This is a genomic window from Roseovarius sp. MMSF_3350 (assembly GCF_030733425.1).
In the GTDB taxonomy this organism is placed as follows: Bacteria; Pseudomonadota; Alphaproteobacteria; order Rhodobacterales; family Rhodobacteraceae; genus Roseovarius.
The window spans coordinates 280,595-336,278 of record NZ_JASHIZ010000001.1 but is presented as its reverse complement, the minus strand read 5'-3'; the positions used below and the strand labels follow the sequence as shown (position 1 = coordinate 336,278).

Here is a 55,684-nt window from a genome sequence, read left to right as displayed (position 1 = left end):
CCCTGGCCACCGTTGCGGCCTTCGTTGCCTTGCGACTCCCCGGCCTGTGCGCCGGGGTTGAACTGTTCCTGCAAATCCCGGAACGCCTCGTCCGACAGCCCCTGCTGGTCACGCAGCGTTTCGGCCAGACCTTCCATCGCCTGCTGGCCGGGATTGTCGCCGCCCTGCCCTTGCTGACCTTCGGTCACGCGCAGGTTCTCCATCATCTGCTGGAACTCTTCCAGCGCTTGCTGCGCCTCGGCGAAGCGGCCCTGCTCCATCAGCTCCTGGATACGGTCCATCATGTCCTGCAAATCCTGGTCGGTCAGGGTCTGCATGTTCTCGGACTGGCCCTGATCGGGTTCGTCCGTCTGATCGCCCTCGCGCTGCGCCATCTGCGATTTCTGGCGAAGGTAATCCTGCGTCGCGTCGCGCAATTCCTGCATCAGCCGCGCGATCTCTTCCTCGCTGGCACCGTTGCGCATGGCCTCGCTCAGTCGCTCCTGCGCCGCCCGCATCCGTTCCAGCGCGTCGCCGATATCGCCATCCTCCAGCAGCACGGCCAAATCCCACAACGCCTGCGCCAGTTCGTCCTGCGTCTCGTCGGTCAGGCTGTCATGGTCAATGAAGGTCTCCAACCGCCGCAGGATAACCCGCAGCTTCAGATAGGCCGTCTCGGATTTAAATAGCCCCGGTTCGGGATTGTGCGACACCGCGCGCAGCATCTGGCTCACCCGACGCGCGTTGGATTTCGCCCAAAGAAGATCACGCCGCTGTTCGATCACCGACGCGGCCATCGGGTCGAAGAACCGCCGCGCCGGCAGGTCCATCACCATCGGCGCGCTCTGCCCCGCCTGGTCGCGCTCGTCCCGCACGGTCAGCGTCAGGCGCACGGGAAGATGCGCCCACGGATGCTCCGACAGGTTCTCGATCAGGGTCTCGGTGAAATCGTCCCGGCCGCCGGTGATCGGCAGCGGCAGATCCAGCACGATCGGGTCGCGCGGATCGGGGTCGGCGCCAAGACCGTGGCGCCGGTCGACCTCGTCCAGCGCCAGCTCGAAGGTCGCCTTGCCGCCGGTCACACCATGATCGTCGCTGGCCGCGAAAGGCTGGCTCATCTGCCCGTCGAACGTGACCTCCAGCCCCTCCGAGATCGACACCTCGGGCGGTGCGTCGGGCAGAGCCGTGATCCGCCATTCCTCGCCGCCCGGACCGTCGATGCGCAAGGTCCCGTCCTGCGCGATCTCGAAACTCTGTTCTATGTCCGTGGCCGGCGGAATATCCTCGGTGCGGCCCGAGACCGTCTCGGTCACGCTCAGCGCGCCCACCTCGCCGTAAAAGCGCAAGGTCACAAGACTGCCTTCTGGGGCGCTGAACGCCCCGTCCTGATCATTCAGATAAAGGCTCGGCAACTCGGTATAGGCCGGCGGCTCGATCCAGCCCTCCCATGTCGGTCCGCTGGCCAGCGCCGCGCCGCTCCCGGGCGCCATCTGCGACACCGTGCCGGCGCGCCAGACAGAGCCGAACAGAACCGCCACCACCAACGCCAGCAGGGCGACATAGCGCAGCCCGAACGGATCCCGGCGCGACAGCCTCAGGTCCGGTTCGACCGCTTTCGCCCCGGCGGCGCGGGCCTCCATACGCGCGATATGCGCGCGCCAAAGTGCCTGGGATCCAGCGTCGCCTTCGCCGATGGCCTGCCTGTCCGCAAGCGTGGCCAACGGGTGCCCCGGCAACACGCCATCCATCCGCCGGATGGCCTCTTGCCGCGACGGCCAGTCGAACCGGCGCAAGCCATGCACGGCAAATCCCAGAGCAGACAGCCCCGAAAAAACCGCGATCACCCAGACAAGCTCCACCGGAGCAAGATCGTGCAGCCCCAGCATCAACGCGGCGCAGACGGCAATGACCACGCTCCACAGCGGCCAGAACGCCCGCACCAGGCGCTCGGCGATCAGCCCGGCCCAGGTCAGCCTCAACGGACGCTTCAGCCGCCCGATAACCTTGTTGAAGGTGGAGTTATCCGATTGTGCCATGCATCCCTGCGCTTGGGTTGCCCACGCGACCGCCGCGTTACAACCATGCGGGGATGGTATCGCGATTTATCATCTCGTCAAAGGTCGGCCTGGGTCTGATGACGGCAAATTGATGCTCATGCACCAGAACTTCCGGAACCAGCGGCCTTGTATTGTACTCGCTGCTCATGACCGCGCCATATGCGCCCGCGCTGCGGAACGCCACAAGGTCGCCTTCGCCCACCGCCGGCATCACCCGCTCCTTCGCGAAGGTATCGCCCGATTCGCAGACCGGGCCGACGATGTCGTACTTCGCAGGCTCCACGCCCGGCGCCGGTTCTCTCACTGGGACGATATCGTGATAGGCGTCGTACATCGCGGGGCGGATCAGGTCGTTCATCGCCCCGTCGAGGATCAGAAAGTCGCGCCCCTCGCCCGACTTCACGTAAATCACCTTGCTGACCAGGATCCCGGCATTGCCCGCCACCAGCCGCCCTGGCTCGATCTCGACCTCGCAGCCCAGATGCCCGACGGTTTCGCGGATCAGCGCCCCGTAATCCGTCGGCAGCGGCGGCGCGGCGTTCGACCGCTCGTAGGGAATGCCAAGCCCGCCGCCCAGATCGAGGCGCGATATCTCGTGCCCATCCGCCCGCAGCACCTCGGTCAGTTCGGCCACCTTCTCATAGGCCATCCTGAACGGCTCCAGATCGGTCAGCTGACTGCCGATATGCACGTCGATTCCGATCACTTTCAGGCCCGGCAAGCGCGCCGCCTCGGCATAAACCTCCCGCGCCCGCGCGATCGGGATGCCGAACTTGTTCTCGCTCTTGCCGGTGGCGATCTTGGCGTGGGTTCTCGCGTCCACGTCCGGGTTCACGCGCACCGTGATCGGCACCTCCACGCCCAGTGACACCGCCACCTCCGACAGCGCGGCCATCTCCGGCTCGCTCTCGACATTGAACTGCCGCACGCCGCCTTCCAGCGCGATGCGCATTTCCTCACGGGTCTTGCCAACGCCGGAAAACACGATCTTCTCGCCCGGCACGCCGGCCGCCCTGGCGCGCAGGTATTCGCCGCCAGAGACAACGTCCATCCCCGCGCCAAGCCCCGCCAGCGTCTTAAGGATCGCCTGGTTGCTCGCCGCCTTCATCGCGTAGCACACCAGATGCGGCATACCCTCCAGCGCCTCGTCGAACAGCCGGAAGTGCCGCGTCAGCGTGGCGGTCGAATAGCAGTAGAACGGCGTGCCCACCTCCGCCGCAATCTCGGCCACCGGCACATCCTCGGCATGAAGCTCGCCGTCTCGGTATAGAAAATGATCCATCGCCCGCTTTTTCTTGCTGAAAATACTCAAATGGCGGCGGGTCCTACCCGCGCCGCATCCTCAGAAACAGATAAAGCGGCAAACCGCAACTGACACCGATGCAGAAGGTCGCCGGTATCGCAATCAGGCGCAGCCAGTCGCGCGCATTTGCCGTCTCCCAGATCACCCATATCGTCAGCGCCACCGCCGCAATGGTCAGGTCCCACACCAGTCCGCTGGTCGCGGCATTGGCGTGCCACGCCTCCACCATGCCCATCAGGTCATAGCCGTTGGCGTTGAACCACGTGATGAACCACGCCATCGGGTGGATCGCGCCCCAGACGGCCAAAGCCAGGAAGAGATACTTCAAAAGACAGTGCCCACGTGCACCGAGACATTGCCGCTGACGATCGAGGTGCCGACACTGGCACTCGACCCGTTCGTGCCCACGGTCAGCGCGCCGTTGATATTGGGGCGAACCTGCGTCGGATCGTTGCGCGCGACGGTATTGTCCGGCTCACTGCCCGGCGGGATCGGCTCACCATCCACGCCACAGCCGGCAAGGATCACCAGGCTCAGACAGGCCAAAATGCGTTTCATCCCAGGATCTCCTTCCAGCGACCAACCTGCATGCGCACCTGCTCGGGCGCAGTCCCGCCATAGCTCATGCGCGAGGCGACCGAGTTGTGCACACCCAGGACATCATAGACCGTTTCGTCGATTTCGCCATGCACGGATTGCATCTCCTCCAGGCTCAACTCCGGCAGGTCGCACCCCTTGGCCTCGGCCTTCGCCACCAGCGCGCCGGTGACGTGATGCGCGTCGCGGAACGGCAGGCCCAGCACCCGCACCAGCCAGTCCGCCAGGTCCGTCGCGGTCGAAAATCCGGCTCCCGCCGCCGCTTCCAGCGCCTCTTTGTTGGCGGTCATGTCGCGGACCATCCCGTCCATGGCCGCCAGCGCCAGCATCAGGTTGTCGGCAGCGTCAAAGACCTGTTCCTTGTCCTCCTGCATGTCCTTGGAATAGGCCAGCGGCAGCCCCTTCATCACCAACGTCAGCGCCACGTTCGCCCCGAAGATGCGCCCGATCTTGGCGCGGATCAGTTCGGCGGCATCGGGGTTCTTCTTCTGCGGCATGATGCTCGACCCGGTGGAAAACCTGTCGCTCAAGCTCACGAACCGGAACTGCGCCGAGGACCAGATCACCAGTTCCTCGGCCATCCGGCTCAGGTGCATGGCGCAGATGCTGGCCACGGACAGGAACTCCAACGCGAAATCCCGGTCGCTTACGGCATCGAGGCTGTTGGCCGCAGGGCGGTCGAAGCCCAGTTCTTTCGCGGTCATGTCCCGGTCGATCGGAAAAGAGGTCCCGGCCAGGGCTGCCGCGCCCAGCGGGCATTCGTTCATCCTCGCGCGCGCGTCGCGCACGCGCGACAGGTCGCGCCCGAACATCTCGACATAAGCCATCATGTGATGGCCCCACGTCACCGGCTGCGCCACCTGCAGATGCGTGAACCCCGGCATCACCCAGTCCGCCCCGGCCTCTGCCTGCGCAAGGCACGTTTTCATCAGCGCCACCAACGCCGCGTCGCAGGCATCCAGCTGATCGCGCACCCACAGCTTGAAATCCGTCGCCACCTGGTCGTTCCGGCTGCGCCCGGTGTGCAGCCGCCCCGCCGGCTCGCCGATCACCTCCTTCAGCCGCGCCTCGACATTCATGTGAATGTCCTCCAGCGCCTTCGAGAACGGAAACTCCCCGCTTTCGATCTCTGACAACACCGTGAGCAGGCCTTCCCGCATCGCGTCCGCATCGCTATCACTGACGATACCCGTCGCGGCCAGCATGGCCGCATGGGCGCGCGAGCCGGCGATATCCTGCGCCGCGAGGCGCTTGTCGAAATCTATCGAGGCATTAATTGCCTCCATGATCGCATCGGGCCCGGCGGCGAACCGACCGCCCCACATCTTGTTAGAGGTCTTGTCTGTCATGTCCCAACTCTTCGGAGGCGCTATGAATTCGCTGAAGTCCATCGTCCTTTATATGGCCCTCGCAGTCGGTGCAAACGCCGCAGCGGCCCAAACCGCGGATATTGCCGACCTGCGCGACGGCGACATGAAAAAGCTCGTGGTGCATTCCGAGGCAAAGCCGGTGCCTTCCGAGGCGTTCAAATCCGAGGATGGCGGCGACATGACCCTGTCGGACTACGAGGGCAAGATCACCCTGGTCAACTTCTGGGCGACGTGGTGCGCCCCCTGCCGCCATGAGATGCCGATGCTGTCGGACCTGCAAGACCAGCTTGGCGGCGAGGAGTTCGAGGTCGTCACCATTGCCTCGGGCCGCAACGCGCCCGAAGCGATGAAAAAGTTCTTCGACGAGATCGGTGTCGACAACCTGCCGCTTCACGCCGACCCGAAAATGGGCCTCTCGCGCCAGATGGGGGTGCTGGGCCTGCCCGTCACCGTCATCCTGGACCGCAAGGGGAACGAGATCGCCCGCCTTCAGGGGGACGCCGACTGGAGTTCCGACAGCGCCAAGGCCATCCTGCAAGCGCTGATCGACGCCGGTGCCTGACGGCTGCGCTTGCCCGGTGGCGTGAATCGCTCTAAACGCCGACCCATGCTTGACGATGCCGACGATATCCATCCGCTCTTTGCCGGCGCTCCGAAAACCACGGGGTTCCGCAAGCTGCGCAAACGTGTCGTGCGCCAAACGCGCGAGGCGATCGAGCAATACGGCATGGTCGAGAAAGATGCGCGCTGGCTTGTCTGCCTGTCGGGTGGCAAGGACAGCTACACGCTTCTGGCCGTTCTTCACGAGTTGAAGTGGCGCGGCCTTCTGCCCGTCGACATCCTCGCCTGCAATCTCGACCAGGGGCAGCCCGGCTTTCCGGCGACCGTTCTACCCAAGTTCCTCGAAGACATGGGTGTGCCCCACCGGATCGAGTATCAGGACACCTATTCCGTGGTCGTCGACAAGGTACCGCAGGGCCGGACCTATTGCGCGCTCTGCTCGCGGCTGCGCCGTGGCCATCTCTACCGCATCGCGCGCGAAGAAGGCTGTTCCGCCGTGGTGCTGGGCCATCATCGCGACGACATTCTCGAGACGTTCTTCATGAACCTCTTTCACGGCGGGCGGCTGGCCACGATGCCGCCCAAACTGGTGAACGAGGAAGGCGACCTCTTCGTCTACCGTCCGCTGGCCCATGTGGCCGAGGCCGATTGCGACCGCTTTACCCGCGCGATGAACTACCCCATCATTCCCTGCGATCTCTGCGGCTCGCAGGACGGGCTGCAACGCCAGCAGGTCAAGCAGATCCTCGACGGCTGGGAGGCCAACAGCCCGGGCCGCCGTCAGGTCATGTTCCGCGCCCTGATGAACGCCCGGCCCTCACACCTGCTCGACCCGAAACTCTTTGATTTCGAAGGGCTGAGTCGGGAAAAGATAAAATCAGAACGAAATGACGAGGGTCTGCCGAAGTTGCGTTAAGGGGCTATTGAACAACTCGGGATAGCGTCCACTCGACTGCCCCGGACCCGGACCACGCCCTTGCGCAACTACGTATCCTCATTCCGCTTCTCGCTCGCGACCGTGCTGACCGGCCCACAGGCACTGGCATTTCTGCCGGCGCTGGTGCTGGGCGGCTTCTGGCTCGGCGGCGAACCTGTCTTGCTGACCATCGCACTGGCCGTGCCTCTCGGGCTGGCGTGGCTGCGCCATTCCGCGCCGCCGCCTCGCCCGGAACGCGAGGATGAGTTCGAGCGGAAGATGCAGGAAACCCTCGATCTTGCCCGCAACTGCCTGCGCCGCACGGGCTGTGCGATCATCGAGATCGACGACTACGATACATTGCTCGACCGGCACGGTATCGCAGCGGCAGAGCAGGTGGGAAAATGCGTATCCGACCGGCTGAAAACCGTCCTGCGCGAACATGACGTGCTGCTGCCGCTTTCCAAAGGACAGTTCGGGGTTGTCCTTGCCCCCGTTCGCCAACTCGATTCCGAGGCGGGGCTGAAACTGGTAACGCGTTTGCAGGCAGCTGTGGAAGAGCCGATTTCCCTCGATGCCGCCACGATCTATATCTCCGCCTCGGTCGGCTTCTGCCTCGACAGCTTCGTGCGGGGCGGCACTGGGCGCGAATTGTCCGACGCCGCCGGCATCGCCCTGATCGAGGCGCGCCGCAACGCGCCTTCGGCCATTCGGGCCTACAGCCCCGAGTTGCAGCGCTTTGGCCCAATGCCCGAATGCAACGCGACAGAGATACTGACCGCCCTGGCCAACGGCCAGATCCGCGCCTGGTTCCAACCGCAGATTTCCACCGATACCGGCAACATTTCCGGGTTCGAGGCGCTGGCGCGATGGGAACATCCCGTGCGCGGTCTGATCCCGCCCGGGGAGTTCCTGCCGCTGTTGCAGAAACTCGGCAGAACCGATGTGCTTGGCGCCAAAATTCTGCAAGACGCGCTTGCGGCGCTCAAGTCGTGGGACAATGCCGGGTTCCACATACCCCAGGTCGGCGTGAACTTTTCCGCCGACGAGTTGCGTGACCCAAAGCTGGTCGACCGCCTGATCTGGGAGCTTGACCGCTTTGACTTGGCGCCGACGCGCCTGACGGTCGAGATCCTCGAAACCGTCGTTGCCTACTCGCCCGAGGACACGATCGTGCGCAACATCCGCCGCATGGCCGAGCTTGGCTGCCACATCGACCTGGACGATTTCGGAACCGGCCACGCGTCGATCTCCTCGATTCGACGCTTCGCCGTGCACCGGCTCAAGATCGACCGCTCCTTCGTCAAGAAACTCGACCGCGACGTGGAGCAGCAACGCATGGTCAACGCGATTCAGCTGATGGCCGAACATCTTGATCTCGATACCATCGCCGAAGGCGTCGAGAACGCCGGCGAACACGCGATGCTGGCCCAACTGGGGGTCGGCCACGTTCAGGGCTTCGGCATCGCACGCCCCATGCCGGCAACCGACACCATCGGGTGGATTGCCGATCACATGGCGCGGGTCCAGACCCCGCCACGCATCGGCCACAACGCCGGTTAGGCCGACCGTTCGCCGCCCCTTTGCCGAGGCTCTTTGCCGCAGACCTTTCGGCGGGGTTCTATGCAACGTGCGAAACCGCTTTCCTACAGCCCACGAATCTGCGCTGCCCCCTTGACCTTTGGCGCTGCACTCTGTTGAACCCCCCAAGCGATTGAAACTTGCACGGGTGGCCATCCGCGATGGACGAACAGAACCGCAATCTCCTGCTGGCGACGGGCCTCAGCCTGTTGGTGATCCTTATTTGGTTCCTGCTGTTCCCGCCGCCCGAGCCGGAAGAGACGCCGGAGGCGACCACCACCGGCACGACCCAGTCAGAGACCGGCACCACCCCGTCCGAACCGGCGGGCGACACCGCCATCGTGCCCAGCACGGCCGGTGACACCGCGACAGCCCCCCAGGCGCAGCAGGCCGAAGCAGAGGCCGACGACGCCCCCCGCGTCGAGATCGACACGCCCACCCTGCAAGGCTCGGTTTCTCTGCGCGGCGGCCGCATCGACGACCTGCAACTCAAGAACTACCGCGAAACGCTCGAACCCGACGCACCGATCGTCACGCTCCTGTCGCCCGTGGGCACCGACCGCGCCTATTACGCGCTCTTCGGCTGGGCCCCGGGCAGCGGCCTGACGCCGGAGCAGGTTCCCGGCGCGAACACCGTCTGGCAGGTCGAGTCCGATGGTCCGCTCACCCCCGATAATTCGCTGGTCCTGTCCTGGGACAACGGCGCGGGCCTGACCTTCCGCCGCGAGATGTCGGTCGACGCCCGCTCGATGTTCACCGTCACCCAATCGGTCGAGAACACCGGCGACAGCGCCGCCTCGGTCGCGCCCTACGGCATCCTCGCCCGCCACGGTCTGCCGCCGGACCTCAAGAACTTCTTCATCCTGCACGAAGGCGGCATCAGCCTGACCGACGGCGAGCTGCGCGAGATCGACTACGACGATTTCGAGCCCGCCGGCGCGCATGAGAACATCGCCCTGCAAGAGGCCGGCTGGTCCGGTTTCACAGATCACTACTGGATGACCGCGCTCATCCCCGGCCAGGCCGAGGGCTCGACCTTCTCAACCTTCCAGGACACCAGCCGCAACATCTACCAGACCAACATCAAGCAGCGCACGGAAACCGTCGCGCCCGGCCAGGAAGTCACAATCCAGACCCGCCTCTTCGCCGGTGCCAAGGAATGGGAAACCATCCGCCACTACCAGAACGAGGAAGGCGTGACCAAGTTCATCGACTCGATCGACTGGGGCTGGTTCTTCTTCCTGACGAAGCCGATCTTCTGGCTTCTGCACAACCTCAATCAGCTGATCGGCAACATGGGCTGGGCGATCATCGCGCTGACCCTCATCATCAAGGCGGTTCTGCTGCCGCTGGCCTACAAGTCCTACGTCTCCATGGCCAAGATGAAGGAGCTTCAGCCGCAGATGGAGAAGATCAAGGAGAAGTCGGGCGACGACCGCCAGAAGCTCCAGAAAGAGATGATGGAGCTCTACAAGAAGGAAAAGGTCAATCCGGCGTCGGGCTGTCTGCCCATCCTGCTGCAGATCCCGATCTTCTTCTCTCTCTACAAGGTGATCTTCGTCACGCTCGAACTGCGTCACGCGCCCTGGATCGGCTGGATCGACGACCTGTCCGCACCCGATCCGTCGTCACTCTACAACCTGTATGGCCTGCTGCCCTGGGCCGCGCCCGAACCGGGCTCGATCCTGGCGCTGATCTTCATCGGCATCCTGCCGCTTTGCCTCGGCGTGTCCATGTGGCTGCAGCAGAAACTGAACCCGGCCCCCACCGACCCCACGCAACAGATGATCTTCGCCTGGATGCCCTGGGTCTTCATGTTCATGCTGGGCAGCTTCGCGTCGGGCCTTGTGATCTACTGGATCGCCAACAACGTCATTACCTTCTCGCAGCAATACCTGATCATGCGCAGCCAGGGCTACAAGCCGGACGTCTTCGGCAACATCAAGGCCGGTTTCAAGAAGAAGGCCGCGCCCGAGAAGAAATCCGGGGACGGTAAAAAATGACCGCGCAGGTTGCCGCGCTCTGGCGTCACCCGATCAAGGGGCACGGCCGCGAAGCGCTGGACACCGTCACCCTGACCGAAGGCCAGACCATGCCATGGGACCGCCGCTGGGCCGTAGCGCACGAGATGTCCAGGGCCGACGGGACCGAGTGGGCGCCTTGCGCGAACTTCTCGCGCGGGGCGAAGACCGGCACGCTCATGGCCATCTCGGCGAGCGTGGACGAGCAGTCTGGCAGCGTCACGCTTACCCATCCCGACCGGCCCGCCCTGACCTTCGATCCCGAACGGGACCAGGATGCCTTTCTCGAATGGGTGCGCCCGCTCATGCCCCCCGACCGCGCCCAATCGGCCCGTCTCGTACATGTGCCCGGGCGCGGCATGACCGACTCCGACTACCCCTCGATCAGCCTGATCAACCTCGCCTCCAACGACGCCATGACCGACGCGATGCAGCAGGACATCTCGCCCCTGCGTTGGCGCGGCAACATCCATCTGGCGGGGCTGGACGCATGGGACGAGTTCGATTGGGTCGCCCAGACCCTGCGCATCGGCGACGCCGAACTGAGCGTGCGGGAACCGATCAAGCGATGCCTTGCCACCACTGCCAACCCTCAAACGGGCGAACGCGACGCCGACACGCTCGGCACGCTGAACACCCGTTTCGGCCATCAGAATTTCGGCATCTACGCCACCGTCACCCGAACCGGCACGCTGCGCGTCGGCGACAGGGTCGAGCTTCTCTGATGGCGCTCCCCTTTCCCCTAGCCGAGCCGCCCAGCGACACGGCCGCCGAAACCGGCCGCAAGCTCTTTGCCGGCGAGGTCACTTTCGTCAAGGGCGTGGTGGCCATGTCCGGCCTGCCCCCCGCCGATCGCCCCGAGGTCTGCTTCGCCGGGCGCTCCAACGTCGGAAAATCCAGCCTGATCAACGCGCTGACGGGTCGCAAGGCGCTTGCCCGCGCCTCCAACACCCCCGGCCGCACACAGGAAATCAACTATTTCGACCTCGGCGGGCAGACCTATCTCGTCGACCTGCCCGGCTATGGCTACGCCAACGCGCCGCTCGCGAAGGTCGAAAAATGGCAGGCCCTGCTGAAACAGTACCTCTCGGGCCGCGCCACCCTGCGCCGCGCCTTCGTGCTGATCGACGCCCGCCACGGGATCAAACCCGTGGACGAAGAGATCATGGCCCTGCTCGACAGCTCCGCCGTGACCTTTCAATGCGTACTGACCAAAGCCGACAAGGTCAAACCCGCCGATCGCGACCGGATGCTGGCACAGGTCCGCACCCGCCTTGCCACCCACGCCGCCGCCTTCCCCGAGATCGTCCTGACCTCCTCGGAAAAGGGCGACGGCATCGCCACCCTGCGCGCCATCATCGCCACGCTGGAATAGTCCGGGATCGCCCCCGGCTTTTTCTTGCCGCAAATACTCATGCACGAACGCGACCACAGGCGCCCCGATCCTTCAGCGGGGTAGGCCCGCCACACGGCTTCCCTCCCCCGAGGGGAGGGTCAGGGTGGGGGTCACCTAAAGTCTTGCGCGTCAGCGCTCGTGCGGTGATAACGCCCCTGAACAAGGACCACGGCCATGAAGACCCGAGACATGACCCGCGACAACATCACCACCGCCCGCACCCTCAGTGAGGCGCTCCCCTATCTTCAGCGCTACGACGACGCCATCGTCGTGATCAAGCTTGGCGGTCACGCCATGGGCAGCGACGAGGCAATGGCCACCTTCGCCCGCGACGTCGTGCTGATGCGGCAGGTCGGCGTGAACCCCGTGATCGTTCATGGCGGCGGCCCGATGATCAATCAGATGCTGGAAAAACTGAACATCAAGTCCGATTTCGTGAACGGCAAGCGGGTCACCGACGAGGCCACGATGGAAGTGGTCGAGATGGTTCTCTCGGGCCGCGTCAACAAGAGCATCGTACAGGCGATCAATGCCCAGGGCGGCAAGGCCGTGGGCCTGTCGGGCAAGGATGCGGGCCTTATTACCTGCGTGCCCACCGACCCCAAGCTCGGCTTCGTCGGCACCCCCGACAAGGTCGATCCCTCGATCCTGCACACGCTCTTTCACGACGATGCCATTCCCGTCATCGCCCCGCTCGGCGCGGGCCATAACGGCGAGACGTTCAACATCAACGGCGACACCGCCGCCGGGGCCATTGCCGCGGCACTTCGGGCCGACCGCCTGCTGCTGCTTACGGATGTGGACGGCGTGCGCGACGGCGACGGCAACATCCTCACCGAACTCACCGCCTCGCAGATCAAGTCGCTGACCGACCAGGGCATCATCTCGGGCGGCATGATCCCCAAGACGGAAACCGCGCTCGATGCGCTCTCCTACGGGGTGCGCGGCGTGGTCATCCTCGACGGGCGCCTGGACAACGCCGTGCTGCTGGAACTTTACACCGAACACGGCTCCGGCTCTCTGATCCGGGCGGGTTGAAGGGGCGAAACCGCGTCACTCCCTTGTGACCCTTCGTCCCTTTGCCGACACATGCGGATGCAATAAATAGACCGCATGGAAAACGAGTTGCTGATCCGCCTGTCCGCCTTCATCGGGCTTTTCGCGATCCTGGCCCTGATCGAGGCCAGGGCCCCGCGGCGTGTGCGCACAGAGCCGCGCAACCGGCGCTGGATCACCAACTGGGGCATCGTTCTCCTCGACACGCTGACCCTGCGCGCCCTCGCACTCGCCCTGCCCCTGCTGGCGGTGGGCGCCGCCGTCGATGCCGAGGCCAACGGCTGGGGCCTGATGAACGCCGTCGACATCCCCGGATGGATCGCCGTGGTGCTGACCGTGCTGATCTTCGACCTCGCCATCTGGGCACAGCACCTGGTGACCCACAAGGTGCCTCTGCTGTGGCGCATCCACCGGGTCCACCACGCCGACCGCGACATCGACGTGACCACCGCGATCCGGTTTCACCCGGTGGAAATCGCGCTCTCGATGCTGCTCAAGATCGGGCTTGTCTACCTGCTCGGCCCGCCCGCCCTCGGCATCATCCTTTTCGAGATCATCCTGAACGGCACCGCCATGTTCAATCATGCCAACATCAAGCTGCCGCTGGGCCTGGATGCCGCCTTGCGCAAAGTGCTGGTGACACCCGACATGCACCGGGTCCACCATTCCGACCAGCGCAGCGAACATGACAGCAATTACGGCTTCGCCCTGTCGATCTGGGATCGTATCTTCGGCACCTATCTTGCCCAACCGGCCAAGGGGCATGACGGTATGACGATCGGCCTCGAGTGGCAGGATGACCGCCCCTCGCGGCTCGGCTGGTCGCTGGGCCTGCCGTTTATCCGCAAATGATCACGCTCGACACCATCGAACGGGCCGCCGCCCCGCACCACCTTGCCGTCTTCGGCACGGTGACCGGGGCAGAAACGCCCAAGGGGATCGGCACGCTCGTCCTGCTCGGCCCGCGCGAGCCCGGCTTCTGGCCCGCCTTCACCGCTTCGCCGGAATATGCCGACGCGGCGCCCGACCCGATGGATCGCTGGTCGTCGCGCGTGATCGGCGGCCTTGCGCAAAACCTCGACGCGACCGCGTTCTTTCCGTTCGGCGGCCCGCCCTATCAGCCTTTCATCTCCTGGGCCAAGGCCAGCGGGCGGGCGCATGGCTCGCCTGTCGGACTGCTGGTGCATGACACCGCCGGGCTGATGATTTCCTATCGCGGAGCGCTCGGCTTTGCCGACAGGCTGAACATTCCCGTCCCGCCGCCCAACCCGTGCGACAGCTGTGCCACCCGGCCCTGCCTGACCGCCTGCCCCGTCGATGCCTTCGCCAGCGGCACCTACGACATCGCCGCCTGCAAGGCAGACTTGGACAGGCCGGAAAATGATTGTATGTCAAAAGGATGTGCGGTGCGCCGGGCCTGCCCGGTCAGCCAGTCCTACGGGCGGCTGGAAAACCAGTCCGCCTTCCATATGAGGGCCTTCAAATGAGACGTCTCGTCCTGATGCGTCACGCCAAGTCCAACTGGGGCGACCCCGGCCTTGATGACCACGACCGCCCGCTGAACAAGCGTGGCAAACGCTCGGCCAAAGCGCTGGGCGACTGGTTGCGAGCCCAGACCATCGTGGTGGACGAGGCGCTGGTCTCGTCCTCCGTCCGCACGGTCGAGACCATGCAAAGGCTCAAGATCGACTGCGACCGCCAGGTGCTGGACCCGCTCTACCACGCCGGCTCCGGCGACATGCTCAAGGTGCTCAAGTCCCGCGCCACCGGCCAGACCGTTTTGATGCTGGGCCACAATCCCGGCATCGCCTGGTTCGCCCGCGATCTGATGCTGGCACAGCCCGACCATCCCCGGTTCGAGGATTACCCCACCGGCGCGACCCTCGTTGCGCGGTTCGACATCGACGATTGGCAGGCGCTGCACCCCGGCACGGGCAGGTTCGAGGCGTTCATCGTCCCGCGCGACCTGATCGAGTGACCGGGGCGGGGCCTCTTCCCCTTTTCATCGGGTCCGAGATCTACCGCGGCTCCAGTTACGGCGCGCATCATCCGCTGAGCATCCCGCGCGTGCCCACGGTGATGGATCTGTGCCGCGCGATGGGCTGGCTGCCCCGCGACCGGTTCCGTGTCAGCCCGCGCGCCAAACCCACCGCGCTGACGCGCTTTCACACACCCGCCTACATCACCGCCCTGCAAAAGGCCGAAGCGGCCGGCATGGTCGACGAAGCGACCCGTCAGCGCCACAGGATCGGCACGCTCTCCAACCCGATCTTCCCCGAGATCTATCGCCGCCCGGCCACCGCGGCGGGCGGCTCGCTGCTGGCGGCGGATCTGCTGGCGCAGGGCGGCATCGTCTACAACCCGGGCGGCGGCACGCATCATGGCATGGCCGACCACGCGGCAGGCTTTTGCTACCTCAACGACCCGGTGCTGGCCATCAAGGCCTTCCTCGAGCAGGGCCTCACGCGCATCGCCTATGTCGATATCGACGCGCATCACTGCGACGGCGTTGCCGCCGCTTTTCACGGCGATCCGCGTGTGCTGATGATCTCAACCCACGAAGAGGCCCGCTGGCCCTTCACCGGCGCGCTCGACGACCGCGCCGGCAGTCACGCCATCAACCTGCCCCTGCCGCGCGGCACCCATGACGACGATTTCGCGCTACTGTGCGACGAAGTCCTCCTGCCCGCCGTGCAGGATTGGCACCCGCAAGTGATCGTCCTGCAATGCGGGGCCGACGCCGTGCTGGAAGATCCTCTTGCCCGGCTGGCCCTGTCCAACAACGCGCATTGGCAGGTCGTCACGGCCCTGAAGCAGATGGCCCCGCGCATGCTGGTCCTCGGCGGGGGCGGCTATAACCCGTGGACCGTGGGCCGGCTCTGGTCCGGCGTCTGGGCCACGCTCAACGGTCTGGAAATCCCCGACCGCCTGCCGGAACGGGCGCGCTCTGTCCTTGCCGCGCTCAGCTGGACCCGCCAGCGCGGCGACCGGCCGGATCACCTCGTCGAAACGCTCCGCGACACGCCCCGCCACGGCCCGGTGCAGGACGAAATACGCCGCCGGGTGCAGGTTATGCAGGCCCGGCGGCGCGTTTGGGTGTAAGGCCTCGAAGGCCCCCGATCAGTGGCCCAGGATCTGGCTGAGGAACAGCTTCGTCCGGTCGCTTTTCGGGTTGTTGAAGAACTCTTCGGGTTCGTTCTGCTCCACGATCTGGCCCTGATCCATGAAGATCACCCGGTTCGCCACCTGCCGGGCAAAGCCCATCTCGTGGGTCACGCACAGCATCGTCATGCCCTCCTCGGCAAGGCTGACCATGGTGTCGAGCACTTCCTTGATCATCTCGGGGTCCAGCGCCGAAGTGGGCTCGTCGAACAGCATGATCCGCGGCTTCATGCACAGCGACCGCGCGATGGCGACCCGCTGCTGCTGACCGCCCGACAATTGGCCGGGATACTTGTCGGCCTGTTCCGGGATCTTCACCTTTTCAAGGAAATGCATCGCCGTTTCCTCGGCCTGCCGCTTGGGGATCTTGCGCACCCAGATCGGCGCCAGCGTGCAGTTCTCCAGGATCGTCAGGTGCGGGAACAGGTTGAAGTGCTGGAACACCATCCCGACCTCGGACCGGATCTTGTCGATGTTCTTGATGTCCGACGACAGCACCGTCCCGTCCACCTCGATCCGGCCCTTCTGGTGCTCTTCCAGCGCGTTGATGCACCGGATCAGCGTCGACTTGCCCGACCCCGACGGGCCCGCGATGACGATGCGCTCGCCCCGGTGGACCGACAGGTCGATGTCGCGCAGTACGTGAAAGGTCCCGTACCACTTGTTCATATTCTCGATCCGGATCGCGATTTCGTCCGAGACCTGCATTTGAGCGGTTTCCGCCATGGAGAACCCTCCCCTTACCTGTGATCAGTGTTGAGCTCGCGCTCAAGCCACTGCGAATATTGAGACACGCCATAACAGACGACGAAGAACAGAAGCGCGGCAAAGCCGAACAGCTCCCAGTAGACCCCGTTCCAATCGGTCGAGGCCAGGATCGGACCCCGGATCATGCCGACAAGGTCGAACATCGAGATGACCGAGACCAGAGTGGTGTCCTTGAACAGGCCCACCGCTACGTTCACGATGCCCGGGATCGAGATCTTCAGCGCCTGCGGCAGGATGATCAGCCGCATCGCCTGGGCATAGTCCAGCCCCAGACTGTCGCCGGCCTCGTACTGACCGCGCGGCAGGGCGGCGAGCCCCCCCCGGATCACCTCGGCGATATAGGCCGAGGCGAAGGCCGTGATCATGATGATCACCCGGATGATCAGGTCGAACGTCGTGCCCGGCGGCAGGAAATAGGCCAGCACCACGTTCGCCACGAACAGAAGCGTGATCAGCGGCACGCCCCGGATGAACTCGATGAAGACCACGCAGATCCACTTGATGATCGGCATGTCCGATTGCCGCCCCAGCGCCAGCGCGATGCCGATCGGGATCGACAGCGAGATACAGACCGTGCCCAGGATCATGTTGAGCATGAAGCCCCCCATGTCGCGCGACTGCACCTGTTCCAGCCTCAGCACCTCGATCTTGCCGATGCTGCCGGCCAGGATGATCGCGACGATGAGCACCCCGAGGCCCCCCAGCACCGCGACGCCGAAGCCTCTCTTCTCCAGCGTCTTGAAGGCGACATAGGCCGCGACGAACCCAAGCAGCAGAACCAGCGGCGGCACGATGGAGCCGCCCCAGATCAGCCAGAACGCCAGGAAGGGGTAAACGGCCGTAAAGAGCAACATCTTCCGTGGCAGATACTTGAAGAACATCACCGGCGCCGCCGCCACGAACAGCAGCAAGAAGGCCAGCGCCGGGCGCCAGTATTCCGTGCTGGGATACTTGAACCCGAACAAAAGCTGGTTCCAGCGGTCGCTCAGCACGGCAAAGCAGCCCCCCGTCGTGCCGTCCAGTATCTCGCGGCATTCGCGGATCGAGGCCGCATTCCAGATCCCGTTCAGGATCCAGGGCAGCGTCGCGGCCAGCAGGAAGTAGATCACCACGATCGCCGCCACGGTAAGAACCGCGTTGGGGACCGTCGCGAAGAGGTTCTGTTTCATCCACCTGGTGATGCCGGTTTCAGCCGCCGGGGGCGGCGTTTCCGGCAGCATGGTTTCACGAACATAAGCGACGGATTCTGCATGTGTGTCAGACATCTCAGCGCTCCTTCAGCCGGACGGCGTTGTTGTAGAGGTTCATCACCGCCGAGATCCCGAGGCTGATCAGCAGGTAGAACAGCATCAAGAGCAGCACGCATTCGATGGCGCGGCCCGTCTGGTTCAGCGTGATACCCCCCAGCGTCGCGGTGATGTCGGCATAGCCCACCGCAATCGCCAGCGAAGAGTTCTTGGTGATGTTGAGGTACTGCGAAATCAGCGGCGGGATAATCACCCGCAGCGCCTGCGGCAGGACCACCAGGTTCATGATCCGGCGCGGGCGCAGCCCCAGGCTCGCCGCGGCCTCCGTCTGGCCCTTGCTGACGGCCAGGATACCGGCCCGCACGTTCTCTGCGATGAAAGCGCCGGTATAGATCGACAGGGCGAACCACAAAGCGATCAGCGGTGCGCCGATCTGAAGGCCCCCGCGGAAGTTGAAGCCGCCCAGTTCCGGAAAGTCGAGCGAGATCGGCTGTCCCATGATGAAGAACACCAGGATCGACGGCACGAACAGGATCGCCAGTGACGGCCACCCCATCGGCAGCAGCTTGCCAGTGGCGTAAAGCAGCTTCTTGGCATAGCGGCGATAGGCGAAGACGCCGATGACCGACAGGATGAAAGTCACCACGACAACCATCGACCCCGGCCCCCAGACCGGCATCGGCACATAGACCCCCCGGTTGGTAAAGGCGACCGAGCCGAGAATCATCGAGGAATCCGGGTCATCGCCGCGGAACGCGCTCGGCGCGGGCAGCACGGCGGTCATGATCGTGAAGATGATGATGATCCAGATCAGCACCGGAACGTTGCGAAACGCCTCGACGTAGCCGGCCATCAGCTTGCGCACCAGCCAGTTGTTCGACAGCCGCAGCACGCCTGCGATCACGCCGAAGATCGTCGCAGTCAGACAGGCGAGAAAGGCCACCAGAAGCGTGTTCAGGATCCCCACGATGGCGGCGGTCAGGTGCGAACTTCGGCTGGTATAGTCCACCAGCGTCTGATTGATGTCGTACCCGGCCGGCTCGCCCAGGAACTCGTAGGAGATGTTCAGACCTGCTGCCCGAAGGTTCAGAACCAGGTTATAGCCCAGGTAGGCGATGATCGCGATCAGCACGATCAGGGCGATGAACTGGAATGTATAGGAACGATACCGCGTATCGTTCAACAGCATAGACGGTCGAAACGACTCCTGTTGAGGGTCGGTCATAATTGTCATCTGGAGTGTCCCCGTTGGCGGCCCGGATTTTTGTTTGCGCTTTTGCGCGGGTGGGCCTGTCCTTGGTTAGATGCGCGAAGGGCGCGGAGTGATCCGCGCCCTTCGACTTGGTATCTTAGCGGAACGGCGGCGAGTAGAGCAGGCCACCATCGGTCCATTGCGCGTTCAGACCGCGCGCCAGGCCGATCGGCGTGGTCTCACCGATGTTCTTCTCGAAGAGCTCGCCGTAGTTGCCGCCGGCCGAGATGGCCTTCACGGCCCAGTCGGCCTCGAGGCCCAGCATCTCGCCAAGGTTACCCTCGGTGCCGAGCAGGCGGTTGATCTCCGGGCTGTCGCCGGCGGTCGATGCCATGTCGGCGATGTTGGCGCTCGTGACGCCCAGCTCTTCGGCCGCGATCAGCGCGTTCAGGGTCCAGCGAACCACGTCGCCCCACTCGTTGTCGCCGTGACGGACCAGCGGGCCCAGCGGCTCTTTCGAGACGATCTCGGGCAGCAGGACATGCGCCGACGGATCTTCGAACGCGGCGCGCGTTGCGGCCAGGCCCGAGGCGTCGGTGGTGTAGACGTCGCATGCACCCGCCAGGTACTGCTGCTGCGCTTCGGCGTTGGTTTCGATCGGAACCGGCTCGTAGTTCATGCTGTTCTTGCGGAAATAGTCCGCCAGGTTCAGCTCGGTCGTGGTGCCGGTCTGGATGCAGACGGTCGCACCGTCCAGATCCTTGGCCGAGGAAACGCCCAGTTCTTTCGGAACCATGAAGCCCTGGCCGTCATAGTAGTTCACGCCGACGAACTCGAACTTCAGGTCGACATCGCGCGAGAAGGTCCAGGTGGTGTTCCGGGCCAGCATGTCGATCTCGCCCGAGGCCAGCGCGGTAAAGCGCGTCTTGCCGGTGGTGGGCACGAATTCGACAGCTTGCGGATCCCCCAGCACGGCGGCGGCAACGGCACGGCAGACGCCGACATCGAAGCCATCCCAGTTCCCGTTGTTATCCGGCGCGGCAAAGCCGACCAGACCCGTGGTCACGCCACAGTTCAGCGTGCCGCGTGCCTTGACATCGTCAAGCGTCGCGGCCGCAGCTGCGCCAGCCGTAAGGCCGGCCACCGTCAGCGCGCCTAGAAATACGGATTTTTTCATGTTTACCTCTTCCTGATGTATCCGCCCGTTGCAGGGCGGTTTGGTCGGCCCCAAAGGACCGGAGCGATACTGTGAAAGGGGTTCCCCCCACGTCAGTGTGCATAAGTGTGTGTGGATTCATTCCTGAAGGTCAAGACCCGTGTCACGAAAAACGATCGCCTCGGGGCAATGTTTCCGTTTGGGAAACCGCTGTTTAAGCCTCTGTCCCGGCCCCCTGAGCCAGATCGTGAAAGCGCTTGGCGTGCAGGAACTCGGCCCGTTTGATCGCCTCGGTCGCGCGGGCCTCCTCGTCAATGCCCCATTGTTCTTCCTGCCAGCGCTCGTCCAGACGCGAAACCTCCCACAATTCCCCGGCGGGCCAGACGCCTTCCATTGCGGCAAGCCCGATCACGAGAGAGCCGGACAGACCCACGAGATCGTGAAAGGCCGTCAGGGCGAAATTGTCCATCCCGTGCACGACTGCTGAAAAAAGCGCCAATGCATCCGGGTCCTGCGGGCGGTGCATCACGCCGGCCACCGGCACCAGCCGCGCCCCGTATCGCGCCTCCGCCCAGGCCAGCAGCGGATCCCAGGCCTCCGCCTGACGCGCGACAAGGCTGTCGGGGCTGTCCGCGCGATAACACAACAGGTCGGTGTCGCCATAACCGGCCAGCATCTCGGCTACTTCGGCGTGCTGGTGCTGCACCTTGTCGATGGCCGCATTGGCCGAGCGCGTGTTGGGCATCGTGTCGGGCCGGATCAGCTCCTCCTGCGCGTCCCACTCCTGGGCAATCGCTTCGGCCAGCGGGCGCGACGGCACCACCAGCGCGGCCTTGGCAGGGGTCTTGACAGGCCGGCCGTCCAAGCGGATGCCAAACCCGCCCGCGTCCTCGACAACGGCGGCCTCTTTCCAGAACCGCTTGGCCTTCCACTCGCTCATGCCGCGGTCTCCCATATCTGTTGCAGAAGGGGCGGCAGCGCGTCGAAGCTCTCGATCACGTACCGCGCCGCGCCCAACGCCTCGCGCGGGTGATAGCCCCAGCCGACGCCAATGCCCGCAACGCCCGAAGCCGCGGCCATCTCCATGTCGAAACTCGTGTCGCCGATCATCACCGCCTGGTGCGGCTCCAGCCCGGTCTCGGCCAGCGCCGCGCGAATCATCGACGGGTGCGGTTTCGACGGGTGGTGATCACTGACCTGCTGGGTGACGAACATGCGCTCCAGCCCATGCCCCTCCAGCAGCTTGTCCAGCCCTCGCCGCGACTTGCCCGTGGCCACGCCCAGCAGCGTCTCGGGCTGCGCGTGCAGCGCCTCCAGCACCTCCCGCGCCCCAGGATAAAGCGGCGAGGATTGCGCCGCCCCGATCTCGGCCCGCAGCGCGACATAGGCGTCCTTGTACCATCCCACCATGCGGCTCTGTATTTCCGGCGGCAGGTCCGGCGCCAGAAACGCGATCGCCCGGTCCAGCGACAGCCCGACGATCGACAGGATCGTATCGCGCGACGGCGCTTCGCGCCCGGCTCTCGCAAAGGCATGGGTCATCGCCGCGACGATATCCGCCTGGCTGTCCACCAGCGTGCCGTCCACGTCGAAGATCACCAGCCGCAGCGCGCTCATCGCAGCGCCTCGAACGGGTCTTCGGCGGCCAGGTCCGGCGTCCAGCCCAGCGTCTCGAACGTGTTCGCCATGTGCTCGGGCAGCTCCGCGTCGATCACCACCGGCTTTTTCGTCACCGGATGCTCGAACGCCATGGTCCGCGCATGAAGGTGCAGCTTGTTCGAGATGATCCCGCCCAGCTTGGCCCCCCATCCATCGCCAAGGTTCTCCTGGCTCGACCCACCATACTTGCCGTCGCCCACGATGGGATGTCCGATCTCGGCCATATGCGCGCGCAACTGGTGTGTCCGGCCCGTGATCGGCTCCATCGCCACCCAGGACGCACGGCTCGCCACCCGGTAAAGCGTGGCATACTGCGTGATCGCCCGCTTGGCACCCTTGGTGCGGTCCACCTCGCCGGGATGGATGCAGACCATCTTCTCGCCCTCGCCACGTGCACCATGCCCCCCGGCCTTGACCAGCCCGTACTTGATCTCGCCCAGGTAGGGCGTCGGCACACCGGCCACCACGGCCCAGTAGATCTTGCGCGTCTCGCGGTGCCGGATCGCCTGGGTCATCGCCGCCGCCATCGCCCGCGTGCGGGCCAGGATCAGAACGCCGGACGTATCCTTGTCCAACCGGTGCACCAGCCGCGGCGCATCCTCCATCCCGAACCGCAGCGCATCGGCCAGCCCGTCCACGTGCCGGGTCAGCTTGCTGCCCCCCTGCACCGGCAGGCCCGGCGGCTTGTTCAGCGCAATGATATGATCGTCGCGATAGATCACCGCGTCCTGGATCATTTTCGCGTCGGCGTCCGAAATCTTCGTCTTCTGTTTCTCCACCGGCGCGCTTTCCACCTCGCCCGGCTCCGGCAGCGGCGGCACGCGCACCTGCTGGCCCTCTTCCAGCCGCGTGTTTGCCTTGACCCGCCCGCCATCGACGCGCAGCTCGCCCTTGCGGCACATCTTCTCGATCCGGCCCTGCGCCACGTGCGGAAACCGCCGCCGCAGCCAGCGGTCCAACCGCTGGTCGCCCTCGCCGGGCTCGACCGTCAATGTCTGCACACCGCTCATGCCCAAAGCCCTCGCGCCAGCCAGATTCCCAGCGCCAGCCCGAGAATCGACAGCCCCACCGACAGGATCACGTAAAGCGCCGCCGTCCCCACCGCGCCACGCTCATATAGGGTGAACGCCTCCAACGAGAAGGCCGAAAAGGTCGTGAACCCGCCCAGCACCCCCGCCATCAGAAACGGGTTCAGATGCGTCAGGTCCTTCTGGAACGTGTAAACCACCACCATCCCCATCAGGAAAGACCCCACGATATTCACCGGCAGCACGCCCAGCGGCAGACCGCCGCTGACATGCCGCGCCGCGGCCAGCCCCACGCCGAAGCGCAGCATCGAGCCTATGGCGCCGCCAAGGCCCACCTGGAGAAAGGTCATCCACATGGCCGCGTCTGTCGCCTCTGCCCCCGGCTTTGTCAAGCTGGGCAGGCCGCGCTTGCATGTACCGCCCGCAACGCTAACCTGCGCCGACCCAAAGACCCGGAGCCCGCCATGCAAAACCCCGACAGCTTCCTGCGCCGCCTTTTCGACCGTGCCGTGGAAGTGGCCGACCCGATGCAAAGCCTCGCCGCGCACCTGCCGCCCCGCCCCGAGGGGCGCCTCGTGGTGATCGGCGCCGGCAAGGCCAGCGCCCGCATGGCCGAAGCGGTCGAGGCCGCCTATGGCCCCTGCGAGGGTCTGGTGATCACCCGTTACGGCTACGCCCGCCCTTGCGACGGCATCGAGATCGTCGAGGCCGCGCATCCGGTGCCGGATCAGGCCGGCGTCGACGCCACCCGCCGGATGCTGACGCTGCTGGAGGGTTGCGGCGAAGGTGACACCGTGCTGGCGCTTATCTCCGGCGGCGGCTCCGCGCTGCTCTGCGCCCCGGCGACCGGCATCACCCTCAACGAGAAACAGGCGCTCACCGACGCGCTTCTGGCCTCCGGCGCGCCCATCGGCGCCATAAACGGAATCCGCAAACAGATCTCGGCGGTCAAGGGCGGCAAACTCGCCGCCGCCGCCCACCCGGCCAGAATGCTCGCGCTCCTGATCTCCGACGTCCCCGGCGACAACCCCGGCGACATCGCCAGCGGCCCCACCGTGGGCGACACCGGCACTCCGGCCCGTGCCCTGGAAACACTCAACCGCTGGAACGTGACGCCCTCGCCCTCGATCACCGACTACCTCAATGCCGGCGGCAATCCCCTGCCTCCCGACGACCCGCGCCTCTCGACGGTGGAAAACGTGATCTACGCCGCCCCCTCGCAATCGCTCGCCGCCGCCGCCGAAATCGCCCAAGCGGAAGGCATCGAGGTCCAGATCCTCGGCGACGCCCTCGAAGGCGAGGCCCGCGACGTCGCCGCCAAGCACGCGACCCTCGCGCGCAAGGCCCAGGGCAACAAACCCGTCCTCCTCCTGTCGGGCGGCGAACTCACCGTCACCCGCCGCGGCAACGGCATCGGCGGCCCCAACGCCGAATACTGCCTCGCCCTCGCCATCGCCCTCGACGGCGCGCCCGGCATTCACGCCCTGGCCTGCGATACCGACGGCGTCGACGGCGCGGCGGAAGTGGCCGGCGCGGTCATCTCGCCCGACACTCTCACGAAAGCCCCCGACGCCGCCGACGCGCTGGCCATCAACGACGCGCACGGCTTCTTCGGGCGCATCGGCGATCAGGTGGTGACCGGCCCGACGCTCACCAACGTCAACGATTTCCGCGCGATCCTCGTTCTGCCACGGACACGATGAATCAGGCCCCAAACGCCTCGGCAATTCCGCCCCCGAACATACCCCGGACCCGCATAGAGGCGCGGCACCATGCGTTCCATGCCACAAATGGCTTATGCCGCCGCGCACCATTGGACAGGGCGCGGCGGCGCTTGTATGAGGATGGTCATAAAAACGTCACGGGGCAAAAGGTGCGTGTGCATGGCTGACAAACTCTTCGGAACCGACGGCGTCCGGGGCGAGGCCAACACATGGCCCATGACCGCCGAACTTGCGTTGAAACTCGGCGCCGCGGCCGGGCGGCATTTCCGCCGCGACAACCAGGAACACCGCGTGGTGATCGGCAAGGACACCCGCCTGTCGGGCTACATGATCGAATACGCCCTGACCGCCGGTTTCGCCTCGACCGGCATGGATGTCTTCCTGCTCGGCCCCGTGCCCACGCCCGCCGTGGGCTACCTCACGCACTCACTGCGCGCAGATGTCGGCGTCATGATCTCTGCCAGTCACAACCCCGCCAGCGACAACGGGATCAAGCTTTTCGGTCCCGACGGCTTCAAGCTGTCGGACGACTCCGAGGCGGGAATCGAACAATTGCTGCAAGACGGAGCGCGCCTGGCCAAGCCGGAAAACATCGGCCGCGCCAAGCGGTTCGAGGACGCCCGCGGCCGGTATGTCGAATACGCCAAGACGACCTTCCCCTATCGCGGCCGGCTCGAAGGGCTGCGCATCGTGGTCGACTGCGCCAACGGTGCCGCCTACAAGACCGCGCCCGCCGTCCTGTGGGAACTTGGTGCCGATGTCATCCCTCTGGGGATCGAGCCCGACGGCACCAACATCAACTTCGAATGCGGCTCCACCCATCCCGACGCGGCGGCCCGCAAGGTGCTGGAAACCCGCGCCGACCTGGGCATCTGCCTGGACGGCGATGCCGACCGCCTCGTGCTGATCGACGAAACCGGGCATATCGCCGACGGAGATCAGATCATGGCCCTCATCGCCACCCGCTGGGCCGCCGAAGGCCGGCTCAAGGGCGATACGCTGGTCGCCACGGTCATGTCCAACCTCGGGCTGGAACGGCACCTCGCCGCCAAGGGGATCGGCCTCAAGCGCACCAAGGTCGGCGACCGCTACGTGGTCGAGGAAATGCGCGCCGGTGGCCACAATCTGGGCGGCGAACAATCCGGCCATATCGTCATGACCGATTACGCCACCACCGGCGACGGCCTGATCGGCGCCCTGCAATTCCTCGCCTCGATGGTGGAAACCGGCCAGAAGGCCAGCGAGCTTGCCCGCGTCTTCACGCCCGTCCCGCAAAAGCTCGTGAACGTCCGCTTCCAGTCCGGCCAGACCCCGCTCGAGGCCGACGTGGTGCAGCAGGCCATCGCCAACGGCGAAAAGAAGCTGGGCAGCGACGGTCGCCTGCTGATCCGCAAATCCGGGACCGAACCGCTCATACGCGTCATGGGAGAGTCCGTCGATCCGGCGCTGCTGGACACGGTGCTGGAGGATGTCGTCGGCGCGGTGAAACAGGCAACCGTCTGAGGTTCTTCGGGGCGCACCTCAGGTGTGACGCTCGGCCCCTTGCCCACAGCGAAAAGCCCCCGATGCATGGCAACGGGGGCTTTCAAAGTTCAGCGAAGGCCGATCCCTCAGCTTTCGTATTTCTTCTTGATCGGCTTCCAGATCCGCTTGTTTGTCAGGTACAGCAGCACCGACAGCAGCGTCAAGAAGATCACCCCGGTCAGGCCCGCCTGCTTGCGGTCCATCATCTTGGGCTCCGCCGTCCACATCAGGAACGCCGCGACATCCTTGGAAATCGCGCTCAGGTCGTTCGCGTGACCATCGGCATATTCCACGTCCTCGCCGTAAAGCGGCGGCGCCATCCCGATCCAGGTTCCCGGATAAGCGGTGTTCTCGTAAAGCGTGGTTCCCGCTTCTTCCTTGGTCTCGCCGGTATATCCGGTCAGCAGAGAATAGATGTATTCCGGCCCGCCCATGCCTTTGACAAGCTGGTTGATCCCCGTCCCTGCGGGACCGTGGAACCCGGCACGGGCCTTGGCCATCAGGCTGAGGTCGGGTGCGTTTTCCAGGTTGGACCCGGGGAAATGGTCGACCGGGCGTGCCGCACGGAAATCGTCCAGTTCCTCATCGAACACTTCGAAGTTCTGTTCGGCATAGGCACGCACTTCAGCTTCCGAGAAATGCGGCCCGCCCTCGTCGGCCAGCGTTCGCAGCGGCACGTATTGCAGCCCGTGGCAGGACGCACAGACCTCGGTATAGACCTGCAGTCCGCGCTGAAGCTGTGCCTGGTCGAAGCTGCCGAACGGTCCCTCGAAGGAAAAGTCGACATCCTTGGTGTGGCCGCCCTCACCGGCGGCGAACGCGCCACCGGTCGAAAGGGCCAGGGCCGTGACTGCGCTGATCGCGAATGTCTTCATCATTTGCCTGATCCTTTCTCTTACTCGGCCGGGCTGGCAACGGTGGTCGTGCCGCCGGTCGTCGCCTTGTGCGCCTCGAAATCCTCTTCGATGGTCTCGGGCATCGGCAACGGTTTCTCGATCACGCCCAACAGCGGCAGGATCACCAGGAAGTAGGCGAACCAATAGGTCGAGGCGATCAGCGAGTAGGTCGCATAGGGCTCTTCCGCCGGGCGGGCGCCCAGCCACATCAGCAGCACGAAGTCGACCGCCAGCAGCCAGAACCACCATTTGAACATCGGCCGATACCGGCCCGAGCGCACCATCGAGGTGTCCAGCCATGGCGCCAGCGCCATCACGGCGATCGCGCCGAACATGGCCAGCACGCCAAAGAACTTGGCATCGATGATGCCGCCGGTGATGAAGGATGCGAACTGCACCACCCACACGTCCGACGTGAACGCCCGCAGGATCGCGTAGAACGGCAGGAAATACCATTCGGGCACGATATGCGCCGGCGTCGCCAGGGCGTTGGCCTCGATATAGTTGTCGGGGTGGCCCAGGTAGTTCGGCATGAAGCCCACGATGGCAAAGAACACCGCCAGGATCACGGCCAGTGCGAACAGGTCCTTGATCACGAAATAGGGCCAGAACGAAACGGTGTCCTTCTCGGCCTCGGCCTTCGAGGTGCGGCGCACTTCGACACCCGTGGGATTGTTGTTGCCCGTTGTGTGGAACGCCCAGATATGCACGGCCACGAGGGCGGCAATCACGAAGGGCAGCAGGTAATGCAGGCTGAAGAAGCGGTTCAGCGTGGCGTTGTCCACCGCCGGACCACCCAGCAGCCATGTCTGGATCGGCTCACCGATCAGCGGGATCGCCCCGAACAGCCCGGTGATCACCGTGGCTCCCCAGAACGACATCTGCCCCCAGGGCAGCACGTAGCCCATGAAGGCCGTGCCCATCATCAGCAGGTAGATCAGCATCCCGATGATCCACGTGATTTCGCGCGGCGCCTTGTAGGAGCCGTAGTAAAGACCGCGGAAGATATGCAGGTAGACCGCAAAGAAGAACAGCGAGGCGCCGTTCATGTGCAGGTAGCGAAGCATGTGCCCGCCGTTGACGTTGCGCATGATGTGCTCGACCGACGCGAACGCCTCGTCCACATGCGGCGTATAGTGCATCGCCAGGACGATACCGGTGACGATCTGCAGCACCAGGCAGAAGGTCAGCACGATGCCCCAGATCCACATCCAGTTCAGGTTCTTGGGCGTGGGGATCATGATCGTGTCGTACAGAAGACCGACAATGGGAAGGCGGCGGTTCAGCCACTTCTCGCCACTGGTTTTCGGCTCGTAATGGTCGTGAGGAATTCCAGCCATTGTTGTTATTCCTTATCCCAGTTTCACGGTCGTTTCGTCGACGAACTCGGCAATCGGCACCGGCAGGTTCGTCGGCGCGGGGCCTTTGCGGATCCGTCCCGCCGTGTCGTAGTGCGACCCGTGGCAGGGGCAGAACCAGCCACCCACGCCGCTGTCCAGCACGTAATCGCCGGCATTGCTCAGCGGCACGCAGCCCAGGTGCGTGCACACACCGATCTGCACCAGCCACTCGCCGGTTTCATCCAGCGCCCGGTTCTCGTCCGAGGCGGGAACCTCGCCTTGCAGGTTCTCGTTCCGCGCGATCGGGTCGGGCAGGCTGGAGACGTCCGCTTCGCGCGCGGCCTCGATCTCGGCCTCGGTGCGGCGGCGGATGAAGACCGGCTTGCCCAGCCATTTCACCGTCAGTTGCGAACCCTGTTCGATACCGGACACGTCCACCCGGATCGAGCTGAGCGCCTGAACGTCGGCAGAGGGGTTCATCTGGTTGACCAGCGGCCAAACCGCTGCACCGACCGCCACGACACCCGCGCCGGCGGTCGCGTAATAAATGAAATCTCTGCGTGTACCTTCGTGGTCTTCTGCGTGGGACACGAGCCAATCTCCAATCTGTCTGAGCCTTCTAGGCAAATCCCCGTATGCGGCAGACGGACGACTCCCCTCACCGCGATCATGCGCGTATTTATCCAAGCTTGCCTGAGGCGTCCAGTGCACAATGCCAATCATTTGAAGAGGGTGCTCATCTGTCGCGCTTGTGACGGTCCCGCCGCGGGTGTAAGCACGAGCCAACCCGCGCTGTTTCTTGAAAAGGCCCGTATCATGCTGAATTCCGTTCGTGTTTCCCTGTTCGCCCTCCTCGCAATGGCCAGCCCCGCCGCCGCCGAGATCGAGCTCAGCTTTTATCTCGGCGCCCAGGGCGTGACCGAAAGCACCGCCAGCGGCACGCTGCCCAACGGCGGCGGCGGCTTCAGCCGCAACATCGGCTGGGACGGCAAACCCTTCGATGCGCCCATCTACTACGGTGGCCGCATCATGTACTGGACCGATACCAACTGGGGCTTCGGGCTCGAGGGCACGCACACCAAGGCCTACATGCCGGCGGGCGACGCCGCCGCCGTCGGCCTTACCCGGTTCGAGCTGTCGGACGGCCACAACATCTTCACCGCCAACGTGATGAAACGCTGGCCCGGCGCGTTCAACCAGGGCCGCTTCACGCCCTATGTCGGCGGCGGCCTCGGCGTCGCGGTTCCGCATGTCGATGCGCTTGCCGTGGGCGCCACCAACCGCACCTACGACTACGAAAACACCGGCGTCGCGGTGCGCGGCATCGCCGGCATCAAGTACGACTTCACCGACCGCTGGGCGCTCTTCGGCGAATACCAGATGACTTATTCCGAGAACGACATCACCATCGACGGCGACCCCGGCCAGCCCGACGGCCGCCTCAGCACCGACCTGCTGACCCACGCGCTGAACTTCGGCATCAGCTACAGCTTCTAGGGTCTGGCGCGCGCCCCCGGCGCGCGCTATTGACCTGTCATGACCATGAAACGCCCACACCGCTCCGGCGCGACCCGCGGCATCGGCCTGATGCTGCTCTGGGCGTTTCTTGTCGTCTACACCGCCTATTCCTCCTTCGCACCGGGCACCATGCCCCAGTTCCAGCCCGGCGGCATCACGGTCGTGCTCTGTACCGGCGATGCCGAGCGCAGCATCACCGTCGATGAAAACGGCACCCCCGTCGAGGCCGAGGACGTGCCCTGCCCCTGGGTCACACACGCCAAGGCCGCCGAACCGGCGGTCGCCCCGATCCTTGCCGCGCGCCCGATCCGCGCCACCCATCGCGACGCCGTTCTGGTTCACGCGGCAGCCCCGCTCCCGCGCCCCGGATTTCCCCCGGCGCAACCCCGCGCACCCCCCGCATACCTTTGATCTGACTGCACTTACCCAACTGCTTCACATCAAAGGAGAACCGTCATGGTTTCCGACCCTACCCCCATGGGCGCGGCCCAGACCGCTGCGCATGACCCGCAAAAACTCTACCGCGCCGCGTGGCGCTGGCACTTCTACGCCGGGCTTTACGTCATCCCCTTCTTCGCCCTTCTGGCCATCACCGGCCTGATGATGCTCTGGATCGCTCATCTTGACGGGCGCGACGGCGAACGTATCCCCGTCACCGCATCGGAGGCACCCACGGCCGTCTCGGATCAGGCCAAGGCAGCCCTCGCCGCCGTCCCCGAGGGCGAGCTGCGCGCCTATATCGCGCCCCGCACCGATGATGTCGCCGCGGTTTTCCGCGTGGACGATGCCACCGGCCCGCAGATGGTCGCCGTCGATCCCTACACGGCTCGGGTCATCCAAAGCTGGCCGCGCCGCAGCGGCTGGTACGACTTTGCCGACAGCCTGCACAGCGACATCAGGCTTGGCGTCACCGGCGACCGGATGCTGGAAATCGCCGCCTCCATCGGCATGGTCCTGATCGCCACCGGCCTTTACATGTGGTGGCCCCGCGGCGGCGGCACCTGGCGCGAGGCTCTGTTGCCCCGCCTGGGCCGGGGCCGCGCCGGCTGGCGTTCCCTGCACGGCGCAGCGGGCTTCTGGATCTCCATCATCCTCATCTTCTTCCTGATCTCGGGCCTCTCTTGGACCGGTATCTGGGGCGCCAAGATGGTTCAGGCCTGGAGCCAGTTCCCCGCCGAGAAATGGGACAATGTCCCCCTTTCCGACACCACCCATGCCAGCCTCAACGCCGGCCGCGCCGACGTGCCCTGGGTGCTGGAACAGACACCCCTGCCCGCCTCTGGCAGCCAGGCCGGCACCGACGGCCTCGCCCCCGGCACCCCGGTCAATATCGACAGCATGGATGCGCTGGCCCGCCAGATCGGCTTTGACGGGCGCTACCAGATGAACCTGCCCTCGGGCGAGACCGGCGTCTACACCTTCGGACGGGATTCGATGAACACCGATGACGTGAACCCCACGACCGACCGTACCACCCACGTGGACCGATATACCGGGAAGATCCTCGCCGATATCCGATACGAGGACTACTCGCTCGCCGGCAAGGCCATGGCCGTGGGCATCGCGCTGCACATGGGCACGCTGGGCCTCTGGAGCGTTCTGGCCAACACCGCCTTCTGCCTGACGGTCCTGATGCTCTGCGTCACGGCGGTGGTGATGTGGTGGAAACGCCGCCCCTCGGGCACCGCCCGCCTCGCCCCGCCGCCGATGCCCGCCAAAATGCCGCTCTGGTCCGGCGCAGTGCTGGTGGGTCTGCTGGTCTCGCTGGCCTTCCCGCTGGCGGGCCTCACGCTGATCGGGGTCATCGCGCTCGACGTGTTGGTCATCTCCCGCATCCCGCCGCTGCGGCGCCTGCTGACCTGAGCCACATGAAGCGGCCCGGGGTCTCTCCACCCCGGGCCGCTTTCTTTGAACGCTGCAACTCTGCGACCCGACACATGGTCATGTTCAACGCAGAGGACCACACAATGAAACGCGACAGCTTCCAGTTCATCGACAGTGCCATCGACGATTTCACCGGCAGCACCTCTACAAATAAGGGTGTATTCAGCCTCAACGGCCGCCCCGACCTGCCCGGCGATTTCACCGATGGCGAAGACAGCCACGATGGCGCCCCCGGCGGCCGCGTCCTGCCCGGCGAGGTGCATGGCACGAAAGGCGACGACCATATCTTCGACACCAATACCGCGGACGGCTCACGATACTACGGCTTCGCCGGCGACGACACGATCGAAACCGGCGCGGGAAATGACAGCGTCTTCGGCGGGCTGGGCAATGACGTGATCATCGCCAATGGCGGCGATGACGTCGTCGTTGGCGGCGAGGGCGACGACAACCTCTATGGCGAGGCCGGCGACGACAGCATCCACACCGGCGAAGGCGCCGATATCGTCTTCGGCGGCACGGGCGACGATTTCATCTTCCTGACCGACGACGGCGACGTGGACAGCGTCTACTTCGTGCAAGGCAACGGCAACGACGTGATCGACAATTTCGAGACCGGGATCGACCAGGTCGGCATCGGCGGCTTCGGCTTTACGTCCTTCGCCGACATCGAAGGGCTTATCACCTATTCCGGCGATCAGGCGCTGATCGACCTCGGCAATGGCGACTCGATCATCTTCACCGGCCTCGAAGCGCCGCTCGCCGCCGACGACTTCATCTTCTGACTCAGTCGGGCGCGGTGGCCGTCATGCTCTCGCGCTCGGCAAACGCCTTGAACCAGTCGGCCAGCGCGTCATTCCCCTTGCGCCACCCCCGGTCGCCCAGCCGGAAATCAAGATAGCCCAGCGCACAGCCCACCGCGATCTGCCCCGCATCCAGCGGCCCGCGCAAATGGCTCATCCACCGCGCATTGATCGCCGCCGCGCTGCGCGCGACCTTTTCCCACTGCGCCTCGATCCACGGCTCGTAGACCATGGCTTCGGACCTTACCCGCCGCTCGTAGACCATCGCCAGCGCCGCATCCAGAATCCCGTCCGCCGTCGCCTCCAGCGTCAGCGTCTCCCAGATCCGGCCCTGCGGGTACAGCGTCGTGCCCGCCCGCGCATCGAGGTAGCGACAGATCACCCGGCTATCGTACAGCGTCGGCCCGTCATTGCGAACAAGCGCCGGGATCTTGCCCACCGGGTTCGCCGCCGCCACCGCCGCATCGGTCGCCACCGGCGTGGTCGTCACCTCGACCATCTCGACCTCGTCGATCAGCCCGGTCTCGATCAGGGTCACCTTCACCTTGCGCCCATAGGGCGACGGCTTGGCAGAGATCAGTTGCATCGCACATCCCTTTCCGATTTTCCCACAGGCTACGCCGCCGATCCGCCAAGGTCTAGCTGCCCGCCTCCCGCATCAGCGCGGCCAGCGCCCCGGTCTGCACACCCATCCCCGATGCCTCCACCGCCTCGGCGGCCCGCAGGCGCACATCATCCGTCTTGTTCTGGTTCAACTTCCATGTGCCGGCTATTTCGTCCACCCGCATCCGGCACGGCACGATCTGCCGCATCATCCGGTCCATCACGTCCGGCGTCATCTTGTCCGACGTCCACGGCGCCTTCGGAAGCAACTGCTCCTCGAACTGCGCCGATTGCCGGTCCAGCAAATCGCGCATCTCGTCCTGCGGCCGCAACTCCACTTCCCCCACCAGATGCACCGCCACGTAATTCCACGTCGGCACCTGGTCCTCTACGCCATACCAGTCCGGCGAGACATAGGAATACGGCCCAACGACAGCGATCCGCGCATGCAAAGGCGCAGAGAGCGCCCGCGCGATCGGGTTCGAGCGCACAAGGTGAAACTCCGCCACCTCCCCGTTCTCCGACAACAGGAACGGGATATGGCTCATCAGCGGCGCGCCCTCGCTCGCCACCGCCAGCACGCCAAAGCCCTGCGCCCGCGCGAAGGCGATGTTCCGCGCGTCGGGCGTCTGGCGAAAGATCGGATTGGGATGCATGGCACGGCTCCTTTTGCGCCCACCATGTCGCGGCGCCGGGCCTCAAGGCCAGCAAAGAATTGTCCCCGTCACAATCGCGGCTCAGGGGTCCCGGGCCAATGCGGCGGTATCGTGATACTCGACAATCTCGGTGATCTGCCCGTCCCTGACCGCAAAGAACAGGGCCAGCCGCGTGTCGAACTGCCGCCCCGTCTGCTTGTGCGTCGCCCCGTGCGCCACTTGCGCCGCCGCCCGATCGCCGCTCACGATCAGGTCGACGATCCGGTAGTCGCTGATGTCCCACCGTTCCAGTATCGCGCCCACAGCATCATAGAACGCCGGTTTTCCCGTCACGTCACAGGTGAACTTCCCACATTCCGGCTGACCGTTGATCCAATAGCAAAGGTTGTCGGCCAAAAACGCATCCAGCGCGCCCGTGTCGCCGCTGGAATACGCCGTCACTGCCTTTTCGATAATCTCTTCCGTACGCATGCGCGCCTCCCCCGGCCGACCGCATACAGTCTAGCACATGGCGGGGTCCGCCGTCAGCCGCGCCGCATCATGCCCGGTCACGCGCGCCGACACGATCTGCCCCTCGGGCTGGTCACTGCCGAACGTCACCTCGGTGAACTGCTCGGTGCGCCCCATCCGGGCATTCTCCAGCAGAACCCTGTGCACGCGCCCCTGCTGTTCGTCCAGATGCCGCGCCACGCGCGCTGCGCCCACCGCCCGCAACCGCGCCGCCCGCTCCTTGATCGCCCGCCCGTCCACTTGCGGCATCCGCGCCGCCGGCGTGCCCGGCCGCGGGCTGTAGGGAAAGACATGCAGCCAGGTCAGCCCGCACTCCTCGACCAGCCGCAGCGAGTTCTCGAACGCCGCCTCTGTCTCGGTAGGGAACCCGGCGATGATATCCGCGCCAAAGGTCATATCGGGGCGCAGCGCACGCGCCTCCTCGGCAAACCGGATCGCGTCGTCCCGCAAATGCCGCCGCTTCATCCGTTTCAGGATCAGATCGTCGCCATGCTGCAAACTCAGATGCAGATGCGGCATCAGCCGCGCTTCGGTGGCAATCGCCCGCATCAGGTTCTCGTCCACCTCGATCGAATCGATCGACGATATCCGCAGGCGCGGCAGGTCCGGCACCAGCTTCAGGATACGCATCACCAGATCGCCAAGTTTCGGCTCGGCGGGCAGGTCTGCGCCCCAGCTTGTCAGGTCCACGCCGGTCAGCACCACCTCGTTGTATCCGCGATCCACCAGCCGCTTGATCTGATCCACCACAACCCCCGCCGGCACGCTGCGCGAATTGCCCCGACCGTAAGGTATGATGCAGAACGTGCAGCGATGGTCGCACCCGTTCTGCACCTGCACATAGGCGCGGCTCCGCGTGCCGAACCCGTCGATCAGATGCCCTGCCGTCTCGGTGACGCTCATGATGTCGTCCACCTGCACCGCCTCTGTCTCGCCGATGAAATCGGCGGCGAGGCCAGCCCAGGTGTCGCGCACCATCTTTTCGGTGTTGCCGATCACGGCATCCACCTCGGCCATGGCCGAAAACGTCTCCGGTTCCGTCTGCGCCGCGCAGCCCGTCACGATCAGCCGCGCCTCGGGGTTCTCGCGCCGCAGCTTGCGAATCTCCTGCCGCGCCTTGCGCACCGCCTCGGCGGTCACCGCGCAGGTGTTCACCACCACGGCATTCTCCAGCCCAACCGCGCCGGCAAGCTCCTTCATGGCTTCCGTCTCGTACGCGTTCAGCCGACAGCCCAGCGTGGTGAAGACCGGCGCGCTCATGACGCGGCCCTCAGGAAATCCGCCGTCAGCACCCCGTCGCAGACATGCATCGTCGGCCCGGTCATCCAGACGCCATCCTCGCGCCACTCCACCCGCAGCGTGCCGCCATCCAGGTCGATCCGCACCTTGCGCCCCGTCAGCCCCCGCCGTGCCGCCGCCACCGCGACCGCACACGAAGAAGACCCTGAGGCCAGCGTCAGGCCCACGCCCCGCTCCCAAACCCGCATCCGGATGTGATCGGGGCCGACAATGCTGGCCACCTGCACGTTGGTCCGCTCGGGAAACAGTGGATGATGCTCGTAGCGCGGCCCGAAACTCTCCATCGGCACCGCCTCGGCATCCTCGACAAAAAAGGTGCAATGCGGGTTGCCCATCCCCGTCGCCACAGGCCCGCCCTCTATGGGCAGTTCCAGCGTGTCCATTTCCTCGGCAAGCGGCACCCCGTCCCACTCCAGGAACGGCGCCCCCATGTTGACCGAGGTCAGCCCCTCGCCCGCGTCCACCGCATAAAGATCCCCCCGTGCCGTGGTCAGGTGCAGGCTCTCCTTGCCCGATTCGTCCAACAGATACCGCGCGATGCACCGCGTCGCGTTCCCGCAGGCCGCGGCCTGCGTCCCGTCACTGTTCCAGAACTCCAGATGCGCATCCCCCGCGCCCGCGTGCATCACCGCCATCTGATCGAACCCGATCCCGCGATGCCGGTCCCCGATGGCCCGCGCCAGTCCCGGCGTGACCTCCAGCGCGCGCACACGCGCATCCACGACGACAAAGTCGTTTCCCAGCCCGTGCATCTTCATGAAGGGCAACCCGGTGTCCTGTGCATCGCTCATGGCCGCGCATATAAAGCCCCCGTCTCGACGAATCCAGCCACACCGGAAAATTCCCTTCGATTCGGGCTTGACCCCCCTGCGCCCTCTTTCTAGATAGGCCGCCTAGTGGGCCGTTAGCTCAGTTGGTAGAGCAACTGACTTTTAATCAGTGGGTCGCAGGTTCGAATCCTGCACGGCTCACCACTTTTCACCGACTTGGCAGGTCACCATTCTACCTTTTGATGGGCCGCCGTGTTCAGGTGTGCCTACCTCTGCGGCATCTGAAAGCTTGAGTGACCAAGTATCGGAACACAGCTGCTCCAAACGCTGACACAGTGTGCCACACAAGGGACAATTCGTTCCCGTCTCGACTTTGTCATATCTGCACGTCGTGCGATCCCGGGCGCATCGGCGGGGTCGATCTGCTTCGCATTCCGTTCTTCCTTCGGCGTCGCGTTGGCGTTTGCCTCAGTGGTGACCGGTAGAACAACGATAGGTTCAACCACCCTTTCGCCGATTCAAAGATGGAGTTATCCGTTGTGATGTCGGACCACGGCGGCCTTCGGGGGCCGAAACGTTAGATCTTCGTTAAACTCTCCCCAGCGTCGAACACGGGGAACGGTGAACGATCATGCAGCAGCTCTATCTGACGATGGCGATATCAGCACTGACGGTGGTTCTGCTGGGCCTGACCTCGGGCCCCTTGCAGAAGCTACCGGTTTCTCGACCGCTGCTGGCACTTTGCGTCGGAATTGCTGCAGGGCCTACAGGCGCGGGCTTACTGCGCCCGGACGAATGGGGAGCGCCGCATGCGATCCTGAAAGAGGCCGCACGGCTGACATTGGCGATCTCCGTGATGGGTGTGGCCCTGCGTGTGCCGATAAGGGATCTCCTGGAGTTGCGGCGGCCTCTGCTTATCCTGCTTGGACCGGGGCTGTTGCTGATGTGGGCGGTCTCCAGCGGTCTGGCGTGGCTGGCATTCGGGCTGGCGCCGTTGCTGGCGATGAGCCTCGGAGCGGCCCTCACGCCGACCGATCCGGTCGTCGCGGCCTCGATCGTCACCGGGCATGTCGCCGAGGCCGAGTTGCCGCAAAAGAGCCGGAGCATCCTGTCAGCGGAATCAGGCGCCAATGACGGGCTGGCCTATCTGCTGGTGCTCCTGCCTCTCCTGATGATGACAGAAGGAAGCGAGGCGGGGCTGACGCAGGTGATCACCCATGTCATCCCTGTCGACCTCCTGCTCGCGGTCGGGATAGGGGCGACGCTTGGTGGGCTGACCGGCGTGGCGCTGCGCGTCGGCGATCGGCGCGGCTGGGTGGAGCACAGCTCGCTTCTGGGCCTCTCGGTGGCTCTGGCGCTGCTGGCGGTGGCCGGCGCGCATGCCGTGGGCTCGGATGGTATACTGGCGTCCTTTGCCGCCGGCGTGGCTTTCAATACGCTCGTCGATCGCGAGGCCGAGCTGGAGGACGAGAACGTGCAGGAAGCCGTCACCAAGCTGTTCACCCTGCCAGTCTTCGTGCTGACCGGGGCTCTGTTGCCGTGGAACGCATGGCTTGATCGTGGCTGGACACTGCTCATTTTCGCTTTGGCAGTTCTGGTGTTGCGCCGGCCGCTGGCGATCCTGCTTTTGGTCCCGTTTCTGAAGATCACTCGTCGCGACGCAGTGTTCTTTGGCTGGTTCGGACCGGTCGGTGTGGCAGCGATCTACTATGCCCTTCATGCCGAAGAAACCCTTCACGATCCCCGCATTTGGGCGATGGCGAGCGCCGTAGTCGCGGTTTCAGTGCTGCTGCATGGGGTAACGGCCAGCCCCGGCGTGATGCTCTACGGCCGCAGGGCGAAGGGTACGCGCCCTGAGTGATCGGCCGCTCGGCCCGGCCTCGGGTGATTAAGCTGGTGCTTCACCTCCAACAGGAACGGATACGGCCGCGACTCCGGCCTGCGCCCGCTTGGATTCAGCTTGAAGAGCCCCCTGAACCGACAAGGCCCCAAAATCCGAAAACGACCGCAAAGACCGCTCCTGTAAAACCCAAGAGCATGAGAAGACCGTCGCGGTAGAGCAGGCCAAGGCCGAAAATCGCAACAACGATCATGGGCCCGGACGTGGCGAAAGGAACAACCTCGAGAGGCGGCACCATAAGGAGAAGCCCCAGGATCACGATGCAGGCCGCCCGCCTTGCAGTCGAGCCCGCGAAACCTGACAGGCGCTCCTGAAGCTTTGCATCGATCCGAAGCGATAGAGGCTTCAACCAGTCAACTGACTTGATCACGCGTTCCGACCTGAGCTTGCGTCGACGGAGCCAGTCGGGAGCCCAGAAATGCTCATAGCCCGCCAGCAGTCGAATAGTGAGAATGGCGAGCGTGAGCGCGAGGAATGTCGGGAAACCCGGAATGCCGCCGATGGGAGTGAGTTCGAGCAGGGGCAGAGTGGCCAATGCGGGTCCGTATCCACGATGATCGAGCGCATCGATCAAACGGCCTGCCTCAACCGAATCTCTTCCCTCGAGAGCTTTTTCGAGCTCTTCGAGGACGTCACTTAAAGCGCCTTCTTCTTCCCTCATACCGCGACATCCTCCACCGGAACCAACGCCATCTGGAAACGATCGTTCCTCGATCTCACATTGCGCGTCGAGCTCGATACAGGCGTCAGCACATCCCGTTCCCAAGAAGCCCGCCAGGCCCGATCCGGGCTGTGAACGCTGATCGATAAGTCTGATTTCAAAGGCTGGTTCAGCCGCTTTCGAAGCGCTCTCGTGCAGCCAACAGCAATCGATGAATCGTTGCCCGGCGCGATCAGCGTCTGACCAACTCCACTCGACTACTACGGGTCCCCAAGGGCTGCGTCCCGGCAGACGGCCACTTTCCCTGTCGCTGCGATGCAATCGGGCTCGGATTACGTGGCCCTGTCCGGGCCCTTCCAGCCACAGGTCCAGGCCAAAGCAAAAGGCGCGAAGTTTCCCCCGCGCCTCTAACTGGGCCAGGCCCAGGGGCGAAACGTCCGCCTCAGAAATCCACCTCGATGGCGCGGCCCTGCTCCACGGCCAGTTCCACGACGCTCGCGGCCACGGCCAGATCCTGCAAGCCCACGCCGGTGCCGTCGAACAGAGTGATCTCCTCATCGCTCGTCCGCCCCGGATGGGTGCCGTTGATGACCGCGCCGATCTGGTGCACGTCGCCTTCCGTGATCAGGCCCTCGCCCACTGCGTGCTGCGCCTCGCCAATGCTGATCGACTGCGCCACCTCGTCGGTGAAGACCGTCGCCTTTTGCAAAAGTGCCGCCTCGACCTCCTGCTTGCCTTTGGTATCGGTGCCCATGCACGCGACGTGACAGCCCGCACCGACATGGTCGGCCATCAGCGTGGCATTGAACGACGAAGTGATCGAGATGATCACGTCCGCTTGCGTCATCCCGTCCAGTTCCACCGCCTCGAAGGCCACGCCGGCTTCCTTGGCGACCTTCTCGATATTGGGCAGCATCTCGGGGTGATAGTTCCAGCCGATCACCTTCTCGAACTGGCGCTGCTCCAGCGCCGCGCGCAGCTGGAACGTCGCCTGATGCCCCGCGCCGACCATGCCGATCACCTTGGCATCCTTGCGCGCCAGATGCTTGATCGACACCGAAGAGGCCGCGGCAGTGCGCAGCGCGGTCAACAGGTTGCCGCCCACCATCGCCTTGGCCTTGCCGGTATCGGGATCGAACAGGAACACCGTCGACTGGTGGTTGATGATGTCCCGCTTCTCCAGGTTGTTGGGCCAGTAGCCCCCGGCCTTCAGCCCCAGCGTCAGGCCCGCCTTGTCGAACCCGCCCTTGAAACCGTAAAGCGCGTCCTCGTGCCCGATCGCCTCGCGGACGACCGGAAAGTTGTACGCGTCACCCGCCGCCATCGCGGCAAACACCTTTTCGACAGCATCGAACGCCGCTTCTCGGGTCATCAGGTCGGCAATCTCGCGCTCGGGAACAATGATCATGTTTCGGGGCCTTTCAAAAAAGCGGGGTCAGCGAAAAGCCAACCCCGACAGTCCACAGGAAGAATTGGGTTCAGTATGCGTGGCCGCGGGCCGACACCGGCCAGACGGTTTCCACCTTGCCGTTCCGCACGCCGACATACCAGTCATGCACGTTGGCGGTCGGGTCGCAGTGGCCCGGCACCAGCTTGAGCTTGTCGTTGACCTTCAGCGCGCCGCCGGGATCCTTCACCACGCCATGCTCGTCCGAGCATTTGATGTATTCGACGTCATCGCGGCCAAACACCACCGGCAGGCCACTGTCGACCGACTGCGCCTTCAGGCCCGCGTCGACGATCGCCTTGTCCGCCTTGGCGTGGGACATGACCGAGGTCAGGATGAAGAACGCGTTCTCCCACTCGCCCTGGTCGATCCGCTTGCCTTCCTTGTCCAGGATGCGGCCGTAATCGGCGTCCATGAAGGCGTAGGAGCCGCATTGCAGCTCGTTATACACGCCCGAGTTCGACTCGAAGTAATACGATCCGGTGCCGCCACCGCCGACGATATCGCAGTCCAGCCCTTCGGCCTTCAGCGGGTCGACCGCGTCCTTCACCATCGCCACGGCGATGTCGATCTTCTCCTTGCGGTCGTCATAGCTGTCCATGTGCTGCATCGCGCCCTGATAGGCCTGGATGCCCGAAAACTTCAGCCCGTCTGCCGCGTCGATCGCCTTGGCAATCTCCACCACTTCCGGCGTCGTTGTCACGCCGCAGCGGCCCGCGCCACAGTCGATCTCGACAAGGCACTCGATCTCGGTGCCGTGCTTCTGCGCCGCCGCCGACAGGTCGGCCACGTTGGCCAGGTCGTCCACGCAGCAGATCGTCCGCGCGCCCAGCTTCGGCAGCTTGGCCAGTCGTTCGATCTTGGCCGGGTCGCGCACCTGGTTCGACACCAGAATGTCCTTGATGCCGCCACGGGCGAACACCTCGGCCTCGGATACTTTCTGACAGCAGACGCCGCACGCGCCGCCCAGTTGCTCCTGCAGCTTCTGCACGTCCACGGACTTGTGCATCTTGCCGTGGGTGCGGTGGCGCATGCCGTGTTCCTTGGCGTAATCGCCCATCTTCTTGATGTTGCGCTCCAGCGCGTCGAGGTCCAGCACAAGGCAGGGCGTCTGGATCTCGGATTCATCCATTCCCGGCTTGGCCGGAATGTCGAAGCCCACTTCGAAATCGTCGAGATTGCTCATGTCTTTCATCGGATCTCTCCCTATCCAATTGATGTGACTGTCATGCAGGGCCTCGCCGCCCTGCTGGCTCATATCGTCTACGTAAGTTTCCTATCGGAAACCACAACCGGGTGCAAAGGAATCACGTCATCCACGGCAACTTGTCCAGATCGACATTGCCGCCGGTCACGATCACACCCACGCGCTTGCCCTGGAAGGCAGCGGGGTTCTTCAGGATCACCGCCAGAGGCACGGCACAGCTGGGCTCCATGACGATCCGCAGGTACTTCCACGTGATCTTCATCGCCTCGATGATCTCTTCCTCGCTGGCGGTATACATCTCGCTGACGTGGTTCGACACGAAATGCCAGGTCAGGTCCTTCAGCGGCACTTTCAGCCCGTCGGCAATGGTGTCCGGCGCGTCGTCGGCGATGATATGCCCGGCCTTGAAACTGCGATAGGCGTCATCCGCCTGCTCCGGCTCGGCCGCGATGATCTTCACCTCGGGCGCCAGATTCGACAGCGTCAGGCAGGTGCCCGAAATCATGCCGCCGCCACCGATGGGCGCGACCATCATTTCAAGGCCATCGACCTGCTCCATGAACTCCTTCGAACACGTCCCCTGCCCGGCGATCACGCGCGGGTCGTTATAGGGATGCACGAACTCGCCGCCGGTCTTTTCCTGCACCTCGGCGAACACCGCCTCGCGGCTTGACGTGGACGGCTCGCACTCCGTGATCGTCCCGCCATAGCGCCGCACGGCGTCCTTCTTGGCTTGCGGCGCGGTGCGCGGCATCACCACGTTGCACGGGATGCCCCGCCGCCCCGCCGCATAGCTCAGGCACAGCGCGTGGTTGCCGGACGAGTGCGTCGCCACACCCTTCTCGGCCTGTTCGTCGCTCAGGCCGAACACGGCATTCGATCCGCCACGGACCTTGAACGCCCCCGGCTCCTGAAAGTTCTCGCATTTGAAGAACAGTTCGGCGCCGGTCAACTCGTTCAGATAAGCCGACTGCAACACCGGCGTCCGGTTGATATGCGGCTTGATCCGCTCATGTGCGTCCAGCATGTCCTGGTATGTGGGGATATACATCTCCGTGGCGTCCTTCATCAGGCAGCGTCCTTCTGGCTCTGGGCCGGGCGCCGGCGCCACACATCCTGTGCCGCTGCCACACCGGACCCAAGTTCGATATCAAGACCCAGGTCCACCATGCACATTTCCGCCGTGCCAAGGCCGGACAGGGCCATCGCATCCGTCAGGCTTCCAAGGTGACCAAAGCGGAACACCTTGCCCGCGACCTCGCCAAGACCCACGCCGAACGCCATGCCATAGGCATCCGCCGCATGGGTCACGATCTCGGTCGCGTTGAAGCCTTCAGGCGTGCAGATAGCGCTTACCGTATCCGAGTAAACCTCCGGCGACTTGGCACAAAGCGGCATTCCCCATGCCTTCGCCGCCGCGCGAACGCCATCGGCAATGCGCGTGTGCCGGGCGAAAACCGCCTCCAGCCCTTCGTCCAGCAGCATGTCGCAGGACACTTTCAGACCGTTCATCAACCCCACGGCCGGCGTATAGGGATAGGCGCTGGCCGCATAGCCTTTCAGCATGTCGTGCACATCAAAGAACGTCCGGTGCAGCTTGGCCGACTTCGTCGCCTCCATCGCCTTTTCGCTGAACCCGACGATGGCCAGGCCGACAGGCAGCATGAACCCTTTTTGCGAGCCGGTCACGGCTACGTCCACGCCCCAATCGTCCATGCGGAAATCCATCGACCCGATGGAACTGACGCCGTCCACGAACAGCATCGCGGGGTGGCCGGCGGCGTCCATCGCCTTGCGGATCGCTTCGATGTCCGACTTCACGCCGGTCGCCGTCTCGTTATGCGTGGCCAGCACCGCCTTGATCTCGTGCCCCTTGTCGGCGGTCAGGATCTCGCCGTACCGCTCGGCGGAAATGCCCTCGCCCCAGGGGGTCTCGTCGATCACCAGGTCAAGACCGTGCCGCTCGCACATGTCGATCCAGCGGTGGCTGAACATGCCGTTGCGCGCGATCAGCACCTTGTCGCCCGGCGACAGCGTGTTGGTCAGCGCGGTTTCCCAACCGCCCGTGCCGGTCGACGGAAAGATGAACACCTCCGCCGAGGTCGACTTCAGCACCTTCTGCACGCCCGCGCGGGCGGGGTGCAGGATATCTCCGAAGATGGCCGACCGGTGGTCGATCGTCGGCATATCGCAGGCTTTGCGCAGGCTCTCCGGCACGTTGGTCGGGCCGGGAATGAAAACGGGATTCTGAAAACTCATGTTCGTCTCCTCCAAAACTCACCGCCTGTGTACAGGGCTTGCTCACGCTTGAAAATTTTTTTGAAATCGTTTTTCATTTTTGATTTGAGTTGATTTATTTATACTTGTCAGATGCTTATATTTTTCATAATGTGAAGTAATATTTCAAAATTATACCGAGGCACCAAATGGCCGAGCCGAATCCCGCCCCCCGACGCGCCCGCGGCCGCCCCCGCGGCTGGGACGACAAGACCGATCAGAACACCATCAAATCCCTCGACCGCGCCATGGAAGTGCTCGACTACGTCAGCCAGCACCAGGGCAAGGCGCTTTCCGAACTCGCCACCGAGATGGACCAGTCCCCCGCCACGCTCTACCGCGTGCTCGTCACGCTGGAAACGCGCGGCCTGGTGGAGTTCGACCCCGAGGAACAGGCCTGGCATATCGGCCCGCAGGCCTTCATCATCGGCGCCCGCTTCCTGCGCCGCACCACGCTTGTCGAACGCGCCCGCCCCATCCTGCGCCGCCTGATGGAGGCGACCGGCGAAACCGCCAACCTGGGCGTCGAAACCTCCGGCCAGGTCCTCTTCGTCAGCCAGGTCGAAACCCATGCCAGCATCCGCGCATTCTTCCCGCCCGGCACGCTCTCGCAGATGCACGCCTCGGGCATCGGCAAGGCGCTGATGGCCGAAATGGACGACGCCCGCCTGGCCCGCCTGCTCCAGGGTCAGACCCTCACCGCCTATACCGAGCACTCCATCACCGACGCCGGCATATTGCGGGCCGAACTCGCCCGCACCCGCGCCCGCGGCTATTCCATCGACGGTGAGGAAAAGAACATCGGCATGCGCTGCATCGCCGCGCCGGTCTTCGATTTCAACAACGAGCCCGTCGCCGGCATCTCCGTCTCCGGCCCCACCAGCCGCGTCGGCACCGGCGATATCGACCGCCTCAGCGCCGCCGTGATGCAGGCCGCGACCGACCTCACCACGGCCATCGGCGGCGTCACCCGCCACGTTCCCGGCACCTGACCCTTCCCATTCCCGCGCCGCTTGGCTACGCCTTCCCTCACAAGAAGGAGCCCGACCATGGACCGCGCCCAGATCGTGCACGAAAACTTCCTGTCCCGCACCGCTGCGGGCGACCTGCCCCCGGGCCGCGATCCTGTCGGTCCGCTCGACCCCGACACCGCCCGCCTCATCTTCCGCGCCCAATGCCTCTCCCGCGCGCTCGACGCCCAGGCGCGCGTCATGCAAAAGGCCGGTCAGGGCTACTACACCATTGGCTCCTCGGGGCACGAAGGCATGGCCGCCGTCGCCGCCGCCCTGCGCCCCACCGACATGGCCTTCCTGCATTACCGCGACGCCGCCTTCCAGATCGCCCGCGCCCTGCAGACCGGCCACGACGATATCGCCATGGACATGGCCCTCTCCTTCGCCTGCTCCTCCGAGGATCCCATCTCCGGCGGCCGCCACAAGGTGCTTGGGTCAAAGGCGCTCAACATCCCGCCCCAGACCTCCACCATCGCCAGCCACCTGCCCAAGGCGGTCGGCACCGCCTATTCCCTCGGCCTCGCCCGCCGCCACGCGCCCGAGCATGAACAGCTGCCCCGCGACAGCATCGTCATGGCCAGCTTCGGCGACGCCTCGGCCAACCACGCCAGCGCCCAGGCCGCCTTCAACACCGCCGCCTGGACCGCCTACCAGAACGTCCCCCTGCCAATGCTTTTCGTCTGCGAGGACAATGGTATCGGCATCTCCGTGAAAACCCCCAAGGGCTGGATCGCCGCCAATTTCGCCCACCGCCCGGGCCTGACCTACATGGCCTGCGACGGGCTGGATATCTACGACACCTTTGCGACGGCCCAGCGCGCCGCCCACCACGCCCGCACCCACCGCCAGCCGGTCTTCCTGCACATCCGCACCGTGCGCCTCTACGGCCATGCCGGCGCCGACGTGCCCACCACATACCTGCCCAAATCCGAGGTCGAGGCCGACGAGGCCAACGACCCCCTCCTGCATTCCGTCCGCCTGCTGGACAGCTCCGGCATCCTGACCCCGCCGGACGCCCGCACCCTCTACACCGACACCTGCGCCGAGGTCGAAAAGACCTGCGACAAGGCCGCCACCCGCCCCCGCTTGCAAACCGCGCAGGATGTCATGGCCTCCCTCATCCCGCCGAAACGCGACTGCGCCCCCACCAACGGCCCCTCTCCCGAGGCCCGCTCGCAGGCCTTCGGCCCCGACCTCAAGGCGATGAATGAGCCGCAGATCCTGTCGCGTCACATCAACTGGGCGCTCACCGACCTCATGCTCACCCACCCCGAGATCATCTGCATGGGCGAGGATGTGGGCCGCAAGGGCGGCGTCTACGGCGTCACGCAAAAGCTGCAAAACCGCTTCGGCCCCGCCCGCGTGATCGACAGCCTGCTCGACGAAACCTCGATCCTCGGTCTCGGGCTTGGCTTGGCCCATAACGGCTTCCTGCCGATCCCCGAAATCCAGTTCCTCGCCTATCTCCACAATGCCGAGGACCAGTTGCGCGGCGAGGCCGCAACCCTGCCCTTCTTCTCGGACGGACAATACACCAACCCGATGGTTATCCGCATCGCGGGGCTCGGCTACCAGAAAGGCTTCGGCGGGCATTTCCACAACGACAATTCCGTCGCCGTCCTGCGCGACATTCCCGGCCTGATCCTTGCCTGCCCCTCCACCGGCGCCGATGCCGCCATGATGCTGCGCGAATGCGTCCGGCTCGCGCGCGAGGAACAGCGCGTCGTCGTCTTCCTGGAACCCATCGCCCTCTACCCCATGCGCGATCTGTCCGAGGCCGGCGACAACGCCTGGCTCACCACCTATCCCGACCCGTCCGAGACCATCCCCCTCGGCCACGTCGGCCAGCACGGCGACGGCACCGATCTGGCCATCGTCACCTTCGGCAACGGCCACCACCTCTCGCGCCAGGCGCAGGCCCACCTCGACGCCGACGGCCTCAAGACCCGCGTCATCGACCTGCGCTGGCTTTCACCCCTGCCCGGCCCGGCCCTCCTGGACGCCGTGACCGATTGCGACCGCATCCTGATCGTGGACGAAACCCGCCACTCCGGCGGCGTGGCCGAGGCGCTGATGGCGCTCTTCACCGAGCATACGGACATCCCTCACAGCCGCCTCACCGCCACCGACAGCTTCATCGCCACCGGCCCGGCCTATGCCGCCACGATGCCCTCGGCGGACACGATCCTCGCCACCGCGCGCACCCTCTGCCGCGATTAGACGACCTCGGCTTTCATCGTTCCAGAAATACTCAAAATCGCCACGTGGGCCACACAGCGCAACGTCCGCTCTGTTAATCCGGCGCACCTGACGCGGCCACCGTCGCGATACCACTTAAATACCGACGCGATACCGACGTGGTTTTCGCCTTTTCCGCCCCGTTAACCTTCGCGTCCCGCCGTCACGCCAGCCCCGGCAGCCACAGCACGATGATCGGAAACGCCACCAGCAGCCCGATCGTCACCGCATCCGCGATGAAGAACGGCATCACCCCCTTGAACACGTCCTGAACGCTCAGGTCCGGGCGCACGCCCGCCACCACGAAACAGTTCAGGCCGATGGGCGGCGTGATCAAACAGAACTCCGCCATCTTCACCACCAGGATCCCGAACCAGATCGCGCACATCTCGCCCGACATGCCGAAGGCGCTGTCCTCGACGCTCACGAACTCGCCCCCGTTCAGCGCCATGACCGCCGGATAGACCACCGGCAGGGTCAGCAGCAGCATCCCGATCGCATCCATGAACATGCCCAGCACGGCATAGGCCAGCAGGATACAGATCAGGATCAGCATCGGCGACACGGTCAGCGACGTGATCCAGTCGGCAAACGCCCCCGGCAGGTCCGCAAACCCTAGGAATCGCACGTAAATCAGCACACCCCAGATGATGGTAAAGATCATCACCGTCAGCTTCGCGGTCTCGATCAGCGCCGACTTCAACTCGCCCAGCCGCATACCCCGGTAGAGCGCCATCAGGAATACGATGAACGCCCCAACCGCGCCGCCTTCGGTGGGCGTGCCCCAGGCATCGCCGAACGGGTTGTAGACGAAGAAGATGATGATCACGACCACCGCCACGATAGGCAGCGCGGCCGGCAGCGCGGCGAATTTCTCGCGCCAGGTGAACCCGCCCACCGGCGGCCCCACGGACTTGAAAATGACCGCGATCCCGATGATCAGCGTGGCATAGACAATGGCCGAAAACGCCCCCGGAATGAACCCCGCAAGCAGCAGTTTGCCCACGTCCTGCTCCACGATGATGGCATAGATCACCAGGATGGCAGAGGGCGGAATAAGGCTCGCCAAGGTGCCCCCGGCGGCCACCACGCCAGCAGCGAACTGTTTGTTATACCCAATTTTAAGCATTTCGGGGATAGCTATGCGGGCAAACACCGCCGCCGTGGCCACCGACGCCCCCGACACCGCCGCGAAACCGGCGGTGGCGAACACCGTCGACACGGCCAGACCACCGGGCACCCAGGCGATCCACCGCTTGGCGGCCTCGAACAGGGCGCGCGTCAGGCCCGCGTAATAGGCCAGGTACCCGATCAGGATGAAGGTCGGGATCAGGGAAAGTGCGTTTGCCGACACCTTGGAATGCGGCACCTGACCGGCGACCTTGACGCTGATCTCCACCGCTTTCCACAGCCGGGCGGGGTCATAGTCGAACCCGTTCCAACGCAGCCACACAAGGCCCAGGAACCCCGCCAGCCCGGCGGCAAAGGCCACGCGCATCCCGATGACCACCATCACCAGCATGAAGCCGGTGGTCCAAAGGCCGATGGTGATCGGATCCATCAATCCCGCCCTTCCAGCTGCTCGGCCTCAAGCGCGGCCTGCTCGGCGACCGACAGGGCCAGTGGCACCGCGACGGGTCGCTCCAGGCCACGCAGGAAGGCGCGGCCATACCCGACGGCCTGCAACACCAGCCTGACCACCAGCACGCCCAGCGCCACCGGCACGACCAGTTTCGCCGGCCACACGGGCAACCCGATGTCGATGGTGCTGTCCCGCGAACACAGGGGCCGTGCACAATCGAACGACCGGTCGAAATGCGCCCAGGAGCCCCAGACCAGAGCCACGATCAACACCAGCACCAGCAGCACCGTCAACAGTTCCAGAAACCACAGCAGGCGCCCGCTCAGGTTCCCGATCAGGATGTCCATGCGGATATGCCCGCCCTCGCGCTGAACATAGGACACGCCCATGATCGCAATGAGCGGCATCAGCACCTCGATGTAATCGACATATCCCGCCAGCGGCGCGTCGAAAAACTTGCGCCCCGAAACCGAGTAAGCCGCCAGAAACATGAGGGAAAACGCCGCGATCCCGCTCAACAGCGCCATGAACCGCTCCAGGGGAAGCAGCGCGCGATCAAGCCGGCTCAGCAGGCTGCTGTCGCTCAGAACGGTCGATGCCCCGGCCATCCGATCCTCCCCCGTCAGGAATACAGCACCGCCCGGCGCGACGCCGGGCGGTGCAGATCATGTGCGATCAGTTGGAGGCGCGCTGCTCTTCAAGCGTGCTCTGCACGAGGTCGTAAAGCTCCTGGCCCGGCAGGCCCTGCGCTTCCATCTCCTCGATCCAGGCTTCACGTGCGGGGTCCGCGGCCTGCGCCTTGAACTCTTCTTTCACGCTGTCCGAGATCATGACCTTTTCGACGCCTTTCTCTTCCAGAACGCTGTCCCAGCGCTTCAGAAGCTCGCCGTAGTTGGCCAGGTAGTGGTCCAGTGCCTCGGGCACCGAGCTGTCCAGCGCCTCGCGGTGTTCGTCGCTCAGCCCTTCATACGCGTCGATGTTCACCACCACCGGGCAGTTCACCGTGCCGGGGTTCAGGTTGGCCGTCCACCAGTCCGCCTGGTTGATCGTGCCGAACGACAGGTGCGCGTGCTGCGCAAACGACACCGTGTCGACCACGCCCGATTCCATCGCCTGATAGGCTTCGGTCGCGGTAACGGATGTCGGTACCGCGCCGACCGCCTTGAACGCCTCGCCAAGACCGCCTGTGGCCCGCACGCGCATGCCTTCGAAGTCGGCCAGCTCGTCGCGCGGCTCGCCGGTTCCGACCAGGTTGTACTGCGGCATGGGCGATGTCATCAGCAGCTTGGCGTTCCACTGCTCCATCTCCTCCGTTGCTGCGGGGTGGTTGTAGACGGCCGTCGAAACCGCCACCTCTTCCTCGAGGTTGCTGACACCCAGGAACGGCAGCTCCAGCACGGTGATCACGCGGTTCTTGTCGGGGTGATAGCCCGCGCAGAACTGCGCCATCTCGAAGGCGCCGATGGAGATCCCGTCCAGGTTTTCCTTGTTGTTGGACAGCCCGCCATAGCTGACGTTCATGGTGAACTCGCCGTCGGTCTTCTCGGCGACCAACTCGGCCAGCTTCTCGACATGCTCGGTGAAGGCGCGGCGCTTGCCCCAGACCGAGACGTTCCACTCCACGGCCAAGGCTTCTCCGGCAAAAGCAAAGGACAGCGCGGCGGTGACGCCGGCTCCGATCATCTTGTTCATTGGTTCTCTCCCTGTTTGTGCCGGGAATACTAAGTGTCTCGACCCACGACGCAACAGGGTATTTTTGGGTAGATATTCGGCAAACCGAAAAAGCCGCCCCGGATGGGACGGCTCTCCATGGCGGATCGGCAGGTGGTTTCCTGCGCCCTATTCCGCAGCGTCGCGCCGCGGCAACACCCAATCGGGGCGCGGGAAATGGCAGGTATAGCCCGCCGGAAAGCGCACCAGATAGTCCTGATGCTCGGCCTCGGCTTCCCAGAAATCGCCCACGGGCTCGACCTCGGTCACCACCTTGCCCGGCCAGAGGCCGGACGCGTTCACATCGGCAATCGTGTCCTCGGCCACCGCCTTTTGCTCTTCGTTCACGTAATAGATCGCCGAGCGATAGCTCATGCCCACGTCATTGCCCTGACGATTCAGCGTGGTCGGGTCGTGGATCTGAAAGAAGAACTCCAGGATCTGCCGATAGCTGATCTTGTCGGGATCGAACCAGATCTCGATGCCTTCTGCATGGGTGCCATGGTTGCGGTAGGTGGCATTGGGCACGTCACCCCCGGTATAGCCTACCCGGGTCTTGCCGACGCCCGGCATCTTGCGGATCAGCTCCTGCATGCCCCAGAAGCATCCGCCTGCCAGCACTGCACGTTCTTCAGCCATTATACGTCCTCCACTTGATCCAGATAGTCACCATAGCCCTCGGCCTCCATCTCGTCACGCGGGATGAACCGCAACGAGGCCGAGTTGATGCAGTATCGCAGCCCGCCCCGGTCCTGCGGCCCGTCGGGAAAGACGTGACCCAGATGGCTGTCGCCATGGGCGCTGCGCACTTCGGTGCGAACCATGCCAAGCGTGTCGTCGCGCAGCTCAGTCACGTGCGCGGGCGCGATCGGCTTGGTAAAACTCGGCCAGCCACAGCCGCTTTCGAACTTGTCGGACGACGCGAACAGAGGCTCACCCGACACGATGTCGACATAGATGCCGCTGGCCTTGTGATCGTTGTATTCGCCGGTAAAGGGCCGCTCGGTGCCGTTCTCCTGCGTCACGCGGTATTGCTCCGGCGTCAGCCGCGCCACCGCGTCTTCGGTCTTCTGGTAGATCATGGATACCCCCGCTTTTGCTTTCTCAAGAGAAATGGCCTGTCCCCGGCGCTTTGCAAGCCCTGAACGCGCAGGCGTGATTGAACGGAAACACATCTGCGGCCGACCCATGATGACGCAAATGGAAAGGACACCCATCATGACCCCGCGCACCGATCCTCCGCTCGCCCGCTCCACCGCTCACCCTGCGCCAGCCACCGATGCCGGCATCAAGGTCCATACACAATTCCTGCCGGCCGATCGCGCCACGCAGATCCTTCTGCAACAGTTTGTCTGAGCCGCGATTCAATCCGCCCTGCCAGCCCGGCGCCGAACGGCATCTACACGGGCGGCGGGCCGCTCATCCTCGCGCCGGAAATTGCGCGACAGAAGCGTTCATGGTACGGTACCGAGCGAACAGAAAAACTCTGAGGGTAGTCATATTTCCCTGTCATCGGTTCTTGTCGTAGAAGACGATCCGGTCATCCGCGTCGGTCTCGAGATCGCGCTGGATGACGCCGGCTGCGAGTCTCTGCAAAGCGTATGCTGCTATCAGGACGCGCTTGCGGCAATCAACGCCGACGCGTTCGATTACTGCATTCTCGACCTGGATCTGGGCAATACCTTTTCCGGTGCATTCCTGAACGAGCCCGAAGGCAAACGCCTGCTGGCCGTGCTGAAATCCCGCGGCGTATCCACGGTGGTCTATAGCGGAATTCTCGGCGAACAGGGTCGCATCCTCGATATCGACCCCTCCGCGATCACCATCGACAAGACCGAGCCCGCCGAGATCGTGATCGAGACCCTGTCACGTATGCCGCGCGGGATGTCCGCCCCGGCCGCGTCCAGGTCAGTGGCGGACACTCCCTAGGAACTGCTCCAGCTGCGCTTCCGTATAGGGCTTTTCGATCACCAGCACCTCGTGCAGGTCAGGCGGCAGGTACTGTCGCCCATGTGCCGTCAGAAACGCAAATTGCACGCCGTCATGATACAGACGCCGCGCCAGACCCGTACTGTTCTTGTCCTTGCCGAGGTTGTAATCAACGAAGGCTGCATCCGGAAGCGACCCGTCGCAGGATTGCATAGCGGGGGCCTCGGCGCTGAAGGGGCCGACAACCTCGTGCCCCATCTGTTCCAGCATCTCCGCCAGATCGACCTGCAAGAGCGGGTCGTCTTCCAAAACCAGAACCTTCATTACCGGTCCTTCCCGGCGCGGTCTCACGCCAAATCTGCGAGGGATATCCTGACATGAATACCCGTGTCGCGATAGTCTATTGTCACTGCCGCGCCTTGCGCTGCAAGGATGCGCGTCAGCAAGGTGGTGCCAAAACCACTCGTCGTCGGTGCCTCAACGCCCGTAAGGCCGGATTCGATCCAGTCTATCTGCAAACCACCCTCGGTCTTCCAGGTGATGTCCAGTCGTCCGTCCTCGCTCGACAAGGCGCCGTATTTGCTGGAATTCGTCGTCAACTCGTGAAATCCCAGCGCCAGCGTCTGCACGAGACCCGGGGGCAACTCCACGTAGGGGCCGCCCAGGTGGATCGCATCGATACGGCTCGCGCGATACGGGTCGATCTCGGTCTCGATCAGTTGCTTCAGCGACATGCCCTGCCACTTGGCATCCGCCAGTTGCCGGTGTGCCGCCGCCATCGCCCGGATACGCGCCTGAAGCGCATCGCGGTACTCCTCTAGGGTTTTCGACGACCGCCCGGTCATCCGCGAGATGGTCGAGACCGTGGCCAGGATATTCTTCACCCGGTGATCGAGTTCGGCCGAGATGACCGCCAGCCTTTGCGCCTCCGCCTTGCGATCGGTGATATCGAGGTTCAGGCCAACCCACGAGGTGATCCGCCCCGAGGCATCGCGGATCGGTCGTCCAAGGGCCAGTGTGTGATAGGTCTTCCCGTCCTTGCCGATGATGTCCAGTTCGCGTTCCCAGGGCGTTCCCGTCCGCAAGGTTTCCCGCCACAATTCCTGAACCTCCTGGCGCATCGCCGGGGCGACACTATCGCTCAGGCCTCCGGCCCTGGCCTCTTCCAGCGTCTTGCCGACCAGGTCCAGAAAGGCCGGGCTTACATAGGTCAGCTTGCCCTCCGCATCGTTGATCCACACACCAAACGGAATCGATTCACCCAACGTGCGATACTGGTCGAATCGCTCCGCAAGGTCGCGCTCCAATCGCTTGCGCTCGGTCACATCAAGCGCGGCGGAATAGAACCCCGTCACCGCACCCGCCGCATCCCGTCGCGGGGCATAGCTGACCAGCACATCGCGACGGTTGTCGCTCGACGCCGGGCCGATCCTCACCTCGAAGTTCTGCACCTCGCCGCGCAGCGCGTTGGCGACGTAGGGCGCAATGGTCTCGTAGGCGTCGGGATTGACCAGATCCGAAACCCGCATCCCTTCGATCTCTTCGGCCGTCCGCCCCCAGAACTCGTAGGCCTTGTTGACGAACTCGTAGCGCTGGTCGGCATCTATCACCGCGAACAGGATCGGAAGGCTGTCAGCCATGTCGCGCAACTGCCGTCGCTCCTCCTCGATGTTGTCCAACGCCCGGCCCCGCGCGATAACCAGCCACAGAACATTCGAGACCGCCTGAAGAAAATTGATGTCGTCGGCGTTGAAGCTGCAGCGGTCAAAGTCGCTTTCATGCACCCCCAGAACGCCCCAGGGCGCGTCATTCGGTCCGATGATCACGCTTGCACCGCAAAGGATGTGGTGGTCTTTCAGCAGCCTTGGCGCGGTAAACCGCTTCTCCTCGCGAAAGTCGCGCACAACCACGGCGCCGCGCTGTTGCAGGGTATACCCCGCCTGACTCTCGACGCCCGAGCCGACGGTGGATTCCCCCACCGTCGCTTCGGTCCAGCCCACACCGGCGCGCAGCGTCAGATATCCGCCGCCGGGGTCAAGTTGAAGCACCTTGGTATACCGCGCGCCCATGTGCTCGGACAACTCGCGCACCGCCATGTCAAACACGTCCTGAAGATCCGCCCCCGAAAGAGCGGCCCGGCCCAGTTCGGCCACCGCCTCCTGCTGCGCCTCACGTCGGCGCGCGGCGGCCCGCGCTTTTTGCAGGTTGGTGACGTCGGTATAGCTAACGACCACGCCCTGGATCGCGTTCTCCGAGGTGCGGTAGGGGCGCAGGCGCCGAATGCGGTGCCTGCCGTCGTCGGTGCTGATCTCCGCTTCCATGTCCGTGAGCTTTTCAAGGCAGGTGCGCGCATCCTCTATCAGGTCCGGGTCCTGCACCCGCATCACGATATCCTCGACCGGGCGACCGACATCGCCGTCGATGATGCGCATCACGTCCTTCATCGCCGGGGTGAACCGCCGGATCAGCAGGTCGGTATCCAGGAAAATCACGCCAATGTCGATCGAGGTCAGCAGGTTGTTGAGGTCGTTGTTGGTCTCCTCCAGTTCCTCGATCTTGTCCTCGAGCTGGTTGTTGACGGTCGACAGTTCCTCATTGAGCGATTGCAGTTCTTCGCGCGACGTCTCCAACTCCTCGTTGGTCGACTGAAGCTCCTCGTTCATGCTCATGACTTCTTCGTTCGACGCCTTGAGCTCTTCGTTCGAGGTCTCCATCTCTTCGATGATCGATTGCAGGTCTTCGCGAGTGGATTGCAGTTCGTATTCCAGCGTTTCCACCGCATCCCGCTCGTCCGGCCCGGCCTCTTTAAGCGCCTTGGCTCGTGCGGCGTCCTCGGCATCCGTGTCACGCACGTCAGAGGCATCTTTGAAACAGACAAGGTAGGTCCGCTCGCCGTCGTCGCCGACGACAGCTTCGGCAAGGATCCGGACACTGATCTGGCCGTCTCCGCGCGGCACGTTCAGCGCCAACGCCTCCGCCTCCTTGCCCCCCGTCCGCAAGGTATTTAGCACCGTGCGCAGCTTGCCGCGCAGTTCGGGCACAACGATATCCGACAGTCGGCTCGTCTGCTCGCCATCCGGAAACTGCAGATAGTCACGCACCGCTCCGTGAAAATAGAGCGCCTCCATGCTGCTGCTGATCACC

At 64.5% G+C, this 55,684-nt stretch carries 55 protein-coding genes and 1 tRNA gene (2 of these 56 cut by a window edge); 23 read left to right on the top strand and 33 right to left on the bottom strand.

What is annotated here, in order from left to right; all coding sequences use genetic code 11:
- The 5 genes in view from RBB31_RS01640 to argH are tightly spaced (at most 43 nt apart) and all read right to left on the bottom strand, a layout consistent with a single transcriptional unit that may run on beyond the window.
- Positions 1–2,015: the 5' portion of a TIGR02302 family protein gene (locus RBB31_RS01640; RefSeq protein ID WP_306127516.1), read on the bottom strand. The gene continues 631 nt to the left of window position 1, outside the view; 2,015 of the gene's 2,646 nt are visible here — the first part of the coding sequence; it begins with the start codon at positions 2,013–2,015; its stop codon lies off the left edge, out of view.
- A gap of 37 nt (positions 2,016–2,052) precedes the next feature.
- Complete coding sequence (gene lysA, locus RBB31_RS01635; protein WP_306127515.1) at positions 2,053–3,318, bottom strand: diaminopimelate decarboxylase; 1,266 nt, start codon at positions 3,316–3,318, stop codon at positions 2,053–2,055.
- Positions 3,319–3,361: 43 nt separating this feature from the next.
- Complete coding sequence (locus RBB31_RS01630; RefSeq protein ID WP_306127514.1) at positions 3,362–3,667, bottom strand: DUF2834 domain-containing protein; 306 nt, start codon at positions 3,665–3,667, stop codon at positions 3,362–3,364.
- Complete coding sequence (locus RBB31_RS01625; protein ID WP_306127513.1) at positions 3,664–3,897, bottom strand: hypothetical protein; 234 nt, start codon at positions 3,895–3,897, stop codon at positions 3,664–3,666. The genes RBB31_RS01630 and RBB31_RS01625 overlap by 4 nt, the downstream gene beginning before the upstream one ends.
- Positions 3,894–5,285 carry an argininosuccinate lyase gene (argH, locus tag RBB31_RS01620; protein ID WP_306127512.1) on the bottom strand — a complete coding sequence of 464 codons (1,392 nt, stop codon included), beginning with the start codon at positions 5,283–5,285 and terminating at the stop codon, positions 3,894–3,896. Before argH ends, RBB31_RS01625 begins: the two co-directional genes overlap by 4 nt.
- 22 nt (positions 5,286–5,307) lie before the next feature.
- On the opposite strand from argH, the gene RBB31_RS01615 reads away from it, so the two are divergent.
- From RBB31_RS01615 to RBB31_RS01565, 11 genes are all read left to right on the top strand, one after another.
- Complete coding sequence (locus RBB31_RS01615) at positions 5,308–5,868, top strand: TlpA disulfide reductase family protein (RefSeq protein ID WP_306127511.1); 561 nt, start codon at positions 5,308–5,310, stop codon at positions 5,866–5,868.
- 45 nt (positions 5,869–5,913) lie between these two features.
- Positions 5,914–6,783, top strand: coding sequence for a tRNA 2-thiocytidine(32) synthetase TtcA (ttcA, locus tag RBB31_RS01610; protein ID WP_306127510.1), 870 nt, complete (start codon positions 5,914–5,916; stop codon positions 6,781–6,783).
- Positions 6,784–6,843: 60 nt separating this feature from the next.
- Positions 6,844–8,346, top strand: a complete 1,503-nt coding sequence (locus RBB31_RS01605; protein ID WP_306127509.1) for a bifunctional diguanylate cyclase/phosphodiesterase — start codon at positions 6,844–6,846, stop codon at positions 8,344–8,346.
- A gap of 179 nt (positions 8,347–8,525) precedes the next feature.
- Positions 8,526–10,367, top strand: coding sequence for a membrane protein insertase YidC (gene yidC / locus RBB31_RS01600; protein WP_306127508.1), 1,842 nt, complete (start codon positions 8,526–8,528; stop codon positions 10,365–10,367).
- A complete protein-coding gene (locus tag RBB31_RS01595) occupies positions 10,364–11,110 on the top strand; it encodes an MOSC domain-containing protein (RefSeq protein WP_306127507.1) in 747 nt (248 codons plus the stop codon). The genes yidC and RBB31_RS01595 overlap by 4 nt, the downstream gene beginning before the upstream one ends.
- On the top strand, positions 11,110–11,760 hold the full coding sequence (gene yihA, locus RBB31_RS01590) for a ribosome biogenesis GTP-binding protein YihA/YsxC (protein WP_306127506.1): 651 nt from the start codon (positions 11,110–11,112) through the stop codon (positions 11,758–11,760). The genes RBB31_RS01595 and yihA overlap by 1 nt, the downstream gene beginning before the upstream one ends.
- A 195-nt stretch (positions 11,761–11,955) precedes the next feature.
- On the top strand, positions 11,956–12,819 hold the full coding sequence (argB, locus tag RBB31_RS01585; protein ID WP_306127505.1) for an acetylglutamate kinase: 864 nt from the start codon (positions 11,956–11,958) through the stop codon (positions 12,817–12,819).
- 75 nt (positions 12,820–12,894) lie between these two features.
- The gene (locus RBB31_RS01580; protein ID WP_306127504.1) at positions 12,895–13,689 is read left to right on the top strand and encodes a sterol desaturase family protein; all 795 of its coding nucleotides are present in this window, start codon (positions 12,895–12,897) and stop codon (positions 13,687–13,689) included.
- Positions 13,686–14,324 (top strand): ferredoxin, encoded by a 639-nt coding sequence (locus RBB31_RS01575; protein ID WP_306127503.1) that lies wholly within the window; start codon positions 13,686–13,688, stop codon positions 14,322–14,324. Before RBB31_RS01580 ends, RBB31_RS01575 begins: the two co-directional genes overlap by 4 nt.
- Positions 14,321–14,815, top strand: coding sequence for a histidine phosphatase family protein (locus RBB31_RS01570; protein WP_306127502.1), 495 nt, complete (start codon positions 14,321–14,323; stop codon positions 14,813–14,815). The genes RBB31_RS01575 and RBB31_RS01570 overlap by 4 nt, the downstream gene beginning before the upstream one ends.
- Entirely contained in the window at positions 14,812–15,939 is a 1,128-nt protein-coding gene (locus tag RBB31_RS01565; protein WP_306127501.1) for an acetoin utilization protein AcuC, read from the top strand. The genes RBB31_RS01570 and RBB31_RS01565 overlap by 4 nt, the downstream gene beginning before the upstream one ends.
- Positions 15,940–15,957: 18 nt before the next feature.
- Here the strand turns inward: RBB31_RS01565 and RBB31_RS01560 are convergent, their stop codons facing one another.
- From RBB31_RS01560 to crcB, 8 genes are all read right to left on the bottom strand, one after another.
- Positions 15,958–16,725, bottom strand: coding sequence for an amino acid ABC transporter ATP-binding protein (locus tag RBB31_RS01560; RefSeq protein ID WP_103763501.1), 768 nt, complete (start codon positions 16,723–16,725; stop codon positions 15,958–15,960).
- A 14-nt stretch (positions 16,726–16,739) separates the two neighbouring features.
- Positions 16,740–18,032, bottom strand: a complete 1,293-nt coding sequence (locus tag RBB31_RS01555; protein WP_306127500.1) for an amino acid ABC transporter permease — start codon at positions 18,030–18,032, stop codon at positions 16,740–16,742.
- Position 18,033: 1 nt separating this feature from the next.
- Positions 18,034–19,248: an amino acid ABC transporter permease gene (locus RBB31_RS01550; RefSeq protein ID WP_306127499.1), complete on the bottom strand. Its 1,215-nt coding sequence runs from the start codon at positions 19,246–19,248 to the stop codon at positions 18,034–18,036.
- A gap of 115 nt (positions 19,249–19,363) precedes the next feature.
- Entirely contained in the window at positions 19,364–20,383 is a 1,020-nt protein-coding gene (locus RBB31_RS01545) for an amino acid ABC transporter substrate-binding protein (protein ID WP_306127498.1), read from the bottom strand.
- Between the two features lie 193 nt (positions 20,384–20,576).
- Entirely contained in the window at positions 20,577–21,302 is a 726-nt protein-coding gene (locus tag RBB31_RS01540; RefSeq protein WP_306127497.1) for an ATP12 family chaperone protein, read from the bottom strand.
- On the bottom strand, positions 21,299–21,979 hold the full coding sequence (locus tag RBB31_RS01535) for an HAD-IA family hydrolase (RefSeq protein ID WP_306127496.1): 681 nt from the start codon (positions 21,977–21,979) through the stop codon (positions 21,299–21,301). The genes RBB31_RS01540 and RBB31_RS01535 overlap by 4 nt, the downstream gene beginning before the upstream one ends.
- Complete coding sequence (locus RBB31_RS01530) at positions 21,976–23,031, bottom strand: RluA family pseudouridine synthase (RefSeq protein ID WP_306127495.1); 1,056 nt, start codon at positions 23,029–23,031, stop codon at positions 21,976–21,978. Before RBB31_RS01530 ends, RBB31_RS01535 begins: the two co-directional genes overlap by 4 nt.
- On the bottom strand, positions 23,028–23,405 hold the full coding sequence (gene crcB / locus RBB31_RS01525; RefSeq protein WP_306127494.1) for a fluoride efflux transporter CrcB: 378 nt from the start codon (positions 23,403–23,405) through the stop codon (positions 23,028–23,030). Before crcB ends, RBB31_RS01530 begins: the two co-directional genes overlap by 4 nt.
- A gap of 108 nt (positions 23,406–23,513) precedes the next feature.
- On the opposite strand from crcB, the gene RBB31_RS01520 reads away from it, so the two are divergent.
- Both RBB31_RS01520 and glmM read left to right on the top strand, forming a co-directional pair.
- Positions 23,514–24,752 (top strand): glycerate kinase, encoded by a 1,239-nt coding sequence (locus RBB31_RS01520; RefSeq protein WP_306127493.1) that lies wholly within the window; start codon positions 23,514–23,516, stop codon positions 24,750–24,752.
- A gap of 180 nt (positions 24,753–24,932) precedes the next feature.
- Positions 24,933–26,276, top strand: coding sequence for a phosphoglucosamine mutase (gene glmM, locus RBB31_RS01515; protein ID WP_306127492.1), 1,344 nt, complete (start codon positions 24,933–24,935; stop codon positions 26,274–26,276).
- Between the two features lie 107 nt (positions 26,277–26,383).
- Here glmM and RBB31_RS01510 read toward each other — a convergent pair whose 3' ends face one another.
- The 3 genes from RBB31_RS01510 to petA are packed head-to-tail and all read right to left on the bottom strand — an operon-like array spanning position 26,384 to position 29,124.
- On the bottom strand, positions 26,384–27,175 hold the full coding sequence (locus tag RBB31_RS01510; protein WP_306127491.1) for a cytochrome c1: 792 nt from the start codon (positions 27,173–27,175) through the stop codon (positions 26,384–26,386).
- 17 nt (positions 27,176–27,192) lie between these two features.
- Positions 27,193–28,533, bottom strand: coding sequence for a cytochrome b (petB, locus tag RBB31_RS01505; RefSeq protein WP_306127490.1), 1,341 nt, complete (start codon positions 28,531–28,533; stop codon positions 27,193–27,195).
- Between the two features lie 12 nt (positions 28,534–28,545).
- Positions 28,546–29,124, bottom strand: coding sequence for a ubiquinol-cytochrome c reductase iron-sulfur subunit (petA, locus tag RBB31_RS01500; RefSeq protein WP_306127489.1), 579 nt, complete (start codon positions 29,122–29,124; stop codon positions 28,546–28,548).
- Between the two features lie 225 nt (positions 29,125–29,349).
- On the opposite strand from petA, the gene RBB31_RS01495 reads away from it, so the two are divergent.
- From RBB31_RS01495 to RBB31_RS01480, 4 genes are all read left to right on the top strand, one after another.
- Complete coding sequence (locus RBB31_RS01495) at positions 29,350–30,030, top strand: outer membrane protein (RefSeq protein WP_306127488.1); 681 nt, start codon at positions 29,350–29,352, stop codon at positions 30,028–30,030.
- A gap of 39 nt (positions 30,031–30,069) precedes the next feature.
- Positions 30,070–30,462, top strand: a complete 393-nt coding sequence (locus RBB31_RS01490) for a DUF2946 family protein (protein ID WP_306127487.1) — start codon at positions 30,070–30,072, stop codon at positions 30,460–30,462.
- A 45-nt stretch (positions 30,463–30,507) separates the two neighbouring features.
- Positions 30,508–31,914, top strand: coding sequence for a PepSY domain-containing protein (locus RBB31_RS01485; protein WP_306127486.1), 1,407 nt, complete (start codon positions 30,508–30,510; stop codon positions 31,912–31,914).
- Between the two features lie 104 nt (positions 31,915–32,018).
- Positions 32,019–32,720 carry a calcium-binding protein gene (locus tag RBB31_RS01480; protein ID WP_306127485.1) on the top strand — a complete coding sequence of 234 codons (702 nt, stop codon included), beginning with the start codon at positions 32,019–32,021 and terminating at the stop codon, positions 32,718–32,720.
- A gap of 1 nt (position 32,721) precedes the next feature.
- Here the strand turns inward: RBB31_RS01480 and RBB31_RS01475 are convergent, their stop codons facing one another.
- From RBB31_RS01475 to dapF, 5 genes are all read right to left on the bottom strand, one after another.
- Positions 32,722–33,324, bottom strand: coding sequence for a glutathione S-transferase family protein (locus RBB31_RS01475; protein ID WP_306127484.1), 603 nt, complete (start codon positions 33,322–33,324; stop codon positions 32,722–32,724).
- Between the two features lie 52 nt (positions 33,325–33,376).
- A complete protein-coding gene (locus RBB31_RS01470) occupies positions 33,377–33,997 on the bottom strand; it encodes an FMN-binding negative transcriptional regulator (RefSeq protein WP_306127483.1) in 621 nt (206 codons plus the stop codon).
- 81 nt (positions 33,998–34,078) lie between these two features.
- Positions 34,079–34,468, bottom strand: a complete 390-nt coding sequence (locus RBB31_RS01465) for a nuclear transport factor 2 family protein (protein WP_306127482.1) — start codon at positions 34,466–34,468, stop codon at positions 34,079–34,081.
- A gap of 30 nt (positions 34,469–34,498) precedes the next feature.
- Positions 34,499–35,767: a tRNA (N(6)-L-threonylcarbamoyladenosine(37)-C(2))-methylthiotransferase MtaB gene (gene mtaB, locus RBB31_RS01460; protein WP_306127481.1), complete on the bottom strand. Its 1,269-nt coding sequence runs from the start codon at positions 35,765–35,767 to the stop codon at positions 34,499–34,501.
- Positions 35,764–36,597, bottom strand: coding sequence for a diaminopimelate epimerase (gene dapF / locus RBB31_RS01455; protein WP_306127480.1), 834 nt, complete (start codon positions 36,595–36,597; stop codon positions 35,764–35,766). Before dapF ends, mtaB begins: the two co-directional genes overlap by 4 nt.
- A 107-nt stretch (positions 36,598–36,704) precedes the next feature.
- On the opposite strand from dapF, the gene RBB31_RS01450 reads away from it, so the two are divergent.
- Both RBB31_RS01450 and RBB31_RS01445 read left to right on the top strand, forming a co-directional pair.
- A tRNA-Lys gene (locus tag RBB31_RS01450) sits at positions 36,705–36,780 on the top strand.
- Between the two features lie 427 nt (positions 36,781–37,207).
- Positions 37,208–38,437 (top strand): cation:proton antiporter, encoded by a 1,230-nt coding sequence (locus tag RBB31_RS01445; RefSeq protein ID WP_306127479.1) that lies wholly within the window; start codon positions 37,208–37,210, stop codon positions 38,435–38,437.
- Positions 38,438–38,531: 94 nt separating this feature from the next.
- Here RBB31_RS01445 and RBB31_RS01440 read toward each other — a convergent pair whose 3' ends face one another.
- From RBB31_RS01440 to bhcA, 5 genes are all read right to left on the bottom strand, one after another.
- Positions 38,532–39,137, bottom strand: coding sequence for an exopolysaccharide biosynthesis protein (locus tag RBB31_RS01440; RefSeq protein WP_306127478.1), 606 nt, complete (start codon positions 39,135–39,137; stop codon positions 38,532–38,534).
- A 442-nt stretch (positions 39,138–39,579) separates the two neighbouring features.
- On the bottom strand, positions 39,580–40,545 hold the full coding sequence (gene bhcD / locus RBB31_RS01435; protein WP_306127477.1) for an iminosuccinate reductase BhcD: 966 nt from the start codon (positions 40,543–40,545) through the stop codon (positions 39,580–39,582).
- 70 nt (positions 40,546–40,615) lie between these two features.
- Complete coding sequence (gene bhcC, locus RBB31_RS01430) at positions 40,616–41,779, bottom strand: 3-hydroxy-D-aspartate aldolase BhcC (RefSeq protein WP_306127476.1); 1,164 nt, start codon at positions 41,777–41,779, stop codon at positions 40,616–40,618.
- Positions 41,780–41,891: 112 nt separating this feature from the next.
- Positions 41,892–42,860, bottom strand: coding sequence for a beta-hydroxyaspartate dehydratase BhcB (gene bhcB, locus RBB31_RS01425; protein WP_306127475.1), 969 nt, complete (start codon positions 42,858–42,860; stop codon positions 41,892–41,894).
- Complete coding sequence (gene bhcA, locus RBB31_RS01420; RefSeq protein WP_306127474.1) at positions 42,860–44,050, bottom strand: L-aspartate--glyoxylate aminotransferase BhcA; 1,191 nt, start codon at positions 44,048–44,050, stop codon at positions 42,860–42,862. The genes bhcB and bhcA overlap by 1 nt, the downstream gene beginning before the upstream one ends.
- Positions 44,051–44,217: 167 nt before the next feature.
- On the opposite strand from bhcA, the gene bhcR reads away from it, so the two are divergent.
- Positions 44,218–45,060: an HTH-type transcriptional regulator BhcR gene (gene bhcR, locus RBB31_RS01415; RefSeq protein ID WP_306127473.1), complete on the top strand. Its 843-nt coding sequence runs from the start codon at positions 44,218–44,220 to the stop codon at positions 45,058–45,060.
- Positions 45,061–45,117: 57 nt separating this feature from the next.
- A complete protein-coding gene (locus RBB31_RS01410) occupies positions 45,118–47,301 on the top strand; it encodes an alpha-ketoacid dehydrogenase subunit alpha/beta (protein WP_306127472.1) in 2,184 nt (727 codons plus the stop codon).
- 181 nt (positions 47,302–47,482) lie between these two features.
- Here the strand turns inward: RBB31_RS01410 and RBB31_RS01405 are convergent, their stop codons facing one another.
- From RBB31_RS01405 to msrB, 5 genes are all read right to left on the bottom strand, one after another.
- Positions 47,483–48,880, bottom strand: a complete 1,398-nt coding sequence (locus RBB31_RS01405; RefSeq protein WP_306127471.1) for a TRAP transporter large permease — start codon at positions 48,878–48,880, stop codon at positions 47,483–47,485.
- Entirely contained in the window at positions 48,880–49,509 is a 630-nt protein-coding gene (locus RBB31_RS01400; protein WP_306127470.1) for a TRAP transporter small permease subunit, read from the bottom strand. The genes RBB31_RS01405 and RBB31_RS01400 overlap by 1 nt, the downstream gene beginning before the upstream one ends.
- Positions 49,510–49,576: 67 nt before the next feature.
- Positions 49,577–50,593, bottom strand: a complete 1,017-nt coding sequence (locus RBB31_RS01395; protein WP_306127469.1) for a C4-dicarboxylate TRAP transporter substrate-binding protein — start codon at positions 50,591–50,593, stop codon at positions 49,577–49,579.
- Positions 50,594–50,740: 147 nt separating this feature from the next.
- Entirely contained in the window at positions 50,741–51,250 is a 510-nt protein-coding gene (msrA, locus tag RBB31_RS01390; protein ID WP_152473310.1) for a peptide-methionine (S)-S-oxide reductase MsrA, read from the bottom strand.
- Positions 51,250–51,693 (bottom strand): peptide-methionine (R)-S-oxide reductase MsrB, encoded by a 444-nt coding sequence (gene msrB, locus RBB31_RS01385; RefSeq protein ID WP_306127468.1) that lies wholly within the window; start codon positions 51,691–51,693, stop codon positions 51,250–51,252. The genes msrA and msrB overlap by 1 nt, the downstream gene beginning before the upstream one ends.
- A 136-nt stretch (positions 51,694–51,829) precedes the next feature.
- On the opposite strand from msrB, the gene RBB31_RS01380 reads away from it, so the two are divergent.
- Both RBB31_RS01380 and RBB31_RS01375 read left to right on the top strand, forming a co-directional pair.
- Complete coding sequence (locus RBB31_RS01380; protein ID WP_306127467.1) at positions 51,830–51,967, top strand: hypothetical protein; 138 nt, start codon at positions 51,830–51,832, stop codon at positions 51,965–51,967.
- 81 nt (positions 51,968–52,048) lie between these two features.
- Positions 52,049–52,540: a response regulator gene (locus RBB31_RS01375; RefSeq protein ID WP_306127466.1), complete on the top strand. Its 492-nt coding sequence runs from the start codon at positions 52,049–52,051 to the stop codon at positions 52,538–52,540.
- On the opposite strand, the gene RBB31_RS01370 is transcribed toward RBB31_RS01375, so the two are convergent.
- A complete protein-coding gene (locus RBB31_RS01370; RefSeq protein ID WP_306127465.1) occupies positions 52,520–52,864 on the bottom strand; it encodes a hypothetical protein in 345 nt (114 codons plus the stop codon). The two genes, RBB31_RS01375 and RBB31_RS01370, sit on opposite strands and share 21 nt — an antisense overlap.
- 23 nt (positions 52,865–52,887) lie before the next feature.
- Positions 52,888–55,684 carry the 3' portion of a chemotaxis protein CheB gene (locus tag RBB31_RS01365; protein WP_306127464.1) on the bottom strand. The gene runs 1,565 nt beyond the window's last position, so only the last 2,797 of its 4,362 coding nucleotides appear in the window; its start codon lies off the right edge, out of view — the gene reads right to left on this strand; the stop codon is at positions 52,888–52,890.

Bases quoted from the DNA above. Each gene is read 5' to 3' on its own strand.
- lysA (WP_306127515.1), bottom strand. From the start codon at position 3,318: ATGGATCATTTTCTATACCGAGACGGCGAGCTTCATGCCGAGGATGTG.
- RBB31_RS01625 (WP_306127513.1), bottom strand. From the start codon at position 3,897: ATGAAACGCATTTTGGCCTGTCTGAGCCTGGTGATCCTTGCCGGCTGT.
- argH (WP_306127512.1), bottom strand. From the start codon at position 5,285: ATGACAGACAAGACCTCTAACAAGATGTGGGGCGGTCGGTTCGCCGCC.
- RBB31_RS01615 (WP_306127511.1), top strand. From the start codon at position 5,308: ATGAATTCGCTGAAGTCCATCGTCCTTTATATGGCCCTCGCAGTCGGT.
- ttcA (WP_306127510.1), top strand. From the start codon at position 5,914: ATGCTTGACGATGCCGACGATATCCATCCGCTCTTTGCCGGCGCTCCG.
- yidC (WP_306127508.1), top strand. From the start codon at position 8,526: ATGGACGAACAGAACCGCAATCTCCTGCTGGCGACGGGCCTCAGCCTG.
- RBB31_RS01595 (WP_306127507.1), top strand. From the start codon at position 10,364: ATGACCGCGCAGGTTGCCGCGCTCTGGCGTCACCCGATCAAGGGGCAC.
- yihA (WP_306127506.1), top strand. From the start codon at position 11,110: ATGGCGCTCCCCTTTCCCCTAGCCGAGCCGCCCAGCGACACGGCCGCC.
- argB (WP_306127505.1), top strand. From the start codon at position 11,956: ATGAAGACCCGAGACATGACCCGCGACAACATCACCACCGCCCGCACC.
- RBB31_RS01580 (WP_306127504.1), top strand. From the start codon at position 12,895: ATGGAAAACGAGTTGCTGATCCGCCTGTCCGCCTTCATCGGGCTTTTC.
- RBB31_RS01575 (WP_306127503.1), top strand. From the start codon at position 13,686: ATGATCACGCTCGACACCATCGAACGGGCCGCCGCCCCGCACCACCTT.
- RBB31_RS01570 (WP_306127502.1), top strand. From the start codon at position 14,321: ATGAGACGTCTCGTCCTGATGCGTCACGCCAAGTCCAACTGGGGCGAC.
- RBB31_RS01560 (WP_103763501.1), bottom strand. From the start codon at position 16,725: ATGGCGGAAACCGCTCAAATGCAGGTCTCGGACGAAATCGCGATCCGG.
- RBB31_RS01555 (WP_306127500.1), bottom strand. From the start codon at position 18,032: ATGTCTGACACACATGCAGAATCCGTCGCTTATGTTCGTGAAACCATG.
- RBB31_RS01550 (WP_306127499.1), bottom strand. From the start codon at position 19,248: ATGACAATTATGACCGACCCTCAACAGGAGTCGTTTCGACCGTCTATG.
- RBB31_RS01545 (WP_306127498.1), bottom strand. From the start codon at position 20,383: ATGAAAAAATCCGTATTTCTAGGCGCGCTGACGGTGGCCGGCCTTACG.
- RBB31_RS01540 (WP_306127497.1), bottom strand. From the start codon at position 21,302: ATGAGCGAGTGGAAGGCCAAGCGGTTCTGGAAAGAGGCCGCCGTTGTC.
- RBB31_RS01535 (WP_306127496.1), bottom strand. From the start codon at position 21,979: ATGAGCGCGCTGCGGCTGGTGATCTTCGACGTGGACGGCACGCTGGTG.
- RBB31_RS01530 (WP_306127495.1), bottom strand. From the start codon at position 23,031: ATGAGCGGTGTGCAGACATTGACGGTCGAGCCCGGCGAGGGCGACCAG.
- crcB (WP_306127494.1), bottom strand. From the start codon at position 23,405: ATGTGGATGACCTTTCTCCAGGTGGGCCTTGGCGGCGCCATAGGCTCG.
- RBB31_RS01520 (WP_306127493.1), top strand. From the start codon at position 23,514: ATGCAAAACCCCGACAGCTTCCTGCGCCGCCTTTTCGACCGTGCCGTG.
- glmM (WP_306127492.1), top strand. From the start codon at position 24,933: ATGGCTGACAAACTCTTCGGAACCGACGGCGTCCGGGGCGAGGCCAAC.
- RBB31_RS01510 (WP_306127491.1), bottom strand. From the start codon at position 27,175: ATGATGAAGACATTCGCGATCAGCGCAGTCACGGCCCTGGCCCTTTCG.
- petB (WP_306127490.1), bottom strand. From the start codon at position 28,533: ATGGCTGGAATTCCTCACGACCATTACGAGCCGAAAACCAGTGGCGAG.
- RBB31_RS01495 (WP_306127488.1), top strand. From the start codon at position 29,350: ATGCTGAATTCCGTTCGTGTTTCCCTGTTCGCCCTCCTCGCAATGGCC.
- RBB31_RS01490 (WP_306127487.1), top strand. From the start codon at position 30,070: ATGACCATGAAACGCCCACACCGCTCCGGCGCGACCCGCGGCATCGGC.
- RBB31_RS01485 (WP_306127486.1), top strand. From the start codon at position 30,508: ATGGTTTCCGACCCTACCCCCATGGGCGCGGCCCAGACCGCTGCGCAT.
- RBB31_RS01480 (WP_306127485.1), top strand. From the start codon at position 32,019: ATGAAACGCGACAGCTTCCAGTTCATCGACAGTGCCATCGACGATTTC.
- RBB31_RS01475 (WP_306127484.1), bottom strand. From the start codon at position 33,324: ATGCAACTGATCTCTGCCAAGCCGTCGCCCTATGGGCGCAAGGTGAAG.
- RBB31_RS01470 (WP_306127483.1), bottom strand. From the start codon at position 33,997: ATGCATCCCAATCCGATCTTTCGCCAGACGCCCGACGCGCGGAACATC.
- RBB31_RS01465 (WP_306127482.1), bottom strand. From the start codon at position 34,468: ATGCGTACGGAAGAGATTATCGAAAAGGCAGTGACGGCGTATTCCAGC.
- mtaB (WP_306127481.1), bottom strand. From the start codon at position 35,767: ATGAGCGCGCCGGTCTTCACCACGCTGGGCTGTCGGCTGAACGCGTAC.
- dapF (WP_306127480.1), bottom strand. From the start codon at position 36,597: ATGAGCGATGCACAGGACACCGGGTTGCCCTTCATGAAGATGCACGGG.
- RBB31_RS01445 (WP_306127479.1), top strand. From the start codon at position 37,208: ATGCAGCAGCTCTATCTGACGATGGCGATATCAGCACTGACGGTGGTT.
- RBB31_RS01440 (WP_306127478.1), bottom strand. From the start codon at position 39,137: ATGAGGGAAGAAGAAGGCGCTTTAAGTGACGTCCTCGAAGAGCTCGAA.
- bhcD (WP_306127477.1), bottom strand. From the start codon at position 40,545: ATGATCATTGTTCCCGAGCGCGAGATTGCCGACCTGATGACCCGAGAA.
- bhcC (WP_306127476.1), bottom strand. From the start codon at position 41,779: ATGAAAGACATGAGCAATCTCGACGATTTCGAAGTGGGCTTCGACATT.
- bhcB (WP_306127475.1), bottom strand. From the start codon at position 42,860: ATGAAGGACGCCACGGAGATGTATATCCCCACATACCAGGACATGCTG.
- bhcA (WP_306127474.1), bottom strand. From the start codon at position 44,050: ATGAGTTTTCAGAATCCCGTTTTCATTCCCGGCCCGACCAACGTGCCG.
- bhcR (WP_306127473.1), top strand. From the start codon at position 44,218: ATGGCCGAGCCGAATCCCGCCCCCCGACGCGCCCGCGGCCGCCCCCGC.
- RBB31_RS01410 (WP_306127472.1), top strand. From the start codon at position 45,118: ATGGACCGCGCCCAGATCGTGCACGAAAACTTCCTGTCCCGCACCGCT.
- RBB31_RS01405 (WP_306127471.1), bottom strand. From the start codon at position 48,880: ATGGATCCGATCACCATCGGCCTTTGGACCACCGGCTTCATGCTGGTG.
- RBB31_RS01400 (WP_306127470.1), bottom strand. From the start codon at position 49,509: ATGGCCGGGGCATCGACCGTTCTGAGCGACAGCAGCCTGCTGAGCCGG.
- RBB31_RS01395 (WP_306127469.1), bottom strand. From the start codon at position 50,593: ATGAACAAGATGATCGGAGCCGGCGTCACCGCCGCGCTGTCCTTTGCT.
- msrA (WP_152473310.1), bottom strand. From the start codon at position 51,250: ATGGCTGAAGAACGTGCAGTGCTGGCAGGCGGATGCTTCTGGGGCATG.
- msrB (WP_306127468.1), bottom strand. From the start codon at position 51,693: ATGATCTACCAGAAGACCGAAGACGCGGTGGCGCGGCTGACGCCGGAG.
- RBB31_RS01380 (WP_306127467.1), top strand. From the start codon at position 51,830: ATGACCCCGCGCACCGATCCTCCGCTCGCCCGCTCCACCGCTCACCCT.
- RBB31_RS01370 (WP_306127465.1), bottom strand. From the start codon at position 52,864: ATGAAGGTTCTGGTTTTGGAAGACGACCCGCTCTTGCAGGTCGATCTG.